47 protein-coding genes, 1 tRNA gene and 1 pseudogene (2 of these 49 cut by a window edge) are annotated in these 57,671 nt (G+C 50.7%); 35 read left to right on the plus strand and 14 right to left on the minus strand.

Annotated features, from left to right (window positions below):
- The 10 genes from B5F07_RS01050 to B5F07_RS01095 all read left to right on the plus strand — a co-directional run.
- Positions 1 to 998, plus strand: the 3' portion of a protein-coding gene (locus B5F07_RS01050) for a phosphoglycerate kinase (protein ID WP_087159420.1). It extends 202 nt beyond the left edge of the window; only the last 998 of its 1,200 coding nucleotides appear in the window; its start codon lies off the left edge, out of view; it ends in the stop codon at positions 996 to 998.
- A 125-nt stretch (positions 999 to 1,123) separates the two neighbouring features.
- Positions 1,124 to 1,873 (plus strand): triose-phosphate isomerase, encoded by a 750-nt coding sequence (gene tpiA / locus B5F07_RS01055; protein ID WP_087159421.1) that lies wholly within the window; start codon positions 1,124 to 1,126, stop codon positions 1,871 to 1,873.
- Between the two features lie 248 nt (positions 1,874 to 2,121).
- Positions 2,122 to 3,900 (plus strand): AAA family ATPase, encoded by a 1,779-nt coding sequence (locus B5F07_RS01060; protein ID WP_330397691.1) that lies wholly within the window; start codon positions 2,122 to 2,124, stop codon positions 3,898 to 3,900.
- Positions 3,901 to 4,007: 107 nt separating this feature from the next.
- Positions 4,008 to 4,445 (plus strand): hypothetical protein, encoded by a 438-nt coding sequence (locus tag B5F07_RS01065; protein ID WP_087159422.1) that lies wholly within the window; start codon positions 4,008 to 4,010, stop codon positions 4,443 to 4,445.
- 28 nt (positions 4,446 to 4,473) lie between these two features.
- The gene (locus B5F07_RS01070; RefSeq protein WP_087159423.1) at positions 4,474 to 4,674 is read left to right on the plus strand and encodes a DUF6199 family natural product biosynthesis protein; all 201 of its coding nucleotides are present in this window, start codon (positions 4,474 to 4,476) and stop codon (positions 4,672 to 4,674) included.
- A 132-nt stretch (positions 4,675 to 4,806) separates the two neighbouring features.
- Positions 4,807 to 6,345: a 2,3-bisphosphoglycerate-independent phosphoglycerate mutase gene (gene gpmI / locus B5F07_RS01075; RefSeq protein ID WP_087159424.1), complete on the plus strand. Its 1,539-nt coding sequence runs from the start codon at positions 4,807 to 4,809 to the stop codon at positions 6,343 to 6,345.
- 142 nt (positions 6,346 to 6,487) lie between these two features.
- Entirely contained in the window at positions 6,488 to 6,991 is a 504-nt protein-coding gene (locus B5F07_RS01080) for a GreA/GreB family elongation factor (RefSeq protein ID WP_087159425.1), read from the plus strand.
- Between the two features lie 27 nt (positions 6,992 to 7,018).
- Entirely contained in the window at positions 7,019 to 7,678 is a 660-nt protein-coding gene (locus B5F07_RS01085; RefSeq protein WP_087159426.1) for an HAD family hydrolase, read from the plus strand.
- Between the two features lie 156 nt (positions 7,679 to 7,834).
- Complete coding sequence (locus tag B5F07_RS01090; protein WP_087159427.1) at positions 7,835 to 8,080, plus strand: hypothetical protein; 246 nt, start codon at positions 7,835 to 7,837, stop codon at positions 8,078 to 8,080.
- A 218-nt stretch (positions 8,081 to 8,298) separates the two neighbouring features.
- On the plus strand, positions 8,299 to 9,399 hold the full coding sequence (locus B5F07_RS01095; protein ID WP_087159428.1) for a hypothetical protein: 1,101 nt from the start codon (positions 8,299 to 8,301) through the stop codon (positions 9,397 to 9,399).
- Between the two features lie 62 nt (positions 9,400 to 9,461).
- Here B5F07_RS01095 and B5F07_RS01100 read toward each other — a convergent pair whose 3' ends face one another.
- A complete protein-coding gene (locus B5F07_RS01100; protein WP_087159429.1) occupies positions 9,462 to 13,778 on the minus strand; it encodes a 2-hydroxyacyl-CoA dehydratase in 4,317 nt (1,438 codons plus the stop codon).
- A gap of 280 nt (positions 13,779 to 14,058) precedes the next feature.
- Here B5F07_RS01100 and B5F07_RS01105 point away from each other — a divergent pair, with 280 nt between their 5' ends.
- The 4 genes from B5F07_RS01105 to B5F07_RS01120 all read left to right on the plus strand — a co-directional run bounded on the left by B5F07_RS01105 (position 14,059) and on the right by B5F07_RS01120 (position 18,107).
- Positions 14,059 to 14,907: a hypothetical protein gene (locus B5F07_RS01105; RefSeq protein ID WP_087159430.1), complete on the plus strand. Its 849-nt coding sequence runs from the start codon at positions 14,059 to 14,061 to the stop codon at positions 14,905 to 14,907.
- 67 nt (positions 14,908 to 14,974) lie between these two features.
- Positions 14,975 to 16,411, plus strand: a complete 1,437-nt coding sequence (pyk, locus tag B5F07_RS01110; RefSeq protein ID WP_087159431.1) for a pyruvate kinase — start codon at positions 14,975 to 14,977, stop codon at positions 16,409 to 16,411.
- A gap of 93 nt (positions 16,412 to 16,504) precedes the next feature.
- Positions 16,505 to 17,779, plus strand: coding sequence for a diaminopimelate decarboxylase (locus B5F07_RS01115; protein WP_087159432.1), 1,275 nt, complete (start codon positions 16,505 to 16,507; stop codon positions 17,777 to 17,779).
- A gap of 243 nt (positions 17,780 to 18,022) precedes the next feature.
- A tRNA-Leu gene (locus tag B5F07_RS01120) sits at positions 18,023 to 18,107 on the plus strand.
- A gap of 37 nt (positions 18,108 to 18,144) precedes the next feature.
- Here B5F07_RS01120 and B5F07_RS01125 read toward each other — a convergent pair.
- Both B5F07_RS01125 and B5F07_RS23645 read right to left on the minus strand, forming a co-directional pair.
- On the minus strand, positions 18,145 to 19,650 hold the full coding sequence (locus B5F07_RS01125) for a tyrosine-type recombinase/integrase (protein ID WP_087159433.1): 1,506 nt from the start codon (positions 19,648 to 19,650) through the stop codon (positions 18,145 to 18,147).
- Positions 19,651 to 19,750: 100 nt separating this feature from the next.
- Positions 19,751 to 20,160, minus strand: a pseudogene (locus B5F07_RS23645) (relaxase/mobilization nuclease domain-containing protein); the annotation flags it as partial.
- Between the two features lie 432 nt (positions 20,161 to 20,592).
- On the opposite strand from B5F07_RS23645, the gene B5F07_RS01135 reads away from it, so the two are divergent.
- Positions 20,593 to 22,050 carry an RNA-binding domain-containing protein gene (locus B5F07_RS01135; protein WP_087159434.1) on the plus strand — a complete coding sequence of 486 codons (1,458 nt, stop codon included), beginning with the start codon at positions 20,593 to 20,595 and terminating at the stop codon, positions 22,048 to 22,050.
- Between the two features lie 152 nt (positions 22,051 to 22,202).
- Here B5F07_RS01135 and B5F07_RS23490 read toward each other — a convergent pair whose 3' ends face one another.
- The 5 genes from B5F07_RS23490 to B5F07_RS01160 all read right to left on the minus strand — a co-directional run bounded on the left by B5F07_RS23490 (position 22,203) and on the right by B5F07_RS01160 (position 25,848).
- Entirely contained in the window at positions 22,203 to 23,165 is a 963-nt protein-coding gene (locus B5F07_RS23490; protein WP_087159435.1) for an IS91 family transposase, read from the minus strand.
- Between the two features lie 114 nt (positions 23,166 to 23,279).
- On the minus strand, positions 23,280 to 23,576 hold the full coding sequence (locus B5F07_RS01145; protein WP_087159436.1) for a hypothetical protein: 297 nt from the start codon (positions 23,574 to 23,576) through the stop codon (positions 23,280 to 23,282).
- Between the two features lie 5 nt (positions 23,577 to 23,581).
- On the minus strand, positions 23,582 to 24,346 hold the full coding sequence (locus B5F07_RS01150; RefSeq protein WP_087159437.1) for an ABC transporter permease: 765 nt from the start codon (positions 24,344 to 24,346) through the stop codon (positions 23,582 to 23,584).
- Between the two features lie 15 nt (positions 24,347 to 24,361).
- Positions 24,362 to 25,087, minus strand: a complete 726-nt coding sequence (locus tag B5F07_RS01155; RefSeq protein ID WP_087159438.1) for an ABC transporter permease — start codon at positions 25,085 to 25,087, stop codon at positions 24,362 to 24,364.
- Positions 25,084 to 25,848, minus strand: a complete 765-nt coding sequence (locus tag B5F07_RS01160; RefSeq protein ID WP_087159439.1) for an ABC transporter ATP-binding protein — start codon at positions 25,846 to 25,848, stop codon at positions 25,084 to 25,086. The genes B5F07_RS01155 and B5F07_RS01160 overlap by 4 nt, the downstream gene beginning before the upstream one ends.
- A 142-nt stretch (positions 25,849 to 25,990) precedes the next feature.
- On the opposite strand from B5F07_RS01160, the gene B5F07_RS01165 reads away from it, so the two are divergent.
- Complete coding sequence (locus tag B5F07_RS01165) at positions 25,991 to 26,692, plus strand: response regulator transcription factor (RefSeq protein ID WP_087159440.1); 702 nt, start codon at positions 25,991 to 25,993, stop codon at positions 26,690 to 26,692.
- A gap of 4 nt (positions 26,693 to 26,696) precedes the next feature.
- Complete coding sequence (locus B5F07_RS01170; RefSeq protein WP_087159441.1) at positions 26,697 to 28,103, plus strand: sensor histidine kinase; 1,407 nt, start codon at positions 26,697 to 26,699, stop codon at positions 28,101 to 28,103.
- 94 nt (positions 28,104 to 28,197) lie between these two features.
- Here the strand turns inward: B5F07_RS01170 and B5F07_RS01175 are convergent, their stop codons facing one another.
- The 4 genes from B5F07_RS01175 to B5F07_RS01190 form a co-directional block, all read right to left on the minus strand.
- Positions 28,198 to 29,226, minus strand: coding sequence for a sensor histidine kinase (locus B5F07_RS01175; protein ID WP_087159442.1), 1,029 nt, complete (start codon positions 29,224 to 29,226; stop codon positions 28,198 to 28,200).
- An 81-nt stretch (positions 29,227 to 29,307) separates the two neighbouring features.
- Entirely contained in the window at positions 29,308 to 29,994 is a 687-nt protein-coding gene (locus tag B5F07_RS01180; RefSeq protein ID WP_087159537.1) for a response regulator transcription factor, read from the minus strand.
- A 41-nt stretch (positions 29,995 to 30,035) separates the two neighbouring features.
- Entirely contained in the window at positions 30,036 to 32,585 is a 2,550-nt protein-coding gene (locus B5F07_RS01185) for an ABC transporter permease (protein ID WP_087159443.1), read from the minus strand.
- The gene (locus B5F07_RS01190; protein WP_087159444.1) at positions 32,575 to 33,261 is read right to left on the minus strand and encodes an ABC transporter ATP-binding protein; all 687 of its coding nucleotides are present in this window, start codon (positions 33,259 to 33,261) and stop codon (positions 32,575 to 32,577) included. Before B5F07_RS01190 ends, B5F07_RS01185 begins: the two co-directional genes overlap by 11 nt.
- Before the next feature lie 222 nt (positions 33,262 to 33,483).
- Between B5F07_RS01190 and B5F07_RS01195 the strand changes: the two genes are divergently transcribed.
- The gene (locus B5F07_RS01195; RefSeq protein ID WP_087159445.1) at positions 33,484 to 36,207 is read left to right on the plus strand and encodes a glucosaminidase domain-containing protein; all 2,724 of its coding nucleotides are present in this window, start codon (positions 33,484 to 33,486) and stop codon (positions 36,205 to 36,207) included.
- Positions 36,208 to 36,567: 360 nt separating this feature from the next.
- On the opposite strand, the gene B5F07_RS01200 is transcribed toward B5F07_RS01195, so the two are convergent.
- Positions 36,568 to 37,209, minus strand: a complete 642-nt coding sequence (locus B5F07_RS01200) for an HAD family hydrolase (protein WP_242972384.1) — start codon at positions 37,207 to 37,209, stop codon at positions 36,568 to 36,570.
- Positions 37,210 to 37,383: 174 nt separating this feature from the next.
- On the opposite strand from B5F07_RS01200, the gene polA reads away from it, so the two are divergent.
- The 6 genes from polA (at position 37,384) to B5F07_RS01230 (ending at position 44,053) form a co-directional block, all read left to right on the plus strand.
- A complete protein-coding gene (polA, locus tag B5F07_RS01205) occupies positions 37,384 to 39,999 on the plus strand; it encodes a DNA polymerase I (RefSeq protein WP_087159446.1) in 2,616 nt (871 codons plus the stop codon).
- A gap of 93 nt (positions 40,000 to 40,092) precedes the next feature.
- Positions 40,093 to 40,671, plus strand: coding sequence for a dephospho-CoA kinase (gene coaE / locus B5F07_RS01210; protein WP_087159447.1), 579 nt, complete (start codon positions 40,093 to 40,095; stop codon positions 40,669 to 40,671).
- Positions 40,668 to 41,465, plus strand: a complete 798-nt coding sequence (locus B5F07_RS01215) for an MBL fold metallo-hydrolase (protein ID WP_087159448.1) — start codon at positions 40,668 to 40,670, stop codon at positions 41,463 to 41,465. The genes coaE and B5F07_RS01215 overlap by 4 nt, the downstream gene beginning before the upstream one ends.
- Before the next feature lie 39 nt (positions 41,466 to 41,504).
- On the plus strand, positions 41,505 to 41,777 hold the full coding sequence (locus B5F07_RS01220) for an ACT domain-containing protein (protein ID WP_087159449.1): 273 nt from the start codon (positions 41,505 to 41,507) through the stop codon (positions 41,775 to 41,777).
- Between the two features lie 35 nt (positions 41,778 to 41,812).
- On the plus strand, positions 41,813 to 43,177 hold the full coding sequence (locus B5F07_RS01225) for a PFL family protein (protein ID WP_087159450.1): 1,365 nt from the start codon (positions 41,813 to 41,815) through the stop codon (positions 43,175 to 43,177).
- A gap of 12 nt (positions 43,178 to 43,189) precedes the next feature.
- Positions 43,190 to 44,053: a DegV family protein gene (locus B5F07_RS01230; protein WP_087159451.1), complete on the plus strand. Its 864-nt coding sequence runs from the start codon at positions 43,190 to 43,192 to the stop codon at positions 44,051 to 44,053.
- 11 nt (positions 44,054 to 44,064) lie between these two features.
- Here the strand turns inward: B5F07_RS01230 and B5F07_RS01235 are convergent, their stop codons facing one another.
- Positions 44,065 to 45,351 (minus strand): nucleotidyltransferase, encoded by a 1,287-nt coding sequence (locus tag B5F07_RS01235; protein WP_087159452.1) that lies wholly within the window; start codon positions 45,349 to 45,351, stop codon positions 44,065 to 44,067.
- A gap of 88 nt (positions 45,352 to 45,439) precedes the next feature.
- Between B5F07_RS01235 and mgtE the strand changes: the two genes are divergently transcribed.
- From mgtE to ilvA, 11 genes are all read left to right on the plus strand, one after another.
- Positions 45,440 to 46,792 (plus strand): magnesium transporter, encoded by a 1,353-nt coding sequence (mgtE, locus tag B5F07_RS01240; protein ID WP_087159453.1) that lies wholly within the window; start codon positions 45,440 to 45,442, stop codon positions 46,790 to 46,792.
- A gap of 216 nt (positions 46,793 to 47,008) precedes the next feature.
- On the plus strand, positions 47,009 to 48,007 hold the full coding sequence (gene pta / locus B5F07_RS01245) for a phosphate acetyltransferase (protein ID WP_087159454.1): 999 nt from the start codon (positions 47,009 to 47,011) through the stop codon (positions 48,005 to 48,007).
- An 18-nt stretch (positions 48,008 to 48,025) separates the two neighbouring features.
- Complete coding sequence (locus B5F07_RS01250; protein ID WP_087159455.1) at positions 48,026 to 49,225, plus strand: acetate kinase; 1,200 nt, start codon at positions 48,026 to 48,028, stop codon at positions 49,223 to 49,225.
- A 78-nt stretch (positions 49,226 to 49,303) separates the two neighbouring features.
- A complete protein-coding gene (locus B5F07_RS01255) occupies positions 49,304 to 49,831 on the plus strand; it encodes a YceD family protein (protein ID WP_087159456.1) in 528 nt (175 codons plus the stop codon).
- Between the two features lie 3 nt (positions 49,832 to 49,834).
- Positions 49,835 to 50,014 carry a 50S ribosomal protein L32 gene (rpmF, locus tag B5F07_RS01260; RefSeq protein WP_004846204.1) on the plus strand — a complete coding sequence of 60 codons (180 nt, stop codon included), beginning with the start codon at positions 49,835 to 49,837 and terminating at the stop codon, positions 50,012 to 50,014.
- A gap of 139 nt (positions 50,015 to 50,153) precedes the next feature.
- Entirely contained in the window at positions 50,154 to 51,188 is a 1,035-nt protein-coding gene (gene plsX / locus B5F07_RS01265) for a phosphate acyltransferase PlsX (protein ID WP_087159457.1), read from the plus strand.
- Positions 51,189 to 51,205: 17 nt separating this feature from the next.
- Positions 51,206 to 51,436, plus strand: coding sequence for an acyl carrier protein (gene acpP, locus B5F07_RS01270; RefSeq protein ID WP_087159458.1), 231 nt, complete (start codon positions 51,206 to 51,208; stop codon positions 51,434 to 51,436).
- A 73-nt stretch (positions 51,437 to 51,509) separates the two neighbouring features.
- The gene (gene rnc, locus B5F07_RS01275; RefSeq protein ID WP_087159459.1) at positions 51,510 to 52,199 is read left to right on the plus strand and encodes a ribonuclease III; all 690 of its coding nucleotides are present in this window, start codon (positions 51,510 to 51,512) and stop codon (positions 52,197 to 52,199) included.
- 12 nt (positions 52,200 to 52,211) lie between these two features.
- Complete coding sequence (gene smc / locus B5F07_RS01280) at positions 52,212 to 55,772, plus strand: chromosome segregation protein SMC (RefSeq protein WP_087159460.1); 3,561 nt, start codon at positions 52,212 to 52,214, stop codon at positions 55,770 to 55,772.
- Between the two features lie 52 nt (positions 55,773 to 55,824).
- The gene (gene ftsY, locus B5F07_RS01285; RefSeq protein WP_087159461.1) at positions 55,825 to 56,781 is read left to right on the plus strand and encodes a signal recognition particle-docking protein FtsY; all 957 of its coding nucleotides are present in this window, start codon (positions 55,825 to 55,827) and stop codon (positions 56,779 to 56,781) included.
- Positions 56,759 to 57,671, plus strand: the 5' portion of a protein-coding gene (gene ilvA / locus B5F07_RS01290) for a threonine ammonia-lyase (RefSeq protein ID WP_087159462.1). Its footprint extends 302 nt past the window's final position; the window shows 913 of its 1,215 coding nt (coding positions 1-913); the start codon lies at positions 56,759 to 56,761; its stop codon lies beyond the right edge, outside the window. The genes ftsY and ilvA overlap by 23 nt, the downstream gene beginning before the upstream one ends.

Here is a 57,671-nt window from a genome sequence, read left to right on the forward strand (position 1 = left end):
GAGAGCCGAAGCCGGAGCTGTCTCTTGCGCCGGTTGCAGCAAGACTTTCCGAACTCCTCGGAAAAGAAGTGAAATTTGCAGCTGATCCGGAAGTTGTCGGACCGAACGCAAAGGCTGCAGTTGAAGCTATGCAGGACGGAGATGTTGTCCTTCTTGAGAATACACGTTACAGAGCTGAGGAGACGAAGAACGGCGATGAGTTCTCCAAAGAGCTTGCTTCCCTCTGCGATGTATTTGTAAACGATGCATTTGGTACAGCCCACAGAGCACACTGCTCCAACGTAGGTGTTACAAAATATGTTGACACAGCAGTAGTGGGATACCTGATGGAGAAAGAGATCAAATTCCTCGGAAATGCAGTTGAGAATCCGGAGAGACCGTTTGTGGCTATTCTCGGCGGATCCAAAGTTTCCAGCAAGATTTCCGTTATCAACAACCTGCTTGACAAGGTTGACACACTGATCATCGGCGGAGGAATGTGCTATACATTCACAAAGGCTCAGGGAGGAAATGTAGGAAATTCACTTCTTGAGGAAGATTATCTGCAGTATGCACTTGACATGGTTAAGAAAGCAGAAGAGAAAGGCGTGAAGCTTCTTCTTCCGGTTGACGCAGTTGCAGCAGATGCATTCTCCAACGATGCAAACACTCAGGTTGTGGCACAGAATGAGATCCCGGACGGCTGGATGGGTCTTGATATCGGACCGGAGACAGCTAAGATGTTCGCTGACGCAGTAAAATCTGCCAAGACAGTTGTATGGAACGGACCGATGGGATGCTTCGAGATGCCGAAGTTTGCTGAGGGAACAAAGGCAGTTGCCGAGGCTCTTGCAAATACAGACGCTGTTACAATCATCGGCGGCGGTGACTCCGCAGCAGCAGTAAACCAGCTCGGATACGGCGACAAGATGACCCACATCTCCACAGGCGGCGGCGCTTCCCTTGAGTTCCTTGAAGGAAAAGAACTTCCGGGCGTAGCAGCAGCTAATGATAAGTAAAAAGCTTAGTGAAGGCAAGTCGGAGGCGCAGGCTGAACTTAGCGTTTACTTAGTTCGGCGCACTTGGCGAGGTCTTTTCGAGCCTAGTAAGGCGAACATCGAATATATATAGGAGATAAATAAAAATGGCAAGAAAGAAAATTATCGCAGGCAACTGGAAGATGAACAAGACTCCGAGCGAGGCAGTTGCACTGGTAGAAGAATTAAAACCCCTCGTTGCAAATGAGGAGGTTGACGTAGTATTCTGCGTACCGGCCATCGATATCGTACCGGTTGTGGAAGCTGTAAAAGGAACCAACATCCAGGTTGGAGCAGAGAACATGTATTTTGAGGAGAGCGGCGCTTACACAGGCGAGATCGCTCCGAACATGCTTGTAGATGCAGGTGTGAAATACGTAGTTCTCGGACATTCCGAGAGAAGAGATTACTTCGGAGAGACAAACGAGGACGTCAACAAGAAAGTCCTCAAAGCACTTGAGCACGGCATCACACCGATCATGTGCTGCGGCGAGACTCTGGAGCAGAGAGAGCAGGGCGTGACGATGGACTTCATCCGTCAGCAGGTGAAGGTTGGTCTTCAGAACGTGACAGCAGACCAGGCAAAAACCATGGTTATCGCTTACGAGCCGATCTGGGCAATCGGAACAGGCAAGACTGCTACAACAGAGCAGGCTGAGGAAGTCTGCAAGGGAATCCGCGAGTGCATCGCTGAGGTTTATGACAAGGCGACAGCAGAGGAGATCCGCATCCAGTACGGCGGATCTGTAAATGCAGGAAACGCTGCAGAGCTGTTTGCACAGCCGGATATCGACGGCGGTCTGGTAGGCGGTGCTTCTTTGAAAGCTGATTTCGGAAAGATCGTAAACTATAAATAATAATTACAGGTAAAAGAAACAGTTACCGGAAATGGAACGGGCATGGCTTCGGCTGTGTCCGTTTTTTGAGTTGGGGGAGAATGGGCGTGCGTACTGTATTGGAATGGACAGACTCTATCAGCAATGAACATATCCTGCAGGGTATGGAATTTACGGTGATACTTGCAGGGACTGCCGTGAAATGGTAAAATCAGACTTAACATGGAACAGAAAATACGGACGGAAAGGTGTGCGGACGCATGATGGATATGACAAAGAAAAGACTGCCGGTTGGAATAGACAGCTTTGAAAAAATACGATCTCTCGATTTTTATTATGTGGATAAAACCCGAATGATCCGTGATCTGCTTTTTAAATGGGGGGAAGTAAATCTTTTTACCCGACCGAGGAGATTCGGTAAGACTTTGAATATGAGTATGCTGAAAGCATTCTTTGAAGTAGACTGTGACAGATCACTTTTCGACGGGCTTGAGATTACAAAAGAGACAGAACTGTGCAACAATTATATGGGGCAGTTCCCGGTGATCTCTGTGAGCCTGAAAAGCGTGGATGGCATGAGCTATCAGAGCGCCCGTGCGGCACTGAGCAGGGTGATCGGAAATGAAGCGCGCCGCTTTTCCTGCCTGTCAGACAGTGAACGGCTGGACTCGGGAGATCAGAAGATGTACCGCGCTCTGACGGATATTAAGGACGGAATGTTTACGATGTCGGATGAAATGCTCTGCGACAGCCTGCGTACCCTATCCCAGCTTCTTGCAAAACATTACGGGAAAAATGTGATCCTGCTGATCGATGAATACGATGTGCCTCTTGATAAAGCATTTCATGGAGGATATTATACGGAAATGGTATCCCTGATCCGTAATGTGTTTGGAAATGCGCTGAAAACCAATCCGGATCTGTACTTTGCCGTGCTGACAGGGTGTCTGCGGGTGGCGAAAGAAAGTATATTTACCGGGCTGAATAATCTGAAAGTTTTTTCCGGTACGAGTGCCAGATTTGATGAATATTTTGGCTTTACTGATCGGGAAGTAAGGGATATGTTAGAGTATTATGGACTGGAAGACAGGTATGAAGCGGTGAAAAACTGGTATGACGGATACCGGTTTGGCAATACAGATGTCTATTGCCCCTGGGATGTGATCAGTTATTGCGATGAGCTGACAGATGCAGAAAAGACAGAACCAAAGAATTACTGGGTCAATACAAGTGGAAACGATGCAGTCCGTTACCTGATCGGGAGAGCAGGAAACGAGGTGCTGAAAAGCGAGATTGAGACCCTGGTTGCCGGTGAAACAGTTGAAAAGGAAATTCATGAGGAACTGACCTACAATGAAATCTATTCTTCTGTAGATAATGTCTGGAGTCTGCTGTATATGACAGGATATCTGACACAGCATGAATCATCTGCAGGCAGCAGGCTGCGGTTATGCATTCCAAATATGGAAATCCGCAGTATTTTTACCGGTCAGATCCTGTCTATGTTTAAGGAAACGGCAGCTGCCGATGGGGAACGGCTGGGAGCGTTCTGCAGTGCGCTTGAGAGCGGAGATGCAGCGGAAGTGGAACGGATCTTTACGTCTTATCTTGAAAAGACCATTAGCATCCGTGATACTTTTGCCAGAAAGCCGACAAAAGAAAATTTCTACCATGGTATCCTGTTGGGGATTCTTGGCTATAAAGATGGTTGGACTGTGAAATCCAATAAAGAATCCGGGAATGGGTACAGTGATATTTTAGTCAGGATTGAGGATGAAGATACAGGCATTATTATAGAAGTGAAATATGCGGAGAAGGGAAGTCTTGAGACGGTCTGCCGGGACGCCCTTGCCCAGATTGACAGAAATGGGTATGTGGACGAATTAAGACAGGAAGGATGTCATGTGATTCTGAAATACGGGATTGCATGTAGCAGGAAAGTCTGCCGGGTAGTTGTGGACAAGGAACACTGTCCATCTGTTTATCTTGCGAACGTTGATCTTGGGGAAATAGATTTGGAACGAAAAGTTGACGGTCGGACGATATAAATGCCTTAACTTTCTGCAACTGAATATTGTAGAATATGCACATGACAAAGCAAAAAAGAATGTATGCACGATAAAGAGAAGGGGCTGTTCAGGGAGGGGGGGTGACATTGAAACCGAAAGATAAAAGGAAATATATCCTGTATATTTTTCTGGCAATTTTCGTGATTGTCTGTGTTTTATGTTTTTTATACTCAGAAAGAAAGGCGGATCTTATCATCACACCATCCACCCATGAGGAGATCGTCTGGCTGGAGATGGAAAACAAAGAGACGGCATCATCAGACTATAGCGCAGAGTTTTGTTTATATGACAGGGACTGTAATTACATTCAGATCTGTTTTCAGTTACCCCGTGACAGCCGGGAACTATTACAGCCTGGCGCACTCGACATCTGTGTGGATGACAGTGAAATTTCTGAGTACAGCATTACAACCGAGACATACTGGACCAGAAGTTATGTACTGGTTTTGCTGGATAATATAATGGAAGTCCGGACGGTTGAGTGTAAATATGGGGAGAACACTTTTGAAGCTATCCTTAAATGACTGGATTTATTTCTTGGAGGTGACAAAGATGATCGTAATTGGAGCTGCTCTCTTTCTCTGCGGGCTTGTCATGCTGATCAGCCCCGGGACCGTATATCAGTTCACAGAGAGTTGGAAGAACAACCGGGACGGAGAACCTTCTGATTTGTATAAGCTGACTACAAGGATCGAGGGAGGGATTCTTCTTATTGTCGGGATCGTACTGCTTGTCATGAGGTTTTCCGGCTGACCGCGGAAAACAGTTGTCCTCTGATACGGATATGGAAAATAACTGCCTCTGATGCTTGAAAAATCCCCATAAAACGGTTACAATAGTCTACGGGACAAAGAACCCTAATGTACAGATAAAGGAGATATGGACATGAGTAAAAGACCAACCGTATTGATGATATTAGATGGCTATGGCTTAAGAGACGAAGTCAAGGGGAATGCTGTAGCGGAGGGAAAGACTCCGGTTATGGACAAGCTGATGGCTGAGTATCCGTTTGTGAGAGGAAATGCAAGCGGCCTTGCTGTAGGACTTCCGGAAGGACAGATGGGAAACTCTGAGGTAGGACACCTGAACATGGGTGCGGGACGTATCGTATACCAGGATCTGACTAAGATTACAAAAGCGATCCAGGACGGAGACTTCTTCGAGAATAAGGCGCTTCTCGCAGCGTGTGACAATGCGAAGAAGAACAACTCCGCACTTCATCTGATGGGACTTGTTTCCGACGGCGGTGTTCACAGCCACAACACTCACATCTACGGACTGCTTGAGCTGGCAAAGAGACAGGGACTTGAGAAAGTTTACGTACACTGTTTCCTGGACGGCCGTGATACGCCTCCGGCATCCGGAAAAGAGTATGTGGAAGAACTGGAAGCAAAGATGAAAGAGATCGGTGTCGGAGAAGTTGCCACAGTGGCAGGACGCTACTATGCAATGGACAGAGACAACCGCTGGGACCGTGTAGAGAAAGCTTACAATGCTCTTGTAAAAGGCGAGGGCGTGAAGGCTGATTCCGCTGTGGAGGGAATCCAGACTTCCTATGACAATGAGAAGACAGACGAGTTCGTTGAGCCGATGGTAGTGATGAAAGACGGCGCTCCGACAGCTACGGTAAAAGACGGTGACTCTATTATTTTCTTCAACTTCCGTCCGGACCGCGCAAGAGAGATCACGAGAACTTTCTGCGACGATGATTTTACAGGATTTGACAGAGGCGAGAGAATAAAGACCACATATGTGTGCTTTACAGAATATGATGTTACGATTCCGAACAAACTGGTTGCATTTGAAAAAGAGGAGATCACCAATACATTCGGAGAGTTCCTGGCAGCACACAATATGACCCAGGCTCGTATTGCCGAGACAGAGAAGTACGCACATGTTACATTCTTCTTCAACGGCGGTGTAGAGGAGCCGAACCCGGGCGAGGACAGAATTCTTGTGAAATCCCCGAAGGTTGCCACATATGACCTGAAGCCGGAGATGAGTGCATATGAAGTGTGCGACAAGCTTGTGGAGGCCATCAAATCCGGAAAATATGACGTGATCATCATCAACTTCGCCAACCCGGATATGGTAGGACATACAGGTGTGGAAGCTGCGGCGATCAAGGCAATCGAGGCAGTTGACAAGTGCGTTGGCAGAGCAGTTGACGCTATCAAAGAAGTGGACGGACAGATGTTTATCTGCGCAGACCACGGAAACGCAGAGCAGCTCATTGATGAGGAGACAGGCGAGCCGTTCACCGCACACACTACCAACCAGGTTCCGTTCATCCTTGTAAATGCAGATCCGTCTTATAAGTTAAGAGAGGGCGGCTGCCTGGCAGATATCGCACCGACTCTGATCGAACTGATGGGAATGGAGCAGCCAAAAGAGATGACAGGAAAATCCCTTCTTGTAAAATAGGGACTGTGAATACGGATAAGAACGATAGCAGGAGATAAGAAACTCTCAGGGGAATCGACCCCCTGGGAGTTTTCTGGTCGTATCGGACATTGAGCAGGCAGAAGGGATTCGATATCAGAAAAAAAGGAGAAGGAATAGAAAAATGGGTGAGAAACTGACAAAAAGTGACGTGGAAAAGATCCAGGCGGAGATCGACCACCGGAAACTGGTGGAGAGAAAAGAGCTGATCGAGGCTGTCAAGGAGGCGCGTTCCCACGGCGACCTGAGCGAAAACTTTGAGTACCATGCGGCAAAAAAGGAGAAAAACCGCAATGAGAGCCGGATCCGTTATCTGGAGAGGATGCTGAAGACCGCGGTGATCGTGGAAGACCACTCGAAGGAAGATGAGGTCGGGCTTAACAATACAGTCGAGATCTACTGCGAGGACGATGATGAGGTGGAGACATACCGTATCGTCACTTCTGTAAGAGGAAGTTCCCTTAACGGGCTGGTGAGCATTGAGTCCCCACTTGGGAAAGCGCTGCTCGGACACCGGGAGGGGGACCGGGTCTTTGTAAAGGTCAGCGATGACTATGGATATTATGTGGTGATCCGCAAAGTGATCAACACCCAGAGCGAGGCAGACGACCATATCCGGAGCTATTAGATTTCGGAATCGGGAGGTGTTTATTATATGGTGATCAGAACAGTTTTATTTGATCTGGACGGCACGATTACAGATTCCGGTCCCGGGATCATGAACGGAGTCCGGTATGCCCTGAAAAAGGCGGGGATGAGAGAAGCATCGGAAGAAGAACTCCGCTCCTTTATCGGACCGCCGCTGAAGGAACAGTTCAGGGATTTCTGCGGGATCACGGATGAGGAGGCTGCGGAGATGGTGCGGCTTTACCGGGAATATTATACGGAAAAGGGAATCTTTGAAAACGCGGTGTACGACGGTGTGATTTCCATGCTGTCCCAGTTGAAGGCAGCAGGTCTTCAGATCCTTCTGGCGACTTCCAAGCCGGAGAAGTTTGCAAAGATTATTGCGGAGCATTTTGACTTTGCCCGGTATTTTGATTTTATCGGCGGCGCCAACATGGACGGCACGAGGACGGACAAGCAGGAAGTGATCGAGTACGTGCTTTCCTCCTGCGGTGTGAAGAACCGGGATGAGGTCATGATGGTTGGGGATCGTTGCTATGATATCGAAGGGGCAGGAAAAGCGGGCGTTCATTCCCTTGGCGTCCTCTATGGCTATGGGAGCCGGGAAGAGATGGAAAAGGCAGGTGCAGAGCTGATTGCAGAGAGCCCGCAGGAGGCTGCAGGGATGATATTGACACCCGGGCTGTGAAATGAGGTATTTATCCCAAATGAGGAAGCGGGGGAAGAATTTAACATAGATTTTTCATTGCCTGATGCATATTTTTTACATGCTGGATCTATAATCTTGATCAGGAATCAAGGATATATCTTATTTACTAAGGATTTAAAAAGTGAGGGATTCAGGATGTACAGGGCATTGTGGAACTTTATTACAAGGTATACGGATAACAGCCATGCGGTCTCGGTATTTCTTCCGCTGATGATCGTCGGGTGGACAGTTGCAGGGATTCTTGCAGGACTGGCAGTTTGTGCCATTACAGGCGCAGACATCATGCAGTCTCTTGCAAATCTGGTCTGTGCAGGCGGATATGCAGGGCTGATTCTGGGACTGTTCGGAGGATGTTTATTCCTGTTCCGGATTGATGTGTAGAAGCAGGAATCTGTGCTTGGACGTCTGGCCGGGCAGTATGATGAACAATAGAAAGTGAATATGCAGATATAAGTAAGATGAAAGCGGACTCTTCGGAGTCCGTTTTTTAAGATTATATTAAGATTGGGGGGGGGGTAGTTTTTTAGAATCTGCCTGTGGTATACTTGTCATAGAAGGATAGTATTACGGTGATCTGTTTTATTGAGGGAGGTGGACAGATGTACAGAAAAGGAATGAAGATTGTTCTGCTGGCAGCAGGGCTCGTATTTGGCAGTGCCTTTCTGACGGGCTGCGGCGAGAAGGAAATTTCCGGGACAGTGGCGGAACAGCAGATGCAGGACGACATCGGGATTGTCTCTTTTGTCGTTGAATCGGAGAAGGGAGACAGAACCGGAGTACTGATGACGGACGAGACGTCGATCATTTCCTGGGCGGACGGGGTGAGTGAAGAGGACTTCAAGCACGGCAGAGTGGAGGAAGCAGAGGTTACGGTAACGCCCCAACAGGACGGCAGACGGTCAATGACAACGGCAGACGGGGATAAGATCACAGCGTACAATGCAGAGCGGATCGAGGTCAACCGGGCGAAGATGGCGGAAACAGAAGACCTGACTCTTTCCGACGGCACACCGGCGGAATACTGGAGAGGACAGGCGTATTCTGCCTACCGGCTGAAGGATGGCACGGAACTTCTGACAGTGGAGGACAATACAGACTGGGACTATATGGTGTCATCCGATGACGGCGGATTTATCCGGCTTGGCGATACGGCAAAAGAGAAGATCAAAGCGTATTTTGATGAGCGCGGGGAACTTTACAGTATACCGGAAGAACTGGAGAAGGCATACAGTGCATATCAGAAAACGGAAGATAAAGACAGTTTTCAGCCTTATGTCGTGGGAATGGAAATAGCGCCTGTCTCGTACAGCGAGAAAGTTATATATTTCCGTACTAACGTCACGTATTCGCTTGATGAATCGGAAGCCACAGAGTATTCTCTGGGAGATGCGTTTGACCGGGAGACCGGAGAAAAGAGAGATACCTGGGATCTGTTCAGCTGTGATGAAGAGACTGCGAAGAAGACCATTCTGGAACTGTCCGGGCTGAACGGAACTGACCGGGAAAATGGGCTGACAGAAAGCCAGAGCCAGGCTCTGATCGATAACATGAAACCGGAATATGTCGTGTTTGAGCCATCCGGTCTGGCGGTATATTATCCGAAAGGCACACTTGATTTTGAAGATAATCTTTACGCCCTTGTTATTGATTATGATGAGCGGCTTTGCGGGATGCTGCATGACTGGGCAGCGCCTGTGTAATAAAATGAAAACCTTCAAACTGACAGGATTTTTTTCTTATGTCAGTTTGAAGGTTTTTTTACTTAAGCGCGTTTCTTTTCCGCTGTACTCTGTCCGGCAGATTTTTCTTCTGCCTCTTCTGTCTCTTCTGCCTCTTCCGCTTCCAGGTTCTTGAATGCGGTGGAGAGCATCAGCTTGATCCGGTTGAGCTGGTTTACTTCGCTGGCGCCCGGGTCAAAGTCGATGGCAACCACGTTGGATTTCGGATAGCGTCTGCGCAGCTCCTTAATAACACCTTTACCTACCACATGGTTGGGCAGGCAGGCAAAAGGCTGCGTACATACGATATTTCCCGCGCCGCTGTGGATGAGTTCAAGCATCTCTCCGGTCAGGAACCAACCCTCTCCGGTCTGGTTTCCGTTGGAAACGATCTCGGACGCCATCTTCGCCAGATCCTCGATATGTGCCGGCGGAGTGAAATGCCTGCTCTTTGCAAACGCTTTCGTTGCAGGGGAGCGGAGCCACTCTACCGCGCGGATTCCCAGATTTCCGATGAGCGCCTTATGTTTGGCGAATCCCAGATGGGATACCTTGAAGTTCTGGTTGTAGAAGCAGTACTGCATGAAATCGATCAGGTCAGGCACTACCGCCTCCGCGCCCTCGCTCTCCAGCAGGTCGACCAGGTGGTTGTTTGCCGCCGGAAGGAATTTTACAAGGATCTCGCCGACCACGCCGACCCGTGGTTTGCGGATGTCCAGCGTCTCGATGTTGTTGTCAAAGTCCTCAATGATCTCCCGGCAGAGCTTCCTGAATTTCCGGCGGGACGGATATTTTTCTGTCACAAACTGTTTTACGACTTCCGCCCATTTGCGGTGCATCGCGTTGGTCGAGCCCGGTACAGCCTCGTAGGGGCGCATCCGGTAGACGCACTTCATGAAGATATCCCCGAATACAGCCGCGTAAGCGAGACGCAGAGCCAGGGAAGGCGTGATCTTGAATCCCGGATTCCCTTCCAGACCGCTCAAGTTGATGGAGATCACCGGAATATGTCCGTATCCCGCTTTCTTCAGGGCGCGGCGGATAAATCCGATATAGTTGGATGCACGGCATCCGCCGCCGGTCTGGCTGATGATGACTGCCAGGTGGTCCGTATCGTAGTTGCCGGAAAGGATCGCGTCCATGATCTGGCCGACCACGATCAGGGAGGGGTAGCAGGCGTCGTTGTTTACATATTTCAGTCCCATGTCCACGGCCTGTTTGTTGTCGTTTGGCAGAACCTCGAGTTTGTATCCTGCCGCCCGGAATGCTGGCTCCATGAGCTCGAAATGGATCGGAGACATCTGCGGGCACAGGATGGTGTGGGTCTTTCTCATCTCCTTGGTGAAGGGCACTTTGGTGATGGAGGAAGGGTTGATCTCCCTTGCCGCCTTCTTCTGGTCCCTCACGCGGATCGCTGCCAGGAGGGAGCGCACACGGATTCTCGCAGCGCCCAGGTTGTTGACCTCATCGATCTTCAGGGTAGTATAGATCTTCCCGGAGTTGTTGAGGATCTCTGCCACCTGGTCCGTGGTGACGGCGTCCAGTCCGCATCCGAAGGAGTTGAGCTGGATGAGCTCCAGGTTGTCAGTTGTCTTTACATAGTTTGCCGCCGCGTACAGACGGGAGTGGTACATCCACTGGTCCATGACATTCAAGGGGCGCTCCACCTGGTGCAGGTGGGAGACGGAATCCTCTGTCAGCACGGCAATATTATAGGAAGTAATCATTTCCGGCAGTCCGTGGTTTACTTCCGGGTCAATGTGGTACGGGCGTCCCGCCAGGACAATGCCCCGGTTCCCGGTCTCGTTCAGGAATTTGATGACTTCCTCGCCCTTGCGGCGCATATCCTCACGGCAGGAAGCAAGTTCTGTCCATGCATCGTGTACGGCGGCGCGGATCTCATCGTCGGAGAGGGAGAATTTCTTCCCGAGTTCCTCGATCAGGCGGTAGGAGATGTGCTCCTCGCTGTCAAAGGAGAGGAAGGGATGGATGAAATTCACTTCCCCGTTTACGATGGGGTCCATGTTATTCTTGATATTCTCCGGATAGGAGGTGACGATGGGGCAGTTGTAGTGGTTGTTCGCTTCCTTGAACTCGTTGCGCTCATAGGGGATGGAGGGATAGAAAATGTGCTTCACACCCTCGTTGATCAGCCACTGTACATGTCCGTGCGCCAGTTTCGCCGGATAACACTCGGATTCGCTCGGGATGGACTCGATGCCAAGCTCGTAGATCTTCCTTGTGGAAGCCGGGGAGAGCACCACCCGGAATCCCAGTTTCGTGAAAAACGTAAACCAGAACGGATAGTTCTCATACATGTTCAGCACACGCGGGATACCGATCACGCCGCGTTTCGCCTCGGATTCCTCCAGGGGCGTGTAGTCAAAATAGCGGTGGAACTTGTAGTCAAACAGGTTCGGCATCTGGTTCTTCGATTTCTCTTTTCCCAGACCTTTCTCACAGCGGTTTCCGGTGATGAACCTGCGGCCGCCGCTGAAATGGTTGATAGTCAGACGGCAGTTGTTGGTACATCCGCGGCACTTTGTCATGGTCGTGGAGTAGGTCAGATCATTGATGTCGTCGATGGAGAGCATGGTCGTGCCTTCGCACTCTGTATAGCGTTCCCGGGCAATCAGGGCTGCGCCGAAAGCGCCCATGATGCCGGCAATATCCGGACGGATGGCCTCGCAGCCGGCGATCTTCTCAAAGCTTCGCAGCACCGCATTGTTGTAGAACGTTCCGCCCTGGACTACGATATGGTTTCCGAGCTCGGAGGCGTCGGACACCTTGATCACCTTGAACAGAGCGTTCTTGATAACCGAGTATGCCAGTCCGGCGGAGATGTCCGCCACGGACGCACCCTCTTTCTGCGCCTGTTTTACCTTGGAATTCATAAACACCGTGCAGCGGGTTCCCAGATCGATGGGGTTCTGGGCGTAGAGCGCCTCATGGGCAAAGTCCTCTACCGTGTAGTTCAGTGATTTCGCAAAGGTCTCGATAAAGGAACCGCACCCTGAGGAGCATGCCTCGTTGAGCTGTACGCTGTCTACAGTCTGGTTCTTGATCTTGATGCATTTCATATCCTGTCCGCCGATATCCAGGATGCAGTCCACGTCCGGCTCAAAGAAAGCAGCCGCATAGTAATGGGCTACCGTCTCCACTTCGCCCTCGTCCAGCATGAGAGCCGCCTTGATGAGCGCCTCGCCGTATCCGGTGGAGCAGGAATGTACGATCTCCACCCCTTCCGGAAGTTTGCTGTAGATATCCTTGATGGCGGAGATGGTGGTTCCCAGAGGGTCTCCTTCATTATTGTGATAGAAGGAGTACAGAAGGGTTCCGTCCTCTCCCACAAGAGCGGCCTTCGTCGTAGTGGAACCGGCGTCGATTCCGAGGAAAGCCTTCCCTTTATAAGTAGCCAGGTCTTTGACCGGAACCTGGTGTTTCGCATGGCGCGCCGTGAACTCTTCGTATTCCTCTGTTGTGGCAAAGAGCGGTTCCAGACGGTCTACCTCGAACTCCATTTTGATCTTTCCTGCCAGACGGTTCTGAAGCTCGCGCAGGGCAACCGGCGTGTCCTTCTTCGAGTTCAGCGCGGAACCGATAGCGGCAAACAGGTGGGAGTGGTTCGGGGCGATGATGTGCTCATCGTCCAGTTTCAGGGTGCGGATGAAGGCTGCCCGAAGCTCCGAGAGAAAGTGAAGCGGTCCTCCCAGGAACGCCACATGTCCCCGGATCGGCTTTCCGCAGGCAAGTCCGCTGATGGTCTGGTTGACCACTGCCTGGAAAATGGAAGCTGCCAGGTCTTCCTTGGACGCACCGTCGTTGATCAGGGGCTGGATGTCTGATTTCGCAAATACACCGCAGCGGGCTGCGATAGAGTAGAGCGCCTTGTAATTTTTGGCGTACTCATTCAGACCGGCTGCGTCGGTCTGGAGCAGAGATGCCATCTGGTCAATAAAAGAGCCTGTACCGCCGGCACAGACGCCGTTCATACGCTGCTCAATATTTCCGCCTTCAAAATAGATAATCTTCGCGTCCTCGCCGCCGAGCTCAATGGCAACGTCCGTCTGCGGAGCGTAGTCCTGCAGGGCGGTGGACACGGCGATAACCTCCTGGACGAAGGGGATGCCCAGATGCTTTGCCAGGGAGAGACCGCCGCTTCCCGTGATCACCGGGGACACCTGGATCGGTCCCAGTTTGTACAGAGCACGTCCGAGAAGGTCGGAGAGCGTCTCCTGAATGTTTGCAAAGTGCCGTTCGTAGTCCGAGAAGAGGACTTCCCTGTCTTCGTCGAGAATCGCAATCTTTACTGTGGTGGAACCGATATCGATTCCAAGAGTATGTAATTCTTTCAGATTCATAAATCAAGTCTCCATTCTTTTGTACTGATTCTGTAACAATATATGTGAGTTGCTTCTTATTAAATGTGTTTTTCAGATTTACAACAACTAACATTATACGACATGATTTTGAAAAAGACAATTGTTATTATTATGCGGGATTTCAAAATAATCCCAGAGACTATGGGTAAAATAGATAAAGATTATGTTAAAGTCATGAAAACAGACAACATCTGTTTGACAAACCGAAGTCCGGACGGTACAATGATTTAAGAATTTAAGTGTAAGGAGTAAGGATATTTTGAACTGGTTAGACAAACTGGAAAGAAAAATCGGACGTTTCGCCATTCCCAACCTGACGCTGTACCTTCTGGGAGGGTATATTATCGGTTTCGGAATTCTGTATTTCATGCCAGGGCTTCTTGCGTGGCTGACTCTGGAACCGGCCTATATTTTACGGGGACAGGTCTGGCGGATTATCTCCTGGGTGCTGATTCCCCCGACAAACAAGATAATTTCCCTGTTTTTCCTGCTGCTTCTGTATTATTCCCTCGGAACGGCGTTGGAGAGAACCTGGGGAACATTCCGCTATAATGTGTACATTATTTCCGGAATTTTGTTTACTTTGATTGCGTCTTTTGCCCTTTACGGCATATATTTCCTGATCTACGGGGTGGAAGTATCGCTTTCCTCCGTAGGACTGATCAGCACGAACTATATTACCATGTCCATCTTCCTGGCTTTCGCCGCGATCTATCCGGATATGGAAGTGCTGATTATGTTCATTCTTCCCGTAAAGATGAAATGGATGGCTTTGGTTTACGCTGCCATGGCGCTGTTCTATTTTATTACGGGAGGAGTTGCCACGAAGGTGGCCATCGGGGCGTCCCTGTTAAACTTTGTGATCTTTTTCCTGTCCAACCGGAACATGCACCGCTTTAACCCGCGGGAGCAGGCGCGCAGGGCAAAGTTTAAAAAACAGGCGAAAGGCCCCAGGATGACTTATACAAACGGCGCACATCACCGCTGCGCAGTGTGCGGGCGCACGGAACTGGACGACCCCAATCTGGAGTTCCGGTTCTGTTCCAAGTGCAACGGCAATTATGAGTACTGTCAGGATCACCTGTTTACCCACGAGCATGTGAAGTGATGCGGGAAATATCCGCGAAACAGGGGGCATTTCTGTAAGAAATATATTATTGAGAAGGAGAGATTGTATGAAAAAGACAAAAGTGGTCTGCACAATGGGACCGAACACGAACGACAGAGAGCTGATGAGAAAACTGATCCAGAACGGGATGGATGTTGCCCGTTTCAATTTTTCACATGGAGACCACGAGGAGCAGAAGTACAGGATGGATATGCTCAAACAGCTCCGGGAGGAAGAACATTCCAATACAGCGATTCTTCTGGATACGAAAGGACCTGAGATCCGTACAGGACTTCTCAAAGACGGGAAAAAGGTAATGCTTGAGGCAGGAAAGACATTCGTCCTCACTACGGATGAGATCGTGGGAGATGAGACAAAGGTATCCATTTCCTACAGCGGGCTTGTAGATGATGTGGATCAGGGAAAGACGATCCTTATCGATGACGGGCTGATCGGCCTGCGCGTCATTGCAGCGAAAGGAAAAGATATTGTCTGTGAGGTCGTAAACGGCGGCGAGCTGGGAGAACGCAAGGGTGTGAATGTGCCGGACGTTGCGGTTCGCCTTCCTGCAATCACGGAGAAGGACAAGGATGATATCAGATTCGGTGTGGAGCAGGACATCGACTTTATCGCCGCTTCCTTTGTGCGCAATGCAGAGTGTGTGCTTGAGATCAAGGCTTACTTAAAAGAACTGAACGCTCCCTATATTCCGATTATTGCGAAGATTGAGAATGCAGAGGGAATCCGCAACATCGACGAGATTATCCGCGCGGCGGACGGCATCATGGTAGCCCGCGGTGACCTGGGCGTAGAGATCCCGGCAGAGGAAGTTCCCTATCTGCAGAAAATGATGATCCAGAAGTGCAACAACAACTTCAAGACCGTCATCACAGCCACACAGATGCTGGATTCCATGATCCGCAATCCCCGTCCGACGAGAGCGGAAGTGACTGACGTGGCAAATGCGGTTTACGACGGAACGGATGCAGTGATGCTTTCCGGGGAGACGGCACAGGGAAAATATCCGGTGGAGGCGCTCCAGATGATGGTTCATATCATCGAGAACACAGAGCAGCATCTGGATTATGACAGTATGCTGGACAAATCGGGAGAGCACCTGAAGAGCGGACTTTCCAGCGCAATCGGATATTCCTCTGTACTGGCGGCTGCGAACCTGAATGCAAAATGTATCATTACGCCTTCCGTTACCGGGGCGACAACAAGAGTGGTTTCCAACTTAAGACCGAGACAGGATATTCTCGGCGTGACTCCCAATGAGCGAACACTGAGAAGAATGTCGATTTACTGGGGTGTGAGACCTCTCAAGACGATTCAGTCCAAGACGACAGATGACATCTGCAATAATGCCATTGAACTGGCGACCGTAAAACAGTATATCGAGCCGGGTGATGTGGTTGTGCTTACAGCCGGTATCCCGTCCCAGAATATCAGCCAGGAGCATACGACGACAAGCAACATGATGAGAATTGCCACAGTAGAGTAAACAGCAGATTCGGGCGGTTCCGGCAGGGGCGCATTCCCTGGCGGGGCCGCTTTTGAGATAGAAACGATCAGAGAACAGGAGGAAAAACAGAAGATGGAGAAAAAGACATTTGTGACGAAGGAGCAGATCGAGGAGATCGTTAAGACATACCCAACCCCCTTTCATCTGTATGATGAGAAAGGAATCCGGGAAAACGTCAAAGCGCTGAAGGAGGCATTTGCGTGGAATCCGGGATACCGGGAGTATTTTGCGGTAAAGGCTACGCCGAATCCGTTTATCATTGACATTCTCAAAGAGTACGGCTGCGGCTGCGACTGCTCGTCCTACACGGAGCTGATGCTTTCAGACGCACTGGATATCCGGGGAGAGAAGATTATGTTTTCCTCCAACGACACACCGGAGCAGGACTTTGTCCTGGCAGATAAACTGGGGGCAATCATCAACCTGGATGACATTACCCATATTGATTTCCTTGAGAAGGCAATCGGACATATTCCGGAGACCATCAGCTGCCGTTACAATCCGGGCGGAATGTTCAAGATTACCACAGATATTATGGATAACCCGGGAGACGCGAAATACGGCATGACTACAGAGCAGATCCTTGAGGCGTATAAGATTCTCAAATCAAAGGGAGCCAGGGAGTTCGGGCTTCATGCCTTCCTTGCAAGCAATACAGTGACCAACGAGTATTACCCGCTGCTGGCGAAAGTTCTCTTTGAGCAGGCAGTCCGTCTCTCCAAAGAGGCTGGCGTACACATCAAGTTTATCAACCTTTCCGGCGGAATCGGAATTCCATACCGCCCGGATCAGGAGCCCAACGATATCCGCGTGATCGGTGAGGGCGTGAGAAAGGTATATGAGGAGATCCTTGTGCCGGCAGGTATGGGAGATGTGGAGATCTATACAGAGCTGGGACGTTTCGTGACAGGACCTTACGGATGCCTGGTGACAAAGGCGATCCACGAGAAACATACCCACAAAGAGTATATCGGCGTTGACGCCTGCGCGGTCAACCTGATGCGCCCGGCAATGTACGGGGCGTACCACCATATTACCGTGGCGGGCAAGGAGAATGCTCCCTGCGACCACAAGTATGATGTGACAGGTTCTCTCTGTGAGAATAACGACAAGTTCGCCATTGACAGAATGCTGCCGAAGATCGATATTGGAGATTATCTTATCATTCACGATACCGGAGCGCATGGTTTTGCCATGGGATACAACTACAACGGCAAGCTCAAATCCGCGGAGCTTCTTCTCAAAGAGGACGGCAGCGTGCAGATGATCCGCCGCGCCGAGACTCCGGCAGACTACTTTGCGACGTTTGACTGTTTTGATATCGGGAAAAAGCTGATAAAGAAATAAATTTGTTGAAAAACACGACAAAATATGATATCATAAATATCGGTTTTGAAAAAAGCCGCTGTGGCGGAATTGGCAGACGCACTTGACTCAAAATCTACTTCGTAGAATGTTGAGTGCCTTGGCAAAACCCTTGATAAATCGGCGTTTTCACAACTTCATAATTTCATTTGATTTTAATATCCCTCCCGCACATCCCTCCAAAATCTGAGATGTGCGGGACACAAGGGAAATTAAAATATAAATGCCGGTGTGTCGGAATTGGCAGACGACCGCGACTCAAAATCGTGTGGAGAAATCCGTGTGGGTTCGAGTCCCACCACCGGCACCAGAATTTTCAGCCCTGAGCTTTACGGTTCAGGGCTTTTTTACTGCCCGATGGTCTGTACCTTAGTGTTCTCAGGGTAAAAGGCAAGGATCGCATTTGCTGACGAGACCTTGCTGCTGTAGTCCAGGTGGGTGTAGATGTTGGAAGTCGTTCCAATATCACTGTGTCCCAGCCATTCCTGGATTTCTTTCAGACTGACGCCGTTTGCGTAAAGCAGGCTGGCACAGCTGTGACGAAGGTCATGGAAACGAATCTTTTTCAGACCATTGTTTTTTAGCACGATTTCAAAATGCTGGGTGATGAAGTTCGGCTTCACAAGCTCGCCTATCGCGTTGACATAGATGTAATCCAGATACTTCTGGCAATAGGCGTTTCCGCATACCTTCTGATTGACCAGCTGTTCCTGTTTGAGACGGTGCAGCAATTCTTCAAAGGGCGGGACCAGCGGCAGCGTGCGATAGCTGGATTTCGTCTTGGTCCGGTCTTTCTGGATTGTGACTTCCTTGCCGTCCACCGTGACCTGTGTAACCGTGTGCTTGATTGTGAACGTCTTTTTCTCAAAGTCAATGGCGTCCCATTTCAGCCCGACAACTTCGCTGCGGCGCAGGCCGTAAAATGCGGCCAGAATAACAGCCAGTTCAATCGGATCGCCGCGTACCACATTGAAAAGAGTTTCAAGTTCTTCCTGATTGTAGATGGTAGCGACGTATTTGACCTTTCTGGGCCGTTCCACGCGATCGGCAGGATTGGACTTAATCAGACCAATCTGAAACGCATATTGCAGGCATTTGCGAATGTTCGCGTGGCGGTGAATAACCGTGTTTGCGGACAGTCCTGCGTTTAGTTCATTCTGATAATATTCCTGGATGTACTTCGGATGCTTTTCCAGGTCCTGAAGTGTGAGCTTTTTGTCTTGGAAATATGGGATGATGCTTCTCCTGATGGACATACAGTAGGACGCATACGTTGTAACCTCCAGACTGTTCTTCATCATCTCCAGCCATTCCTCAAGGAAATCTGTAAATAGAACCGGCGCTTCATCCGCGCAGGGATTAACCTGCGCCATGATATTTTCCTTGATCCATTCCAGATCGACCGCATATTGAAAGGCCGTAACGATGACCTCATGGTACATCAGCAGCTCATTTGCAGTCGCTTCGTTCTGCTGGCGCTCATGACGGTAGAAATTTTCTAAATCTCTTGCTGTCATTTTTAAGAGGGCTATCGGATGCTCCTGAAAATAAGGCACGATGTAATTTTTGATGTCGTAGGCATATTCAGCATAGGTGTTGGTGCCAAGCGTCACAGCCTTGTCTTTGAGCCATTTGGAGAGGAAGTCCGTGAAAAGCATATCCGCATTTTCCATAAGGTTGTCCGGGTTAAATTCCTTGCGTGTTTTGAGCAGCATTGCCTCCGCCCGCTTCTTATTGCCTTTGACAGGCAGCCCGGTGCTGATGGATTTGCCTTTGCGTTTTCCATCCTTGCCTTTCCAGCTCAAGATCATTTGATAGTAACCATTTTCTTCTCTCAGGTGTCCTGCTACCATTGTTTTCCTCCTTCCAAGCAGTAGCTGTATTCACCCGCTGTTGACATTTATATCGTAGCAGTTGCGGAAGAATGCGGCAAGGATACGGATTAACTTCGTCCTTGCGGTAGGCCACATAGGTCTCGCGGGTTTTCGCATAGTTAACGATGTGGGTGCGCAGCACGGCGATCTCGGCCATGCGCTTCTCGGCAGCCTTGATCTGGCTGGATAGTGCATTGTAGCGGGCCGTTGCCTCTGTCGTTTTTGTTTCCAGGTCGGCATAATCCAGCAGCCCGTATTCGGACAGGTAGTTGAGGGTCTGGGCCATCTGTTTGAGGTTGAACACCTTGGCCCAGCGGCATATCCGGCACCTTTCCCGGCCTGGAGTTTTGCCTGGATGTCCACCAGCAGATTGACCTTGGGCGGGGCGGCCTGCACAGCGGTTTTCTTGCGGGGCGTATGCTCTTTCTGGCCGGAGAGGACCGCCAGCAGATTGTACAAAGTGTAGCCGTCTCCCAACCGGTCGAAGCGGACGTTGTTGCCCCAGCTCTCTGCGCCGATGGAGATGGTTTTCATCCTTGCCGCGCACCCGGCCGGTGCGGGCCACATAGGTCTGCTTGTCCAACAGGAACTGGGCGTCGGCCACGCGGCTGTCGCATTGGTAGCTGGTGATGAGCCTGCCGTGGTCAGTCTTGTCTGGATTTTTTACATAGTCGATGATGTCGCTGATGGCCTTGTCGACCGTGCGGCCCTTGCCAGCGTGCAGTGGGATGATGCGGGTGGTGGCCATGTGGATTTCCCCTCCTTTTTAACAGACACCGTCTGTTGAATTGATTTGATTACCAAAAGGCGATCCCCAATAGTAGCTTAATTTGCCACCACGCAGAATGGGTTTGATAATGCGTGAAAAATCCCGTATAATAAGAACATATAAATCCACATCGAAAGGGGGCTGTTGCTCCTATGACAGAAGCCGAACTTCTGAAACTGATTCAAGGCGGCGAGAACATCCAGGTGGAGTTTAAGAAATCCACCCATGAGATCACGAAGGACGTGTACGACACCGTTTGTGCCTTTTCCAACCGGGACGGCGGAACCATCCTTTTGGGCGTCAAAGACAACGGGGAAATTTTTGGGGTAGCCCCGGATGCGGTGGACCGCATGAAGAAGGATTTTGTGACCTCCATCAACAACGGGCAGAAAATCAACCCGCCTCTTTACTTGCAGCCGGAAGTCTGCATCGTGGAGGGACGTACCCTGCTGGTCATTCGGGTGCCGTCCGGCAGCCAGGTTTGCCGCCACCACGGCCGCATTTTTGACCGCAACCACGAAGCGGATATTGATATAACCGACAATTCCGACCTGGTGTATCAGCTGTACGCCCGGAAAAGCGGCAGCTACTTTGTCAACAAGGCGACCCGCTTTCAGATGGAGGACCTGCGTCCCGACCTGATCGAGCGCGCCAGAGCCATGACGGCCAGCCGCACGGCCAATCATCCGTGGAAATCCCTATCGGATGAAGAACTGCTGCGCAGCGCCGGACTGATTTTGAAAGACCCCGAACGGCAGCTCGAAGGCATTACATTGGCAGCCATTCTTTTATTTGGCAAGGACTCCACAATCCTGTCCGTGCTGCCGCAGCACAAGACAGACGCTATCTTCCGGGTAGAAAACGTGGACCGCTACGATGACCGGGACGTTATCATCACCAATTTGCTGGAAACCTACGACCGGCTGATCGCTTTCGGACAGAAGCATCTCAGCGACCCCTTTGTGCAGGAGGGCGTCCAGAGCGTCAGCGCAAGGGACCGCATCCTGCGCGAGATCTGTTCCAACAGTCTGGCGCACCGGGATTACTCCAGCGGCTATGTAGCAAAATTTGTGATCGAGCGCGACCGGCTCTATACTGAAAACGCCAACCGTTCCCACGGGCATGGTGCCCTGCATCTATCCTCCTTTGAGCCGTATGCCAAGAACCCGCCCATCTCCAAAGTGTTCCGGGAGATCGGACTGGCGGACGAGCTGGGGTCCGGGATGAGGAATACTTACAAATACACAAAGCTCTACTCCGGCGGGACCCCGGAGTTTATCGAGGGTGATGTGTTCCGCACCGTGGTTCCGCTGGCCCCGGTTGCGGTGGGAAAGGTTGGGCCGCAGGACACCACCCAAGTTACCACCCAAGTTACCACCCAAGTTACCACCCAAGTCGCAATTTTGGCATTTTGCAAAGAACCTCGATCCAAGTTGGAAATCATGGAGCATTGTGGATATAAAAATGCAAAGAATTTTACGCAGCTTCACCTTCGCCCTTTGATTGAAAGTGGGCAGCTTCAAATGACGATCCCGGATAAGCCGCGAAGCCGCAATCAGAAATATGTGACTGCGCAAGAAGCCCCGCAGAATGATGCAAGCCCCTCATAGGAGAATAGCTTTATTTTCCTGCATGGCTAATGAAGCGAATGACAACGAAAACTACGAGTGAGTTCATTCCTTCGGGGGGGGGGATTCTCTATGTATTTTTTGCGGAGCTCCTCGATATCTGGTTTCATGGTAAACGTCCTCCTTTAAAAGGATTATATCATAACAGTACTATGCAGAGGAACGCGCTTGTGGTTGTAATAAAGCTCAAGGAACTCCATTTTATGGTTACAGTTCGGACAATACAGAGGATCATAACCGAAGGAGAGGAGGATAGATGTCCTCCATTGAGTAAAACTCCGGTATAGCATGTGCTTTTCTTTCGAAATGACACAGTGCAGTTTTGAATCAATCTTACGGTGCCTTGCATACAGTCCACCATAGCGGATCATTTTAAAATGTTTTTCCGGGATATGACGGATAAGACGTTTGATGAAATCTATGACAGGCAAAGTCTCTTCCACATATTGTTCATCCTCGTGCCGGTTATAGTGAAAAGTAACGGTATCGCCATCATACCGGTCAATCCTGTCTTTCAGTTCGTTGAGAAGAGCCGTGCGGAAAGCATTGCGCAGATAGTTGTAGTTAAAGTGTTTTACATGGTGCCAGAATCCATCATCACTGTAGCCGCCTTCGGAAAGGAGGCAGTGAATGTGGGGATTCCATTTGAGATCGCGGCCAAAAGTATGAAGGACCATGATATAGCCGGGAGTAAAATTTTTGGCATGGTTCGGATTGAAAAACATCCGTGATATTACACTGGAGACGGAATGGAAGAGGCAGTCCAGGAGGGAACGGTCCTGAAGAAAAAAGTCGCGGAGATTTTCATCAATGGTAAAAAAGCAATGGTGGTGCTGGACACTGACAAGTTTGAAAGACATACTGGTGGTACGTTCCATGGCATATTTATTTCCGCAGGTAGGACAAAAGCGGCTGTGACAGCGAAATGGAACAAACTTGAAGTTACCGCAGTGGGGGCAGGAGTACATGGCGCCGCCAAATGAGGGATCGCCGCAGTTGATCATCTTATCGATATTTTCCATCTCAGTTTTTCTGGGATGAAGAGTATATTTAATTTCTTCATAATGGTCTGCAAAGATTCTTTGTAAGATATTCATAGGTCTATTATGCAAGAAAAGATAACAAAAGAAAACCCCTAACCCCTCATGAGTGAGGGGCAGGGGAGTTGAATAGGCGAAGCCTATTTTTTACGGTTTTATAGTTCGTGCTCCTTATTGAACGAAAGAAAAGAGCAGGGCGAGTGCAACGATTCCTGCCATTAGCAGCAACCAAAAAGCGCTGATTGCCGTGGATGCGATATTAATAATGCTGCGGCTTTCCCTGTTCCGCACACAAACTACCGAAAGAATCAGGCCCAGCAGGACATAAACGATATTGGCTCCGGCCCAAACAGTTCGGATTCCGTCCGACAGCGAAAGGTGCAAAAGCGACGGGATAAGGGCCGCCAGCGGCAGGACGCTCACAATGAGCGCAGCTATACTTATTGATTGAAGTTTTTTCTTTTCCATAGTATTTACCTCATTTCTTTTTTCCCAAATCGGGTGACAGCCAGTGCAAAAAGCAGACCGAATACAATGATCGCACATGGCAGGAACGGAAACATCGAAAAAGCGGCGTCGGAGGTTTCTGCTGTAAAGTCGTGGAGCGAGCAGGAAACGAGATAACCGCTGTAACAGTATGGATAGACAATCCACAGCGGCGTATTCGCGACCAATATACCGGGAATCACAAGCAGCAAATTCAACCCAACAGAAAGAAGCGGCTTTTCAAACAGAACCGTGATCGCCCACATAGCCGCAATACACGGCAGCATTGTCAGAAACAGCCCCAGGCACCATTTCAGCAGATACAGGATCGGCAAAGTTTCTGTTACTCCCATCGTCTGTGTCGCAATCATACCGGCGATTACGAATACCACGAGAAACACCACCATTTCCATGAACAGGAAAAACGCCAGCACACAGAATTTGGCAATGGACAGTGCATATCGACTGACCGGCAGGGCCAGCATTTTCAGAATGCCGTTATTTCCGGTTTCCCGGCCTGCGATCATCACACAGACAACAATCATACTGAACGGCAACAGGTAATACGCATAAACCAGCGCACTCTGAATGAACATGGCAGGCCATGCGTTTGTATATTCCGGGGTAAAATAGCGGCTCAGACTTGCAACCCCGGAGGCAACCACCAACAGTGGTGCGATAAAGATCAGTGGTACGATCTTTGAGCGTTTTACCTTCATAAACTCAATTCCGAGCAATTCCCCAAAATTCATTTCTTCAATCCCTCCTTACTCATAGCGTTTGCTTTTTGCCAGCCACAGTGCAATAGCAAGGAATAAAATGGTCTCTGCCAGAGATACCACGGTCACAGTCATATCGGGCCGGGCACTCATGGCAACTGCCGGTTTCAGCATAAGCACAAAGGGGTGAATCATCAGGACGGCAGGAGTTGAATTGGCCAGCGCCATACCACTTAAAAATCCCGCGACCCCTACGCCGAGTGGTATCCACATATTTTCAAAGCGCGAAGAAATCAGGAGCATAAATGACAACACCGGCATGGATGTGAGGAAGGAATATCCGGCAAAGCGCACCAGTGTTTCCATCTCAAATGCTCCCTCCGGCAAGTCCGTCACGCCGATCTGCACAAGTGCCAGATTTTGCAGTACGATTGCAGCCAGGAACATGACTGTCAGAATCAGGAATTTGCACAGGTACATAGCCGGAACGCTCATGGGGAGCATATACATCTTCTTGATGGCGCTTCCCTTAAACTCCATGTTGTAGATCATGCAGGTGGCGACCACGATACCGAACAGGTTCAGAATCATAATCACACCGTAAAGCTGGGTCAGAAGAACATCCATCGGGGCCAGCGGCAAATTAAGAAGCGTGTCTTTCCGCACGAGGAAATTAGCAAATGCGTATGCAGCCCCTAACACTCCAACAGCCAGCAGCACAGGAATGACGCCGGTCCGCTTTTCTTTCCGAAGTTCGATTGACAGTATATTCATAGCTGTGCCCTCTGCTTTCTGGCCGCGTTATCTTTCTCTACCATCGAGAGGAACATATCCTCCAGATTGTCGGCCGCGAAACCGGTCCGCAAAGCGCTTTGGCGAAGCTCATCCAGACTCCCTTCAAAAAGAAGGCGCCCATGATTGAGAATGCCAATGTCATCCGCTATCAGCTCAATCTCGGACAGCATGTGGGACGAGATCAGGATGGTGCAGTCGTACAGATCCGGCAGAGACTTCACCAGATTGCGGATTTCATGGATGCCGGAAGGGTCAAGCCCGTTTGTGGGCTCATCCAGAATCAGGATAGGGGGCCTGCCCAGCAGCGCACCGGCGAGACCGAGACGCTGTTTCATCCCCAGCGAATATTTTTTTGCCAGCCGGTCACCAAATTCCGTCAGGCCGACAAGATCCAGTGCGTCCTCCACAGCACTTTTCGGCAGACCCAAAATCCTGCGGATAATATCGAGATTCTCCCGGCCGGTCAGGTTTGCATAAAACGAAGGGGACTCAATAAACGAGCCGACCTCCTTTAAAATTGCAATACGGTCATCCGGGAACTGCTTGCCATCAATGGTAAACCTGCCTTTTGTGGGGGCAGTCAGGCCCAGCAGCATTTTCATAGTGGTGGACTTACCTGCTCCATTCGGGCCGAGAAAGCCATAAATACTGCCTTTGCGGATATGAAGCGAAACATGGTTGACAGAAGTGAAGTTCTTATATTTCTTCGTCAACTGTTCCGTAGTAATAATGTAATCCATAAAAACATCTCCTTTCACTGACTCCATCATAAAACACCAACCTGACTTCTACATTCTCGCGTCCTTACTTTTACCTTACTTTTTCGGGATACCCACCGCAGAAGGGGCTCTCTGTGCTATAATCATTTCAGGAGGTGACGCTATGGATAACTCTTTTCTGCATCGAAAAAAACTCCTGCTTGTAGATGACGAGCCGGATTTGCTGAAAATGGTATCAGATATTTTGAAAGATGCCGGTTTTGAAGCTGTTCTTACGGCCGCATCCGTGAAAGAAACTGTCATGGTGGCAAAACGGGAAAAACCTGATTTGATGATATTGGATGTCATGCTGCCGGATGGAGACGGGTTTTCCCTGATGGAGCAGCTCCGCATATTTACCGATGTGCCGGTAATCTTTTTGACAGCAAAAGACGAAGCCGCAGACAGGCTGGCAGGTCTTGGCCTTGGTGCGGATGATTACATTGCAAAGCCCTTTATGCCACAGGAACTGTTGCTGCGTGTTTATGCAGTCTTGCGCCGCACTTATAAAGAGGACAGCCCGTTGGTTGTCCTGGATGGATGTACTATTGATTTTAGCCGGGCGGAGGTCAACAAAGGCGGCGAGGTTATCTCTCTGACCGCAAAAGAGTATACTCTGCTTGAAACACTGGCACGAAATGAAGGCAGGATCGTCACGGTTGACGCTCTTTGTGAAGCATTATGGGGTGACAATCCTTTCGGCTATGAAAACAGTCTGAATGCTCATGTGCGGCGTGTTCGGGAAAAAATTGAAACCGATCCGTCAAAGCCCGTTTCTTTGATTACGATCAAGGGGCTGGGCTATAAACTGATTACAAGGAAGTGACGCCATGAAATCTTTTGGAACCTATATTTCAAAGCATTTGGCGTCTTTCGCTGTGTTTCTCCTGATAGTGGTGATTGTCAATATCATTCTGTTTGGTTTGACCTTTTATCACACAGTTTCAGAAGATTATGGTGAATCGTCCCCACGTGCTATGCTTGAGATGATCTCCGATGGTGCAACTGCAGAGGGCCTGACGGATGATGCGGTCCGGAAACTGCGCCAGTACAATATCTGGGCCATGTATCTGACGCCAAATGGAAAATGTTTTTGGACGCTCGATGTGCCAGAAGAAGTACCGCAAAATTATAATGTTCAGGATGTAGCGTCATTTTCAAAAGGCTATCTGGAAGATTATCCTGTTTTTGTCTGGAATACGGATGAGGGATTGTTAGTTTTAGGGTATCCAAAGAATAGCTACATGAAGCTCACCAGCAACTACTATTCCGTTAAAGCAATTCAAAAAATCCCTCTCTATGTTACGGGGATGTTAGGCATGGATGTGTTATGCCTCTTTTTGGCCTATTACTTTTCAAAACGCAGGATCATCCAGAATACAGAGCCGATTGTAGAAGCCATTGAAACATTGGCAGATGGTAAACCCGCTTCGCTCCATATTGACGGAGAGCTATCCGAAATTGCAGGCAGTGTAAATAAAGCATCTCAAATAATAAGCAGGCAGAACGAAGCACGAGCCAACTGGATCAGCGGCGTCTCCCACGATATCCGTACACCGCTTTCTATGATTATGGGATATGCCGGTCGGATTGCTGCAGATGAAGCAGCCAGTGATGCGGTCAGGGAACAGGCTGAAATCGTGCGAAGGCAAAGCGTCAAAATTAAAGAACTCGTTCAGGATTTGAATCTGGTGTCCCAACTGGAATATGAAATGCAGCCGCTTCACAAGGAGCAGATACGCCTGTCCAAACTCATTCGTTCCTGTGCAGCCGAATTGCTCAACTCAGGGATTTCTGATGACTATACGATTGAAATTGATATTGCACCAGAAGCAGAAAATGCCATGTTGGAATGCGATGCACGCCTGATTTCGCGGGCTATCAATAACCTCGTACAGAACAGTATCAAACATAATCCACAAGGCTGCAGGATCCGGCTTTCCCTTAAAAATACCGGAAAGACGCTTATTTTAACTGTTGCTGATAATGGGGTGGGGCTTACCCCTGAAAAGTTACAGGAATTAGAGGAAAAGCCGCACTATATGGAAAGCACCGATGAACGACTTGATCTGAGGCATGGACTGGGGCTTCTGCTTGTGCGCCAGATTGTCGAAGCACATGGAGGTTCTGTCAGGATAGACAGTATTTCAAATCAGGGATATCAGGCGAACCTGTCCTTTCAGACAAGTTCGACAGATACCGTATCATCCGCTTGGCTGCCCCGCACGCCGACATAGGTGCTTGCGCCATTCACTACTACCGAACTGGAGTATGCGCTCCAAATCTCCTATTATAATCGATACCAGTATGAAAGGAAAGTTAATCTGCATATCAGTCCTTTTTCAGAAAAATGGAAAATGTGCTTCCGCCTCTGCCGGATGAAACCTTGATATATCCATGCTGTTTGCTGATGATATTGCGGGTCAGATAAAGTCCGAGCCCAACTCCGTCAACGCCGGCGGAGTATCTTCCCCTGTAAAACCGTCCGAAGATCTTTGCCTGCTCCGCCTCGGGAATTCCCACACCATTGTCAGTAATATCAAGCCGCAGATAGGAGGGATATTCGCTGATCTGCAGACGGATCATGCCGCCGTCCGGCGTGTATTTTACCGCATTGTCGAGGACATTGACCACCGCCTCTGCGGTCCAGTTGAAATCGAGCTGGGCCTCAAAGATCCGGTCGCAGTCAAAGGTAATGGTGATGTTTTTATCCCGGGCTTTTGAATACACGGACCTGACCGCCTGCAGGACAATATCGTTCAAGCGGTTTCTTTCCGGCTTCAGGCGGATAATGCCGCTCTCCAGGCGGGACATTTTGATCAGGCTGTTGGTCAGGAAGGTCAGTTTTTCAAGAGATGCCTGTAAGGTGGCGGTATATTCGGTGCGTTCTTCCGGCGAGATACCTTCCTCACAGAGCAGCTGTGCGAAGGTATTCGCGGCAGCCACGGGAGTTTTGATCTGATGGGAAATGTCGGAAATCATAGTCTTGATCTGTTCCTTTTCCCGGGAGAGCATCCGGTTCTGCGCCAGCAGAATGGTGCGAAGTTTCAAAAGCTGGTGCTGCAGGCGGGAGGTCAGAGTGTCCTCTGTTTCCGGAAAAATGTGCAGCTCCTCCTCCCCGGAGAGGGATTCGATCAGCAGGGTGAGCTGTTCCAGAAGGTCATCCATATAGCGCCGGTGCAGGTAGTCCAGCAGAAAAAGAGAACCGCACAGAAGCGCCAGGCAGATCAGGATCAGGATGCCACGGAAGCTGGCATCCTTCGCACTGTCCGGCGGGAAAAGGACAACGGCAGCAGCGGCAAGGGTCAGCAGGAGCCCCGTTATTAAGATTATTTTGCGGTAAAAAATAAATTGTTTCATATCTGTTCTCCCAATCTGTTTTTGCAGAATCTATTTCCCCAAATCGCTTTTCCTCAAATCGGTCCTCTGAAAAATGCGGCTCTACTCTCCGAATGTATAGCCCATGCCAAATACAGTGATGATATATTCCTGCCGGTCATCGTTTAATTTCTGGCGCAGGCGCTTGATGTTTACGCGAACGGTGTTGTCGTCCACAAAATTTCCGTCCTTGTCCCACAGGTTTTCCAGAATCATGCCGCGGGTCACAACCCTGCCCCGGTTCTCCACCAGGCAGTTCAGCAGCCTGTATTCGGTAGAAGTAAGATGGACTTCCTTCCCTTTCATCAGGACGAGGCATTTATCGGGATCCACCTCCAGGTCCTTATACCGGATCCGTGTGCTGTCGCTGCCGCTGATTGTCCGTTTCAGGACGGCCTGCACCTTTTTACGCAGAACTTCAAGAGGAAAGGGCTTGGAAATATAATCGTCGCATCCTGCCGAATAACCGTCCAGCATCTCTTCCTCGGTGTCACTGGCGGTTAAAAACAGGACAGGGGTATCGGAATCCTCCCGGATTTTCCGGCAGAAATCCAAGCCGCTTCCGTCGGGCAGGTTGATGTCGAGAAGAAACAGGTCGTATTTCTGGTTTTCATATCTCTGATTTTCATATTTCTGCAGTGCCTCCAGAAATCCACAGGCTGTGGTGACGGTATGCGCATCTTTTTCAAGGGCAATGGAAATTCCCCTGCTCAAAATCCGGTCATCTTCCAGTAAAAAAATATTTGCCATAATATAGAGTAACTCTCCTTTCATCCGCTCCGCCATAAGATTCAATTTTCAAAACTGTGCAGCCGCTCGATGACGGTTTCCCCGGACGCCGCCCGGTAGACGAGCGACGGGACGCTCAGGCATATCACGAAGATTGCCGCGATGAGGCATACGACAAGGGAAACCGGGTATTCAAACCGGGCATAGTCTGCAATATGCGGCACTGCATCAGCCACAAGGAGGAGAAATGCATTTCCGAAAGTCAGGATCAGCAGAGTGGAGATGAGGGCATAGATTCCGCCTTCCCAGGTCACGATCTTCCGGATCTGCTTCTTTGTCGTGCCGATGCTTTCCATGACCGCAAATTCATATTTCCTTGCAATAACCCCGGTGAGCATCACATTGAAGAAATTGGCCAGACCGAGGACGATGAGGAGGAGAGCAGCGCCGTTACCCAGAAGATTCAGGGAGTAGAACATCTGGTCAAATTCCTCCAGTATGGAGACAGGGCTGATATACTCCCAGTCCGATGTGGTTAATGTGCGGTTAATATCCTTAAGCTTTCCGTCAATTTCCTCTAACTGACTATAATCTTCAACATCAATACCGATGTTATAGGTGATGGCTGTCCGGGTCAGTCTTTCCATGCCCGCCTCGCTGACACAGAGTACCTGGGGCACAATCTCAATATTCATTCTTCTCCCCACGTCCGCCCTCGGATCGTAATCATCAAATGTAAATGCGCCTCCGATAAGAAAATCGGCTGTCCTGCCGTCTGCGCTGTCGGCTGTCAGGGTCAGTGTTTTGCCGACCAGTGCGGCATTCGGGGCATTGTGTTCCGTGTCTTTCCCCGCAATCGCCAGGTCGCCGCGCAGGAAAGCTTCCATATCAATGGGCTGGCTGTGAGTATTATTATATTTCTCGATGACACTTTCGTCCAGCGTTGTTACATAGCAGCCGTAATTCCCGGTTTCCGCATAGGATTTCAGCTGGTTTACCATCGTTTCATAGGATTCGCCATGTGACAGATAGGAACTGTCCTCATATGCAATATGCATAAAGTCATTTAATACATCTTCGTCAAACGCAATCTCTGACCAGACGGCCTTCTGTAACGTGATTTCTTTGATCCCGTCAATCTGTGAGATCTGTTCTACAAACTGTTCGTCGAACTGCGGGATTTCCTTTGTGTCCTGCTCATATTGTGTGAACTGTGTATCAATATACTGAAAATCATAGTCCGTGTATGTGCGGACATAATTTTCTCCTTTTATGCTTCCGACCACTCCGTTTACACCCAGAATCACGGTTATCCCCATAAACAGGGAGAGGAATACAAGAACTGCCCGTTTCCTGTCGCGGAAAACATTGTGGAATGCCATTACATACAGCTTTCCTCCGTTGGTGGAATTTCGGCTCTTCCTTTTCAGGGAGGCGAAATTGTGATATCTCAGGGCTTCTACCGGTGAAACCTTCGCCGCCTTTTTTGCTGGAGCATTGCATGCGATCCAGACCGTTACGGCGGAAAAGACAACGGAGAGGATATAGATGGACGGGTGGAAAAACACTTCGGCGTCCATGACGGATTTTCCGCTTTCGAATCCCTGCTGCAGAAACAGTGGGACAATTCCGAAGGATACAGCCGTTGCCAGTGCAATGCCGGCCGGAATTCCGATACATGCGAAGCGGAGAGCCTGCCTTTTGACAAGAGATCTGATCTGTCTCTGGGTTGTGCCAATGGTTTTCATAAGGCCGTAAAAACGGGTGTCCTTTGAAATCGAGATATACAGTACATTATAAATCAGCAGATAACCGCTGCCGATAATGAACAGTACCAGGAAAATGACAGTGGCGATTACAGAACCATTGGAGGAACTCATGGAAACCGTCCCCTGGAAAGACTGGCCTTCATTCAGCGGCACATCTTCCTGGATCCGCCAGAAATCATCCGGCATTTTGTTTAAGGAAAGGGAGAGAACACCGTCTTCCTGCATGGTATATCCGGCATTCCGGCAATAGTCCTCAGAGACAAAGCCCATTCCCGAGCCGGTATAGGAATGAAACCATCCGCTTAATGCAAAAGTTCTTTCCTGACTGCCGTTCTTATCGTAATAGGAGAGAGGAATTTCCATATTGATCGCCGGATCGCTGATGCCGAGCTGTTCCAGAGCGTCTTCGGACAGCATGATCTCATTTTCGGAGGCGGGGAAGGAGCCGTTAACATTGCTGACTGCTCTTAGAAAATGGTCTTCCCACTCCGTTGTATCATAATACATAAGTGCAATGGCAAGCTTACGCCCCTCGTCATTCTCTTCTGCGACCGAGCCCACCATATACTGTGTGCCGATGGTTTTCACATAGTCCAGAGAGCGAATCTGCTTTTCCTGTTCAGACGTCGGCAGTGCCAGGGAAATATCGGCGCCTGTGCCTGCGGTCCGCACTTGCATAAGCTCCATGTTTTCCATATAATTAATGCCAAGGCTGAATACCGTGGTAATCATGAATGTGGTGAGAATGATTGCGAATACCGCGAAAATATTGCGGGTGCGGTTTGCCTTCATCATTCCTTTTTCCACACGGTGCATTGCTTTTCTGTTGCGGTTAGCGTGCAAAATGCTCACCTCCCGAAACGACTTTTCCGTCTTCAATACGGATGATACGGTCCGCCATCTGTGCGATCTCCTCATTGTGGGTAATCATAACAGTAGTCTGGTGAAACTGCCTGCTGACAGACTGCATCAGCAGAATTACATCCATGCCTGTTTTTGAATCCAGGTTTCCCGTGGGCTCGTCGGCAAGGATAATGGCGGGCTTTGTGGCGAGAGCGCGGGCGATTGCGACTCTCTGCTGCTGACCGCCGGAGAGTGTGTCGGGCATGTTCCTGAGTTTCTTTTCCAGTCCGAGGATGTGGATGATCTTCCGGACAAACTCCGTATCCGCCCGTCCGCCGTCGATTTCGATCGGATAGACAATATTTTCATAAACATTGAGGACGGGAAGCAGATTGTAATTCTGGAAGACAAAGCCGATATTCCTGCGGCGGAAAACAGTTAATTCCTCGTCTTTTATTTTCAGAAGTTCTTTCCCGCGGATGATCACACTTCCTGAAGTGGGGCGGTCAAGACCGCCGATCATATTGAGGAGTGTGGATTTGCCGCTTCCGGATGTGCCGACAACAGCGACAAACTCTCCCTCATCTACCGAGACTGATACGCCATCCAGAGCGCGGACTTCATTCTCGCCGCTTCCGTAGATTTTTCGCAAATCTTTTGCTTCAAGTATTGCCATAGCCAAAACCTCCATATTTGTTTTATGACTTTCAGTATAGCGGCAGCGTCTTACAATCTTCTTACAGTTTACCCGAAAACCGGGGAAATAGCGAGGAAAACAAGATTGTATACAAGTATGCAATAAATTTTTATTTCTACTTGCATCTGTTTTCAGATAATGTTAAGCTAAGAATGTATCAGTATAAATAATTAATAAGACCAAGGAGGGAAGTATAAGAAAATGACAAAGAAAAACAGGCTGCTGATATGCTCGCTTTTCATGTGCATGGCTCTGGCTGTACTGCCGGGCATGAAGAGCAGCGCGGAGGAGACAACAGGGGGGACTTCAGAAGCAGCGGCAGAAAATCAGGACGAGAACAGCCAGCGTCTTGAAGAAGTAACAGGAATGGATGAAAACGCCAATATTTACGAGATTGAAGATACCGAAGGCGTTGTTGACGAGAGCCAGGAGAACGGAATTGCAACTTTTGCAAGAGCGGTGCCGGGTCCCCAGGTAGTCAACTTCAAGACAAAAACGGTCAGTAAAAACACCGAGTATACGGATACTGCAACGGGAGATACCGGGTACACGAACGGTTCCTACGGGGCAGATGCCGCATATCTGGGGATGAGCGGCGGCAAGGTAAAGTTTATGCTCTCCGGAGTGGTAGGACTTGTGGATGCCGGTGAGGTTCAGATTGTAGATCTGTCCGAAGCAAAAAGCGTCAGCCATTACATGGTATCAAACGGAAAACTTGTCCACTACATTTCACAGAACCTGAATGAGGAGACGACATCCGCCATCACCAATGGTCCGGCGCCGTCTTATCTTCAGTCCGGCACTACATATTACAGCTATGACGGACATTATTTCTACACAGATTACGCGACCATGCTTTCCGATTACCAGAACGGTGTGAGAACCAACTCTGTGAATCCGGGAAATCCTTACTATAATTATTATCAGTATCTCCCGCTTCGCAGCCGTTCGATTTACAACGCGGACAGTCTGAATTCAGTGATAAGCAGCAAGACCGGTTCGGGTTCCGTGCTCCGGAATATCGGAACGTATCTTGTACAGTACCAGGACACCTATGGGGTTAATGCCCTGCTGACACTGAGCATCGCCGCAAATGAAAGCGGCTGGGGGACAAGCAGTATCAGCCAGAACAAGAACAATCTGTTCGGGCTCAATGCAGTGGATTCCTCACCGGGGCAGAGCGCAAATTATTATTCCAGCGTGGAACAGTGCATCAGTGAGTTCATGGGGAACTATATGTCGGCAAAATATCTGAATCCGAAACAGTGGCAGTATTTTGGCGGGTTCCTCGGCAACAAGGCCAGCGGAATCAACGTGAAGTATGCCTCCGACCCGTACTGGGGCGAGAAGGCCGCGTCCATTGCATGGACACTGGACGGTCTGGGAGGAAACGCGGACAACGGAAGATATACCATCGGCATCAAGGAAGGCAGCTCCACGGTCAATGTGCGCAGCGAGGCCACTACGTCCTCCGCTGTACTGTATAAAACAGGAAGCCATCTGACCCATGCGGTTCTGATCCTGAGTACAGAGACGGAGAACGGGTTCTACCGGATTCAGAGCGACGGTGTTCTCAATGCAGAACGCAGTTCTCTGGCCTCGGCGTGGGAATATGATTTTGACAGTATGTATGCATACATTTCTGCAGATTACGTGAGCGTGGCGAACACCGGCACCGTGGAGGAGCCGAAACCTGCGGAACTTACCGGAATTACGATTGCACAGGCTCCGGCAAAGACGGTCTACACAGAAGGGGAGACCCCGGACATGACCGGTATGCAGGTGACAGCTCAGTTCAGTGACGGCACGGAGACTGATGTGACTGCGGATGTGACTTATCCGACAGAAGCTCTTACAGCCGGAACAACGGTGATCACGGTTTCCTACACAAAGGACGGTGTCACAGTCAGTGCAGATCAGGCGGTTACGGTGAATGCAGCGGAAGTGCCGGTGGAGGAACCGGATACACCGGGTGAAGATGCTGATGCGGCAGAAGAGCCTGCAGATGAGCCTGCGGCAGAAGAACCGGCGGATGAGCCGACAGCAGAGGAACCTGCGGATGACACGACAGCAGAGAAACCGTCTTCCGACATCCCGTCATCAGAACAGCCGTCAACGGACGAACCGGCGGCGGACGAGCCTGCGGCAGATTCGACAGTAACGGAGAAACCGTCGGTCGATACCCCTGCGGAGAAGCCGTCAGCGGATGTCCCTGCAGATGAGCCGACAGCAGAAGAACCTGCGGATGACACGACAGCAGAGGAACCGTCTTCCGATATTCCGTCATCAGAACAGCCGTCAGGGAATCATTCAGTATCCGATACACTGCCTGCAGATACCCCGTCAGCAGATACATCGGCGGGAGATGCATCTTCAACGGATACTTCCACGGATTCTGCGTCAGACGGAAACACTTCGATGAGCGGAGAGACCGCAGCGGTTACAGCAGAAAAGACAATCCTGGATGCGGCAACCGGTATCCGCATCAGCGGCAGTCTTTCCGGAGATGCAGCAATATCGATTCAGGCTTACACGAAAGAAGGAGAGCGGTACGCCCGGCTGGTGAAGCCGGTGAGCGGAAAGACGATCCTGGGTGTGTATGATCTGACACTTACGGGAACCATGGACGGAAACGTTCAGATCAGTTTCCCGGTAGACAGCAAATATGAAGGCAGGAAGGTAACTGTCCTGCACTATACTGATACAGATACCTATGAGACATATAAGGCAACGGTGGAGAATGGAAAAGTAACGGTTACGACCAAAGGATTCTCACCGTATGTGATTGCGCTGGAGACGGGCGGAAGCCAGAACCCGGCGCCCAAGACCGGGGATTCGGCGGATTTAAGCCTCTGGGCTGCGCTGATCGCGGTTTCCGGAGTACTGCTGGCAACATCGGCAGTCACCCGAAGAAGACAGAGATAAATGAATCTTTGACAAAGAAATAGCTTCCGGACGGAAAGATATTTATCGACTAAGATAAGGACCCGGCACATCATGACAGGATATTGCTCACTGCTTAAGGCTGCGCTTCGCTTGCATGCGCTGTTCGCAACACCTGTCATGATGTGCCGGGGTTCAGGTCGGCAGGTATATCTTTCTATCCGGAAGCTTTTATTATGTCAAAAACACAATTTATCTGCCGGAAGAAAAATTGTGTTTTCGGTAAAGTATAACCTCACGCTGGAAAGAAAACCTGCCGGTCTGTATCCTGTCTGCGGACGCCCGGGCGTACACCGTAGTCGTATTTTCTTTCCGGTGTGAGGTTATCCCTGTACCGAAGATTCATTGTTCTGACAGATTCAGGGAGAGGAGGTCGGTGATTCTGGCGATGCGTACTTTCGCGTCGGGTACCTCCCCGAAACCGTATTCCGCGAAGATGAAGGGAACCCCTGCGTCGCGGCAGGCGTCGGCGTCGCCCTGGGTATCCCCTACGTAAACCACATTCTTCAGGTGATTCCGCTCCATGAGAGTGCGGATGGTCACGGATTTTGGAGCCTGGGTTTCGCCGAAGCAGAGATGGTCTGTGACAAAGGGGGAGAGCCCGCAGGTTTTTAACAGTACTTCAATATAACCTTTCTGGCAGTTGCTGGCAATGAAAAGAGGGTATTTTTCAGAGAGCGCCTTCATTGTCTCGAAGACACCTTCGTAGAGTTTGCCCGGCTTTTCTTCCAGATAGCGGTTCTCATAGTCGAAGCAGACTGCGAGCAGTTCCATGCGTTCTTTTTCCGGAAGCATGTAAAAAAGAGCATCGGCGATCTCGTTCATGGTTTTTCCGAACAGACCGCTCAGGACCGGTCCGTCAATAACCAGATCCAGGGACGAATGTTCACGGACTGCCAGATTCCATGATTCCGCTACGGAATCCGTAGAGTCCCAGAGTGTACCGTCAACGTCAAATATAATTCCATCTGTCATTCCATCCATAGTGCAGTATCTCCTTTACAATTGTATTCTTGTTTTCCTGTTTTTTCAGCCTAACAATCATAACATAAAATCGAGCTTTTAAAAAGACGGATTTTAGTGTATACTCGTAAGGTAGGCCGGAAGACAGGGCAAGCTTCTGGAAGCGGGCCCGGAGAATGGAGGCAGTTATAGACTATGAGAGAGAAAATTGTGCTGATAGACGGACACAGTATTTTAAACCGCGCGTTTTACGGGGTGCCTGACCTGACAAACTCGGAGGGACTCCACACAAACGCAGTATATGGATTCCTGAATATTATGTTCAAGATTCTGGATGAGGAGAAGCCGGAGTATCTGACCGTGACTTTCGACGTTCATGCGCCGACGTTCCGCCACGAGATGTTTGCGGATTATAAAGGCACGAGAAAGCCCATGGCGGAGGAGTTAAGGGAGCAGGTTCCGGTGATCAAGGACGTGCTGAAAGCCATGAACATCCAGATCATCGAGAAAGCGGGGCTGGAGGCGGATGACCTCCTCGGGACGATCTCCCGTCTGTGCGAGGAGAAGGGGATGGACGTAGCGGTGATCTCCGGTGACCGGGATACCCTGCAGCTTGCGACGGAACATGTGAAAATCCGGATCCCCAAGACGAAGCAGGGAAAGACCGAGATCGAGGATTATCTGGCAAAGGATGTGGAAGAGCGTTACGGCGTGACGCCGAAAGAGTTTATCGATGTGAAGGCGCTGATGGGTGATACGTCGGACAATATCCCCGGAGTGCCGGGAGTCGGAGAGAAGACGGCGACGAAGATTATCCAGGAGTACAAGACTATTGAAAATGCATACGCGCATGCAGACGAGATCAGGCCGCCCCGGGCAAGCAGGAATCTGAAGGAATACTGGGATCAGGCAAAGATGAGCAAGGCGCTTGCCACCATCGAGCTCCATGCGGATATTGATTTTGATGTGGAGAAGGCGCGCTGCGGTAATCTTTATACAGAGGAAGCCCATGAGATGTTCCAGAGGCTTCAGTTCAAGAACATGCTCAGCCGATTTGACACGAAAGTATCGGAAAATGATATCGAGAAATATTTCCGGGAGGTGCAGACCCGGGAGGAGATCGACCAGGTGTTTGCCGAGGCGGAAAAGGCAGAGTGCGTGGGAGCGGCATTTTCAAAAGATGCGGGAAATGTCCTGCCCCTTTTTGCCCACGCTTCGGGGTATGGGAGAATCGCCCTGGCCTTTGGAGCGGAGCAGATCTGTTCCATTCCATGCAGCATGGATGCGGATATGGAATATCTGATGGGGAAACTCTCTCATCTTGCGGGAAACGTGAAATGTTTTTCTGTATGCGGGCTGAAAGAGGTGCTTTCTTATCTGCCTGACGCCCGGCGGGAGAACAGTTTTGACCCCATTGTGGCGGCGTATCTGCTCAATCCCTTAAAGAGCGACTACGAGTATACTGATGTGGCGAGGGAACAGCTCAGTCTGCTGGTGGATGAGAAAAACGACGAGGTTTCCAGAGCGTGCTATGAGGCGTATACCGCATATGCCTCGGTTTCCCCTCTTCTCGAGAAGCTTGGGGACGCCGGGATGGAACGGCTCTTCCGGGAGATTGAGATGCCGCTTCTGTTCACCCTCCACGGGATGGAACAGGCGGGGATCCGGGTTGAGGCGGACCAGTTAAAAGAGTACGGGGAACAACTGGGAGAGCGAATCGCGGAACTGGAAAAAGAGATCTACGGGATGGCGGGAGAGGAGTTCAATATCAATTCTCCCAAGCAGCTTGGGGTGATCCTTTTTGAAAAGCTTGGGATGCCTCATGCGAAAAAGACGAAGACCGGATATTCCACAGCGGCGGATGTTCTGGAAAAACTGGCTCCGGACTATCCTGTTGTGGCGAAGATTCTGGATTACCGTCAGCTTGCCAAGCTCAAATCCACCTATGCGGACGGGCTTGCGGTATATATCGGAAGCGACGGGCGCATCCACGGGAAGTTCAACCAGACCATCACAGCGACGGGAAGAATCAGCAGCACGGAGCCGAATCTGCAGAATATCCCGGTGAGAATGGAGCAGGGAAGGCTGATCCGCAAGGTATTTGTGCCGGCGGACGGGTATGTGTTCGTGGATGCGGATTACTCCCAGATCGAACTGAGGATCCTGGCTCACTGTTCCGGGGATGAGCAGCTCATTAATGCCTACCGGGAGGCAAGGGATATCCACCGGATGACGGCATCCCAGGTGTTCCACACGCCTTTCGACCAGGTGACGGATCTCCAGAGGAGAAACGCCAAGGCGGTCAACTTCGGAATTGTGTACGGCATCAGTTCCTTCGGGCTGAGCCAGGACTTAAGCATCACACGGAAAGAAGCTTCCGAGTATATTGAACACTATTTTGCCACCTATCCGGGAATCAAGAAATTCCTGGACGACTGCGTGTCGCAGGCAAAAGAAAAGGGATATGCGGTGACGCTTTACGGCAGGCGCAGGCCGGTGCCGGAACTGAAGTCCAGCAATTTCATGCAGAGAAACTTCGGGGAGCGCGTTGCCATGAATGCGCCTATCCAGGGGACTGCGGCGGACATTATCAAGATTGCCATGATCGGCGTGGATGATGAACTGAAGAAGAGAAAGCTGAAGTCCCGTCTTCTCCTGCAGGTTCACGATGAACTTCTCATCGAGGCGGAGGAGTCCGAGGTGGAAGAGGTGAAAGAAATTCTGAAAGATCAGATGGAACACGCGGCGGACCTGTCGGTTCCCCTGATTGTAGACATGCATACCGGAAAGAGCTGGTATGAGGCGAAGTAGAAATCAGCGAAAACAGCAGAGTGTGAAAGCAGCGGAATATGGAACTATAAGGGCGTGAAAGCAGCGGAATACGGAAAAAGAGGAGAGCGAAGGATGAAAGTGCTTGGAATCACGGGGGGCGTGGGATCCGGGAAAAGTGAAGTACTCACATACCTGGAAGAAGCGTACGGCGCAGTGGTCTGCCAGATGGATAAAGTGGCGCAGGAACTGGAAAAAAAGGGAACGCCGTGTTTTCAGAAGATTGTGGAAACGTTCGGCGCGGAGATGATCGGGGCGGACGGGGAGCTGGACCGGCGGAAACTGGGTGCCCTGGTCTTTGCCGATGGGGAGAAACTGGCCCTTCTCAACCGGATTGTCCATCCTGCGGTTCTGGAATGGGTCAGACAGGATATCGAAGAGAAAGAAGAAGAGGGAAAGCAGCTCTACGTGGTGGAGGCTGCCCTTCTTCCGGAAGTCGGCGGAGAAATCTGCGGGGAGATCTGGTACATATATGCGGACCCGCAGGTGAGAAGAGAGCGGCTTAAGGCTTCCCGCGGCTATTCGGATGAGAAGATCGCGGACATGATCCGCTCGCAGCCGTCGGAGGAAGCGTTCCGGCGGATCAGCACAGCGGTGATCGACAACAGCGGATCATTAGAAAATACAAAGAGACAGATAGGAGACAGACTATGAGAATGTGCAGCATTGCCAGCGGCAGCAGCGGCAACTGTATCTATGTGGGGAGCGACGACACGCACCTGCTTATCGATACGGGGATCAGCAAAAAGCGAATTGAGGAAGGGTTAAAGGAACTGGAGATCAAGGGAGAGGAGATCGGAGGGATCCTGATCACCCACGAGCACTCCGACCACATTCAGGGACTGGGCGTCTTCAGCCGGAAATATGAGCTTCCGATCTATGCCACGCCGGGTACGATTGAGGGAATCTTAAGCTATTCCGGTCTGGGAAAGCTGCCGGAAGGACTGCTTCACCCCATCCACACGGACGAACCCTTCATGATCGGGGATATCCGGGTGAACCCGTTTGCCATCTCCCATGATGCCAACGAGCCTTCCGGCTACCGGTTGGAATGCGGGGAGAAATCCGTGGCTGTGGCAACGGACCTGGGGAAATACGACGAGTATACGGTGGAACATCTGAAAAATCTGGACGCCGTGCTTCTGGAAGCAAACCATGACATCCACATGCTGGAGGTGGGCGCCTACCCCTATTACCTGAAGCAGCGTATCATGGGAGACCGGGGGCATCTGTCAAATGAATTGTCAGGGCGGCTCCTTTGTGATATACTACATGATAATCTGAATCACATTGTGCTGGGACACTTAAGTAAAGAGAACAACTATGCAAAGCTTGCCTATGAGACGGTGAGGCTTGAGGTTACGCTTGCGGACAATGATTACCGGGGAGAGGATCTGGACATGTTTGTGGCAAAGCGGGATGCTGTTTCGGATATTATTACAGTTTGAATTTGCTGTTTGACATTCAATCGCAGGAGGAAAGAAAAGATGAAGAAATGTATTGTTACGGTGCTTGGAAAAGACAAAGTGGGGATTATCGCAAAGGTGTGTACGTATCTGGCGGAGAACGGGATCAATATCCTCGACATTTCCCAGACAATCGTGCAGGGATACTTTAACATGATGATGATCGTGGATGTGACGGACATCAAAAAAGATTTCGTTGTCATCTGCGAGGAGATGAAGGCTCTCGGCGAAGAGGTGGGCGTGAATATCCGCTGCCAGAGGGAAGATATCTTTGAGAAGATGCACAGACTGTAGATATGATATAGTAAAGAATTGTGAGGATACAGACTATGATAAATATGTACGAAGTGTCAGAGACAAACAAGATGATCGAACAGGAGAACCTGGATGTGCGCACCATCACTCTGGGAATCAGCCTTCTGGACTGCATCGACTCCGACCTGAAAGAACTGAACCGTAAAATATACAATAAAATCACGACTCTTGCGAAAAATCTTGTCTCAACCGGACAGGATATCGAGACAGAGTTCGGAATCCCGATCGTCAATAAGAGAATCTCCATCACCCCGGTGGCAATTGTGGGCGCGGCGGCATGCCGGACCCCGGAGGACTTTGTGGAGATTGCAAAGACTCTCGATGCAGCCGCACTGGAAGTGGGCGTAAACTTTATCGGAGGTTATTCCGCCCTTGTATCGAAGGCCATGACCCCGGCAGATGAGATGCTGATCCGTTCGATTCCCCAGGCGCTTGCCGTCACGGAGCGGGTATGCAGTTCCATCAATGTGGGATCTACACGGACGGGAATCAATATGGATGCGGTGCGCCTTAGCGGCGAGATTGTGAAGGCTACGGCGGAGGCGACAAAGGAGAGAGACTCTCTGGGATGTGCAAAGCTGGTGGTGTTCTGCAATGCGCCGGATGACAATCCCTTTATGGCAGGCGCATTCCTTGGCGTTACCGAGGCGGATGCGGTGATCAACGTGGGCGTCAGCGGCCCGGGCGTTGTGAAGAAAGCCCTGGAGAAAGTGAGAGGAAAAGGCTTCGAAGAGCTCTGCGAGACGATCAAGAAGACGGCTTTCAAGGTGACCCGTGTGGGACAGCTTGTGGCGGGAGAGGCTTCCCGGCGTATGGGAATCCCCTTCGGCATCGTAGATCTCTCCCTTGCCCCCACGCCGGATGTGGGTGACAGTGTGGCGGAGATCCTGGAAGAGATCGGACTGGAGCGGGTGGGCGCTCCGGGAACAACGGCAGCCCTTGCCCTGTTAAATGACCAGGTGAAAAAGGGCGGTGTTATGGCATCCTCCTATGTGGGCGGCTTAAGCGGGGCTTTTATCCCGGTAAGCGAGGATCAGGGAATGATCGACGCGGTTTTGGCCGGATCCCTCACCCTGGAGAAACTGGAAGCCATGACCTGTGTGTGCTCGGTAGGGCTTGACATGATTGCAATCCCCGGAAAGACATCCGCGAGCACCATTTCCGGCATCATTGCGGATGAGATGGCAATCGGCATGGTGAACCAGAAGACAACGGCGGTCCGTCTGATTCCGGTGATCGGGAAAGATGTGGGCGATACGGCAGAGTTTGGCGGCCTTCTTGGATATGCGCCGATTATGCCGGTCAACGAGTTCGGCTGTGAGACGTTTGTGAACCGGAAAGGAAGAATTCCGGCGCCGATCCACAGCTTTAAGAATTAGGAGAAGAACAGCATGGGAAAAGTGGCAATCGTAACAGACAGCAACAGCGGAATTACGCAGAAGAGAGGAAAAGAACTGGGAATTTATGTGCTCCCGATGCCGTTTTTTATTGACGGGGAGCAGTATTTTGAGGACATTACTCTGACACAGGAACAGTTTTACGAGAAGCTTCAGGCAGATTCGGATATTTCCACATCCCAGCCGTCCCCTGCGGCTGTCATGGAACTGTGGGAGAAAGTGCTCCGGGATTATGACGAAATCGTATGTATCCCCATGTCGAGCGGGCTGAGCAGCACGTGCTCCACAGCGCTTTCCATTGCCGCAGAGTACGGCGGAAGGGTAGAGGTGGTCAATAATCAGAGGATTTCCGTGACACAGGAGCAGTCCGTGTATGATGCGATGTATCTTCGGGATCAGGGCAAATCCGCCCGGGAGATCCGGGAGATTCTGGAGCGTGAGAAGATGCAGGCGAGCATCTATATCACAGTGGATACCCTGAAATATCTGAAGAAAGGCGGAAGGGTTACGCCTGCCGCAGCTGCCATAGGAACCGTTCTGAACTTAAAGCCGGTTCTGCAGATCCAGGGGGAGAAGCTGGACGCCTATGCAAAGGTGAGAGGGTGGAAAGCTGCCAAAAAAACAATGCTTTCCGCCATTGAGAAGGACCTTTCCGGACGCTTTGCAGAGGTGAGAGACCAGATGGTTCTGGGAATGGCCTACACCTGTTCCGCCGAACAGGCGCAGGAGTGGAAACAGGAGATTAAGGAGCATTTTCCCGGGTATGATATTGTGGAAGGTCCCCTTTCCCTGAGTGTTGCCTGCCATATCGGTCCCGGCGCCATGGCAGTGACCTGTATGAAGCGGGTGCAGGGATAAGAAGTACAGTCTCAGATCTTCAGAACCGCCTGCCTGTACTCGTTGCGGTACGCGGTGCGGAACTTATCGGTGACCACGGACATGTAGAGGTTAGAGGCGAGAATATCATTGCGAAGCATACGTTTCCCTGTTTCTGGGAGAGCGCCGCTGTCGGAGAGGCGGATGACCAGAGGCAGGGAACTTTTTTTGGCAATGGCGGGAATCAGCCGTTCCTGATCCTTCCGGAAACCGAGGAGCCGTGCGTAAAAATGCCGGCCGCTCTCCGTGTATTCATTTACGCTGCTCTTTTTCAGCCCCAGCATGATGTGCAGAAGGGCCCGGTTGATCCGTGTCTGCGTGACCTCTTTCGTCTTGAGAAGTTCACAGAACTGCCGGTAATTGAAGAAATTGTCAAGCTTGGCACAGATTCTGGCAGCCAGCTCTTCCGAGACATCCATGTAGAGGGAGAGAGTCTCCGGATGTTTGTTGAGAAGCTTGTATTTCAGGAGAAGGGAAAAGTCGTTTAAGTAGACCGGGTACAGCACTTTATGGTAATCTTTCAGCAGCTCCAGGCAGCAGGCAGGCACCTGCCCTTCCAGGTCTGCCATGATATCGGAAAACGACGCATCCTCAAAGGAGGGCGTCCGGTCTGTCTGCAGGGAGGAGACAGAGTGCGCCAGGAGGGAGCGGATGGCGGAGGCGGAGCTGTAGCTGCCCCCTGTGAAGGTGCGGTCGTGGTAGTGGGATCCCCGGCGCCGGATGGTGTACGGGATGATGGGGCTTCCCAGTTTTTTCAGCGCTTTCAGATACTCGATCCCCAGGATGTTGTTGGGATCGCCCAGAAGGGTGCTTCCTGAGGAGTCGCCCAGATATTCCGAGAGCGCGCTCTGCCGTGCGGCAGGGAAGGATTTCCCGCTTTTGAGATGGCTCCTGAGCAGACTGCGGTATTCTCCCGGCTCTTCAGAAAGAACGGAGGCGGCTTTCTCCAGGGCGGAGAGATCTCCGCATTCACTGCCGAAACAGAGAAAATCGACGATGCCCAGACGGTCCAGCAGGGAGACTGCTCCGAGAGCGAAGAGCTCCGCGCTGCCGGTGGCATAGCACAGCGGCAGTTCAAAGACGGCAGCAGCGCCGCACTTGAGCGCCATCTCCGCGCGGAGACGTTTGGGCATGATGGCAGGGGTTCCCCTCTGGACATAGTCGCCGCTCATGACGACGACGGCGGCATCCGCCCCGGTCCTCCGTTTTGCCTCTTCAATATGGTAAAGGTGTCCGTTGTGAAACGGGTTGTACTCTGTGATCAGTCCGACAATTTTCATAGCAGTCTCCTTGTATATCAGTTTCTACCATATTATACTATAAAAAGACGGTTTCAAACAGATAAAAATATGTAAAGAAGGTGCAGTCATGGAACAGAACAGAAAACTGGATGCTGAGCGGACCGAAGAACTGCTGGAACAGCATGCGTTCAAAAAACTGAAAGAAGAGCTGGAGTCGGTTCACCCGGTGGATATCGTGGACATGCTCGACGAGCTGGACAAAAAACAGCGGACTCTTGTCTTCCGGCTTCTGGCAAAGGAGGAGGCGGCGGAGGTCTTTACAGACATGGACAGCGACATGCGTGAGGACCTGATCAATTCTCTGACCGACTCCGAGCTGGAGGAAGTCATGGAGGAAATGTATGTGGACGACACGGTGGATGTTCTGGAAGAGATGCCTGCCAATGTGGTGGACCGTCTGCTCATGGCTACGGATGAGGACACAAGGAAGAAGATCAATGCCCTGCTCCAGTACCCGGAGGACAGTGCCGGAAGCATCATGAACGTGGAATATATCAGCCTTCGCCGGGAGATGACGGTGGCGGACGCCATCCTGAAGATCCGCCAGGTCGGCATCAACAAGGAGACCATCTACACCTGCTATGTGACAGAGAAGAAAAAGCTGATCGGTATGGTGGATGTAAAGGATCTTCTCACCGCCGGGGAATCCAGAAAGATTGAGGAGATCATGGACGACAACGTGCTGTATGCACGCACCCTGGACGACCAGGAGCAGGTGGCCAACATGATCAACAAATACGGGCTTGTGGCCATCCCCATCATCGACCACGAGGACTGCCTGGTGGGAATCGTCACGGTGGACGACGCCATGCTTGTCCTCCAGGATGAGACTACGGAAGATATCAGCATTATGGCCGGTGTCAGCCCCAACGAAGACTCCTATTTCGGAACCAGTGTATTCCGCCATGCATGGAACCGGACGCCATGGCTGATGGTGATGATGCTTTCCGCCACTGTGACGGGAGAGATCCTGGGTTATTACGAGAATGCCATGGCGGTGATGCCGGTGCTGATCACGTTTATTCCCATGCTGATGGGAACCGGCGGAAACTGCGGATCCCAGAGTTCCACACTGGTAATCCGCGGGCTTGCGGTGGGGGAGATCGAATTCGGAGATGTTCTGAAGGTTATTTTTAAGGAAATCCGGGTTGCCCTTATCGTCGGAGTGCTCCTTGCCGTGGTAAACGGGATCCGGATCTATATCATGTATGATCAGAATATCCTCCTGGCGGCGGCTCTGGGGATCACCATGATCGCCGTGGTCGCCATGGCAAAATGCATCGGCTGCATCCTTCCTCTGCTGGCAAAGAAGATGGGACTGGATCCTGCCATCATGGCGGCGCCGCTGATCACCACCATCCTGGATACCTGCACCATCCTTGTATATTTTAATATTGTGACGGCTTTTTTCCATATTTAAAGGAATTGAAAGGGCGCGTCCGCATTGGAAGTATGCGGAACCGGATGCTCTGAATGAAAGAAAAATGAAAGATTGTTTATTTTGTAACAATCATATAAAAAAGCAATGAAATTTTAGCGATTGTATTTGAAAATGCACATAGAATCCTCTTGTATACAAAAAACCATTGAGTTATAATAAAACAAGTGATAAAAATGAAAGGTGGCTATTAAGATCATGGGATTTATTGATGAAATCAAGGCTAGAGCAAAAGCGGACAAAAAGACGATTGTTCTTCCCGAGACAGAGGACGAAAGAACATATAAGGCTGCGGAGACAGTCTTAAAAGAGGGAATTGCAGACCTGATTCTTGTGGGAAGCAAAGAGGAGATCGAGAAGAACAAAGGAAACTACGACATCTCCGGAGCAGCGATTGTTGATCCGGCGACGAACGACAAGACAGAGGCGTACATCGCAAAACTGGTTGAACTCAGACAGAAAAAAGGCATGACAGAAGAGCAGGCGAGAGAACTTCTTCTCACCAATTACATTTACTACGGTGTAATGATGGTAAAGATGGGCGATGCAGACGGAATGGTATCCGGAGCATGCCACTCTACGGCAGATACGCTTCGTCCGTGTCTTCAGATCCTGAAGACGAAACCGGGCACAAAACTGGTATCCGCATTCTTCCTTATGGTTGTTCCGGACTGTGAGATGGGCGACCACGGTACATTTATTTTCGGCGATGCGGGACTGGAGCAGAATCCGGATCCGGAGAAGCTGGCGAACATCGCGATCTCTTCCGCAGAATCCTTCCGTATCCTGACAGGACACGAGCCGATTGTGGCAATGCTTTCCCACTCTACAAAGGGAAGCGCAAAGCACCCGGATGTAGACAAAGTTGTAGAGGCGACGAAGATCGCTCACGAACTGGATCCGGAACTGAAACTGGACGGAGAGCTGCAGCTTGATGCGGCTATCGTTCCGGAAGTCGGAGCTTCCAAAGCACCGGGCAGCACGGTTGCAGGACATGCCAATGTACTGATCTTCCCGGATCTGGATGCGGGAAATATCGGATACAAACTGGTGCAGAGACTCGGAAAGGCAGAGGCATACGGACCGCTTACCCAGGGAATTGCAGCTCCGGTTAACGACCTTTCAAGAGGATGCAGCGCAGAGGATATCGTAGGTGTCGTTGCGATCACTTCCGTACAGGCTCAGGCACAGAAATAATTTCTAGGAGGAAAGAAAATGAATGTATTAGTAATTAACTGTGGAAGCTCTTCTCTGAAATTCCAGCTCATCAATGCGGAATCAGAAGAAGTACTGGCAAAAGGTATCTGCGAGAGAATCGGAATCGACGGACGCCTTACCTATCAGCCGGCAGGCGGGGATAAAGAGAAATCAGACAAGCCCATGCCGACCCATACAGAGGCAATCCAGTATGTAATCGAAGCCCTGACCAATCCTCAGACCGGCGTGGTGAAACACCTGGATGAGATCGGTGCAGTGGGCCACCGTATTGTACACGGCGGAGAGAAATTCGCTTCTTCTGTTGTGATTACAGACGAGGTGAAGAAGGCAGTGGAAGAGTGCAACGAGCTTGCTCCGCTTCACAACCCTGCGAACCTGATCGGTGTTGAGGCATGTGAGAAGCTGATGCCCGGAACTCCGATGGTGGCTGTATTCGATACGGCATTCCATCAGACGATGCCGGCGAAGGCTTATATGTACGGACTTCCGTATGAGTACTATGAAAAATATAAAGTAAGACGTTACGGCTTCCACGGCACAAGCCACAGCTTTGTATCCAAAAAGGCAGCGGAAGTAATGGAAAGACCGTATGAGGATCTCAAGACGATCGTATGCCACCTCGGAAACGGATCCAGCGTTACGGCTGTACTGAACGGAAAATCCGTGGACACTTCTATGGGACTTACTCCTCTTGAGGGCCTGGTAATGGGTACCCGTTCCGGAGATATCGATCCGGCGATCATGGAGTTTGTCGCACAGAAAGAAGGTCTGGATATCGAGGGCGTTATGAATGTTCTGAACAAGAAATCCGGTGTGTTCGGACTTTCCGGCGGACTCTCCAGCGATTTCCGTGACCTGACAGATGCCATGAATGCAGGGGATCCGAAGGCGAAGATCGCCATGGATGTATTTTCCTACAGAGTGGCAAAATACATCGGTTCCTATGCGGCAGCCATGAACGGCGTGGATGATATCGTATTTACGGCAGGAATCGGCGAGAATGACGACTATGTAAGAGAGCAGGTGTGCAGCTACCTCGGATACCTGGGCGTTGACTTTGACGCTGAGAAGAACAGCGGGCTCAGAGGAGAGTTGGCAGAGCTTACAAAACCGGGTTCAAAAGTAAAAGTATTCGTTATTCCGACCAACGAAGAGCTCGCCATCGCAAGAGAGACACTTGCACTGGTGAGAAAATAGAAAGTCTTTTTCGATTTTCTGGTTGACAAACGAAAATCGCATGATATAATAGTCTAGGTATGAATAGGAGTAATCACTATGATAATCAACCTATCAGACGTTTTGTCAGACCAGCATAAGACAGTTGAAGAGACTGTACCCCTCACGATGGATGAGATCCGGCTGAAGTCGGGGAATTATCCGGTTGTTGAACGGGAGCCGGTGCATGTGCGTGTGGAGCATGTGAAAGGGAAGGAACTGCTGATTCATGCAGATACTTCGCTCTCCGTAAATATTCCCTGCGACAGATGCCTGGATGATGTCAGATATGAATTTGTTCCGAATTTTACAAAGCATGTTGACGTGGGTCTCTCCGATGCAGAACTGACAGAGGAGCTGGATGAATCAAACTTTATTGACGGATATCATCTTGACGTGGATGCGCTGCTCGCAAATGAGCTTGTGTCTGAATGGCCGGTAAAGGTGCTCTGCCGGGATGACTGTAAAGGTCTGTGCAGGGTGTGCGGCCAAAATCTGAACACGGGGTCCTGTGACTGTGAAGATCCGGGACTTGATCCTAGAATGTCAGTTGTCCGTGACTTATTTAAGAATTTTAAGGAGGTGTAACCTATGTCAATCTGTCCAAAGAATAAATCTTCTAAAGCAAGAAGAGACAAGAGAAGAGCTAACTGGAAGATGAGCGCTCCGAATCTGGTGAAATGCAGCAAGTGTGGCGAACTTATGATGCCGCACCGTGTATGCAAGGCATGCGGAGCATACAACAAGCGTGAAATCATCTCCGTTGACTAATTATAATGCTCAGCGGGAGGGCGTAAAAACATTGTGTTTTACGCCCTCTTTCTATTTCCTGGAAAAACGGAAATATACGGGCTTGATTTTTATATGGTTTTCCATTAGAATAATTTCAGTAGTGTTAGGAGGAAGAAAAATGTCTGATATTACGAAGGTTGCCCTCGATGCCATGGGTGGTGACAATGCCCCGGGAGAGATCGTAAAGGGAGCCGTCGAGGCTGTACAGCAGCGCGGCGATATAAAGATCCTGCTCACGGGCCGGGAAGAGGTACTCAAAGAGGAGCTTGCGAAGTATACTTATCCTGAGGACCGGATTGAGATTGTGAACGCCACAGAGGTGATCGAGACGGCTGAGCCGCCGGTGAAGGCCATTCGCGGGAAGAAGGACTCTTCCATCGTGGTTGCCATGAAGATGGTAAAGAATAAGGAAGCGGATGCGTTCGTCTCGGCGGGCAGCACAGGTGCTGTTCTTGTCGGCGGACAGGTTCTTGTCGGAAGGATCAAGGGAGTTGAGAGACCTCCGCTTGCGCCGCTGATTCCGACGCTTAACGGTGTATCTCTCCTCATAGACTGCGGCGCCAATGTGGACGCCAGACCTTCCCATCTTGTACAGTTTGCGAGAATGGGATCCATCTATATGGAGAGCGTTATGGGAAAGAAGAACCCGAAGGTCGGCATTGTCAATATCGGTGCTGAGGAGGAGAAGGGAAATGCGCTTGTCAAAGAGACGTTCCCGCTTCTGAAGGCATGTAAGGACATCAACTTTATCGGCAGTGTGGAGGCAAGAGAGATCCCTTACGGGACGGCGGATGTGATCGTCTGCGAGGCTTTTGTCGGCAATGTGATCCTGAAGCTCTATGAGGGAGTCGGAGGAGCGCTGCTGAAAAAGGTGAAGGCAGGCATGATGGCAAATCTTCGCAGTAAAATCGGAGCACTGCTTGTAAAACCCGCGCTCAAGGCTACGATGAAGGATTTCGATGCCAGCGAGTACGGCGGGGCGCCGCTTCTCGGGCTCAACGGTCTGGTTGTCAAGACCCACGGAAGCTCAGACTCCAGGGAAGTGTGCAATTCGATTATCCAGTGCGTCACATTTCGGGAACAGAAGATTAACGAAAAGATAAAAGCAGCAATTCAGAAGGCGCAGGAAGACGAAAAGAAAGAAAACGAGTAAGGTAGGAGGATTTGATGATGGAATTCGAAAAACTGCAGGAAATTATTGCGGACGTTCTCAATGTCCAGAAAGATGAAATCAAACCGGAGACAACGTTTGTGGACGATCTGGGAGCGGATTCCCTGGATATTTTCCAGATTATCATGGGAATTGAGGAAGAGTTCGATATCGAGATCGACAACGATGAAGCTGAAAAGATAGTGACTGTACAGGATGCAGTTGATCAGATAAAAAAAGCAGTGGAATAGAAACAAGCGAAAACAAAAAAGCCCCTGTGGGCTTTTTCGTTTTCCAGGGGAAAGGAAGGAGCGGTACGAGAAGATGGAGGAGAAACTGAGAGAACTGGAAAAGAAGATCGGGTATGAGTTCCGCGATTTTTCGCTCCTTAAGCGGGCGATGATGCACAGTTCCTATACGAATGAAAAGAATATGCCGAAATATGAGTGCAACGAGCGCCTGGAGTTCCTGGGAGATGCGGTGCTGGAGCTGGTATCCAGCGAATTTCTGTTTAAGGAGTCGCCAAAGGTCTCGGAGGGGGAGCTTACGAAGACCCGGGCGAGCATGGTCTGCGAGCCGTCCCTTGCCATGTGCGCGGCAGATATCGGCCTGGGAGATTATCTTCTCCTCGGAAAAGGAGAGGAAGCGACAGGGGGAAGACTGAGGGATTCCATCACATCGGACGCCATGGAAGCGCTCATCGGCGCAGTTTACCTGGATGGTGGTTTTACTAATGCAAAAGAGTTCATTCACCGTTTCGTGCTCACGGATCTGGAAGATAAGAAGCTCTTTTATGATAGTAAAACGATCCTCCAGGAGATGATGCAGGCACAGGGAAGGGAGCCTGTGGCTTACCGGCTTGTCAGAGAGGAAGGACCGGACCACAGCAAGTCCTTCTTCGTGGAGGCGGTGATCGGAAAGAAAGTCTACGGAGCCGGCAGCGGACGGTCCAAGAAAGCGGCGGAACAGCGGGCGGCATACGAGGCGATTCTGCGGCTGAAGAAGGAAAAGTAAAGCGGGTGTGATATGTACTTAAAAAGTATTGAAGTGCAGGGATTCAAGTCCTTTGCGAACAAGATAAAATTTGAATTCCACAACGGAATCACCGGGATTGTCGGCCCCAACGGAAGCGGTAAGAGCAATGTAGCGGACGCGGTCCGCTGGGTGCTCGGGGAACAGAGAGTCAAACAGCTCCGCGGGGGCAGCATGCAGGACGTCATTTTTTCCGGAACCGAGAATCGGAAGCCGTTGAGCTATGCGTCGGTTGCCATCACTCTGGACAACTCAGACCACAAGCTTCCCGTGGAGTTTGAGGAAGTCACCGTGACGAGGAAACTCTACCGTTCGGGGGAGAGCGAGTACCTGATCAACGGGGCTGCCTGCAGGCTCAAGGATATCAATGAGATGTTCTATGACACGGGAATCGGAAAAGAGGGGTACTCGATCATCGGCCAGGGACAGATCGACAAGATCCTGAGCGGTAAGCCGGAGGAACGCCGGGAACTTTTTGATGAAGCGGCGGGAATCGTAAAGTTCAAACGCCGGAAAAATGTTTCCCTGAAAAAGCTGGAAGAAGAGCGGATGAACCTGACCCGTGTGAACGATATTTTAAAGGAGCTGGAAAAGCAGCTCGGCCCGTTGGAGAAGCAGTCCGAGACAGCCAGGGAATACCTGAAAAAGAAAGAAGAGCTTAAATCCTATGATATCAATATGTTCCTTCTGGAGGAGGAACGGCTCAGGGAACGCATCCGTGATGTGGAGGAAAAGTACGGCAATGCTTCTGCGGAGATGGAGGAGTCCAATGCCCGGTACGGGAAGATGAAAGAAGAGTACGACGCCATCGAACAGGAAGTGGAGACGATTGATCTTGCGATTGAGAAGGCGAAGAACCAGCTCAATGAGACGAACCTCTTAAAACAGCAGCTTGAGGGGCAGATCAACGTGCTGAAGGAACAGATCAACACGGCACGCATGAACGACGAGCACTACGGCCAGAGGCAGAGCGCCATCGCTGTGGAGATCAGCACAAGGGCGGACCAGAAGGAAGCGCTGGAACAGGACCGGAGAAAACTGAAGGAAAACCTTAAGGAGGCCTCAGCCCGGGATGAGAATGCCAGGCAGGAACTCATCCGGGTCCAGACTCTGATCGCGGAACATACGGACCAGATCGGGGAGAAGAAGCAGGAGATCATGGATCTTCTGGGAAACCGGGCTTCCACAAAGGCCAAGATCCAGCACTACGATACCACCAGGGAACAGATTGCCGCGAGAAAGGCTGTCCTTGCCAGAAATATTATCGAGGTTTCCTCGGAGTCGGAGAGACAGCAGGAAAGCCTGAAGAAATATGAGGAAGATCTGAGGACAGTGCAGGCGGCGATCGCCGAATACGGCAGCCGGATAACAAAAGCGGAGGCGGAGATCGAGGCATACCAGAAGGAGATCGCCGAGAAGCAGGAGAAGCTGCGGATCGGGCAGACCGCATACCACAGAGAGTCCTCCCGCCTGGAATCGCTGAAAAACATTACCGAGAGATATGACGGATACGGCAACAGTATCCGGAAGGTCATGGCGAATAAGGACCGGGAAAAAGGTCTGATCGGCGTTGTGGCAGATATCATCAAGGTGGACAGGGAGTATGAGATCGCCATCGAGACCGCCCTTGGAGGCAGTATCCAGAATATCGTCACCGACAATGAGGAGACGGCCAAGCGGATGATCGCTTTCCTGAAAAAGAATAAATTCGGCCGCGCCACATTCCTCCCGCTGACCAGTATGCGGGGAAGCGGCGGGATCCGGAGCGAAGAGGCGCTTCGTGAGCCCGGAGTCATCGGCGTTGCCAGTACTCTGGTACACGTGGAAAAACGGTTCGAAGGCCTGGCAGACCAGCTGCTCGGCCGGACCATCGTGGTGGATGAGATAGACCATGGGATTGCCATTGCCAGAAAATACAGACAGTCTCTCCGTCTGGTTACTCTGGAGGGAGAACTGATCAACCCGGGCGGATCCATGACCGGAGGTGCTTTTAAGAACTCCAGTAATCTCCTCAGCAGAAGAAGAGAGATTGAAGAGTTTGAGAAGACCGTTGCCATGTTAAAGGCTGACATGGAGGAGATGGACCGTGCTGTTACGGAAGTGAAGAACAGGCGTGCCGCATGCTATGCACAGATCGATCAGATCCAGCAGGAACTCCGGAAGGCTTCCGTCGTAGAGAATACGGCAAAGATGAACGTGGAGCAGACGCAGATCCGCATGAGAGAGGCACAGCAGCGCTGCGAAGGGTATGTCCGCGAGCAGGACGGCCTGGCAAAGCAGTTAAAAGAGATTGCGGATAACGAGGATTCCATTCAGATGGAACTGGAGACTTCGGAAAATCTGGAAAAGGAACTGAACACCCGGATTGAAGAGCTCCAGAAGGAGCTGGACGAGGCGAAAGAAGAGGAGAACGTGCGTCTCAGAGAGTCCGAGCAGCTCCATCTTTCCCTTGCAGGTCTGGAACAGCAGAGCACCTTTATCGAGGAGAATATCTCCCGTATCACTGAGGAGACGGAGAAGTTCGAGAGCGAGCTCAAAGAGCTGGAAGAAGGCAAAGGCAATGCTTCCGAGGAAATCCGCCAGAAAGAGGAGAAAATACGGGAGCTCAGAGAGGCCATTGAGAACTCAAAAGAGCTTTTCGAGGAGATCGGCTCCGAGATCAAGGCGCAGACGGCAAAAAGGGACGAGCTGAACCAGAAGAACAAGGATTTCCTGGGAATGCGGGAGGAACTTTCCAAACATATCTCCGCCTTGGACAAGGAGTGCTTCCGTCTGAACAGCCAGAAAGAATCCTATGAGGAAGCTTCGGAGAAGCAGATCAACTACATGTGGGAGGAATATGAACTCACCTATAACATGGCCATGGAATTGCGGAATGAGAACCTTACCGATCTGGCATTCATGAAGCGGCAGATCCAGACTCTGAAAAACGAGATCCGCAAACTTGGCACTGTCAATGTAAATGCCATCGAGGACTTTAAAAACGTATCGGAGCGCTATACGTTCCTCAAGGCACAGCACGATGATCTGGTGGAGGCTGAGGCTTCTCTTGTGCAGATCATCGCCGAGCTTGACACTGCCATGCGCAAGCAGTTCGCGGAGCAGTTCAGACGGATTGCCGAGGAGTTCAACAGCGTGTTCCGGCAGCTCTTCGGAGGCGGAAAGGGAACGCTGGAACTGATGGAGGATGAGGATATTCTGGAAGCGGGAATCCGCATCATCGCGCAGCCGCCGGGAAAGAAACTGCAGAACATGATGCAGCTCTCCGGCGGGGAGAAAGCCCTGACCGCGATCTCCCTGCTGTTTGCGATCCAGAACCTGAAACCGTCGCCTTTCTGTCTGCTGGATGAGATTGAGGCGGCTCTGGACGACAGCAACGTGTCCCGGTACGCCCAGTACCTCCACAAGCTGACAGAGCACACCCAGTTTATCGTCATTACCCACAGAAGAGGAACCATGGCTGCCGCAGACCGGCTCTACGGTATCACCATGCAGGAGAAAGGGGTTTCCACCCTGGTATCTGTAGACCTTCTGGAGGACGAGCTGGATAAATAAGGATAGAAACAGGGAGAAAAGAATAGGATAGTAAAGAAAAAGGAGACGTCTTATGGGAGAGAAACAGGGATTTTTCAAACGCCTTGTCTCCGGGCTTACAAAGACGAGAGACAATATTGTATCCGGAATGGACAGTATTTTCCACGGTTTTTCGAAAATCGACGACGAGTTCTACGACGAGCTGGAAGAGACGCTGATCATGGGAGACCTGGGCGTGCACGCCACCATGAATATTCTGGATGATCTGAAAGAAAAAGTACGCCAGCAGCATATCCGGGAGCCGCTTGAGTGCCGGCAGCTGCTGATCGACAGCATCCGGGAACAGATGGATGTGGGAGAGACGGCATATGAGTTCGAGAACCGCACTTCCGTGGTCTTTGTCATCGGCGTAAACGGCGTCGGCAAGACGACCACAATCGGAAAACTGGCCGGAAAACTCAAAGCACAGAATAAAAAGGTGATTCTGGCGGCTGCAGACACGTTCCGCGCTGCAGCCGGGGAGCAGCTGAAGGAGTGGGCTTCCCGGGCGGGGGTGGAGATGATCGGCGGCCAGGAGGGAGCGGATCCTGCCTCCGTCGTCTATGATGCGGTTGCGGCTGCGAAGGCGAGAAAGGCGGATGTTCTGCTGTGTGATACGGCGGGACGGCTTCACAACAAGAAGAACCTGATGGAGGAGCTGCGAAAGATCAACCGGGTGATTGACCGGGAGTACCCGGAAGCTTTCCGCGAGACTCTGGTGGTACTGGACGCTACCACCGGACAGAATGCCCTTGCCCAGGCGAGGGAGTTTAACGAGGTGGCGGATGTCACAGGCGTGATCCTTACCAAGATGGACGGGACCGCCAAGGGGGGGATTGCAGTGGCCATTCAGGCGGAGCTCGGTATCCCGGTGAAGTACATTGGCGTGGGCGAGTCCATCGATGACCTGCAGAAATTTGATTCAGAGGAGTTTGTGAAAGCACTATTCTACAGAGAGGATGATAAAAATGATGACGTTGGAGAAATTTGAGGAAGCCAGTGAACTGGTAAAAAAAGTGACCAATCCCACGAAACTGGTCTACAGTGACTATCTGAGCGAGCAGACCGGGGGAAAAGTTTATTTGAAGCCGGAAAACATGCAGTATACCGGGGCGTACAAGATCCGCGGGGCATATTACAAGATCAGCACGCTTTCCGAGGAGGAGAGAAGCAGGGGGCTGATTACTTCTTCTGCGGGAAATCATGCCCAGGGCGTTGCATTTGCTGCGAAGAAATTCGGTTGTAAGGCGACCATTGTCATGCCTACGGTCACACCGCTGATCAAGGTGAACCGCACCAAGAGCTACGGAGCGGATGTCATCCTCTACGGGGATGTATATGACGACGCCTATGCCTATGCGTGCGAGCTGGCGGAGAAGAACGGATATACGTTCGTACACCCCTTCAACGACCTGGATGTGGCAACCGGACAGGGAACCATTGCCATGGAGATTGTCCAGGAGCTTCCCACAGTCGATTACATCATTGTTCCCATCGGCGGAGGCGGGCTGATCGCCGGTGTGTCCACTCTGGCAAAGATGCTCAACCCGAAGATCAAAGTGATCGGTGTGGAGCCTGCCGAGGCGGCGAGCATGACGGCAGCTCTCAAGGCAGGTGAGGTCGTGGAACTGGAAAGTGCCAATACGATCGCTGACGGAACCGCTGTAAAAGCAGTGGGCGACAAGATCCTTCCCTACGTGCAGGAAAACGTGGACGAAGTCCTTCTGGTGGAAGATGATGAGCTGATCGGCGCTTTCCTTGACATGGTGGAGAATCACAAGATGATCGTGGAGAATTCCGGCCTCCTTTCCGTGGCGGCTCTGAAACAGCTCGATCTCAGGGGCAAAAAGGCAGTCTGCATCTTAAGCGGCGGAAATATGG

Origin of the sequence: Lachnoclostridium sp. An169 (assembly GCF_002160525.1) — a bacterium.
GTDB lineage: Bacteria > Bacillota > Clostridia > Lachnospirales > Lachnospiraceae > Mediterraneibacter > Mediterraneibacter cottocaccae.

What these genes read in the sequence shown, in the direction of transcription:
- tpiA (WP_087159421.1), top strand. Translation starts at nt 1,124, where the DNA reads ATGGCAAGAAAGAAAATTATCGCAGGCAACTGGAAGATGAACAAGACT.
- B5F07_RS01060 (WP_330397691.1), top strand. Translation starts at nt 2,122, where the DNA reads ATGACAAAGAAAAGACTGCCGGTTGGAATAGACAGCTTTGAAAAAATA.
- B5F07_RS01070 (WP_087159423.1), top strand. Translation starts at nt 4,474, where the DNA reads ATGATCGTAATTGGAGCTGCTCTCTTTCTCTGCGGGCTTGTCATGCTG.
- gpmI (WP_087159424.1), top strand. Translation starts at nt 4,807, where the DNA reads ATGAGTAAAAGACCAACCGTATTGATGATATTAGATGGCTATGGCTTA.
- B5F07_RS01080 (WP_087159425.1), top strand. Translation starts at nt 6,488, where the DNA reads ATGGGTGAGAAACTGACAAAAAGTGACGTGGAAAAGATCCAGGCGGAG.
- B5F07_RS01085 (WP_087159426.1), top strand. Translation starts at nt 7,019, where the DNA reads ATGGTGATCAGAACAGTTTTATTTGATCTGGACGGCACGATTACAGAT.
- B5F07_RS01090 (WP_087159427.1), top strand. Translation starts at nt 7,835, where the DNA reads ATGTACAGGGCATTGTGGAACTTTATTACAAGGTATACGGATAACAGC.
- B5F07_RS01095 (WP_087159428.1), top strand. Translation starts at nt 8,299, where the DNA reads ATGTACAGAAAAGGAATGAAGATTGTTCTGCTGGCAGCAGGGCTCGTA.
- B5F07_RS01100 (WP_087159429.1), bottom strand. Translation starts at nt 13,778, where the DNA reads ATGAATCTGAAAGAATTACATACTCTTGGAATCGATATCGGTTCCACC.
- pyk (WP_087159431.1), top strand. Translation starts at nt 14,975, where the DNA reads ATGAAAAAGACAAAAGTGGTCTGCACAATGGGACCGAACACGAACGAC.
- B5F07_RS01115 (WP_087159432.1), top strand. Translation starts at nt 16,505, where the DNA reads ATGGAGAAAAAGACATTTGTGACGAAGGAGCAGATCGAGGAGATCGTT.
- B5F07_RS01125 (WP_087159433.1), bottom strand. Translation starts at nt 19,650, where the DNA reads ATGGTAGCAGGACACCTGAGAGAAGAAAATGGTTACTATCAAATGATC.
- B5F07_RS01135 (WP_087159434.1), top strand. Translation starts at nt 20,593, where the DNA reads ATGACAGAAGCCGAACTTCTGAAACTGATTCAAGGCGGCGAGAACATC.
- B5F07_RS23490 (WP_087159435.1), bottom strand. Translation starts at nt 23,165, where the DNA reads ATGAATATCTTACAAAGAATCTTTGCAGACCATTATGAAGAAATTAAA.
- B5F07_RS01145 (WP_087159436.1), bottom strand. Translation starts at nt 23,576, where the DNA reads ATGGAAAAGAAAAAACTTCAATCAATAAGTATAGCTGCGCTCATTGTG.
- B5F07_RS01150 (WP_087159437.1), bottom strand. Translation starts at nt 24,346, where the DNA reads ATGAATTTTGGGGAATTGCTCGGAATTGAGTTTATGAAGGTAAAACGC.
- B5F07_RS01155 (WP_087159438.1), bottom strand. Translation starts at nt 25,087, where the DNA reads ATGAATATACTGTCAATCGAACTTCGGAAAGAAAAGCGGACCGGCGTC.
- B5F07_RS01160 (WP_087159439.1), bottom strand. Translation starts at nt 25,848, where the DNA reads ATGGATTACATTATTACTACGGAACAGTTGACGAAGAAATATAAGAAC.
- B5F07_RS01165 (WP_087159440.1), top strand. Translation starts at nt 25,991, where the DNA reads ATGGATAACTCTTTTCTGCATCGAAAAAAACTCCTGCTTGTAGATGAC.
- B5F07_RS01170 (WP_087159441.1), top strand. Translation starts at nt 26,697, where the DNA reads ATGAAATCTTTTGGAACCTATATTTCAAAGCATTTGGCGTCTTTCGCT.
- B5F07_RS01175 (WP_087159442.1), bottom strand. Translation starts at nt 29,226, where the DNA reads ATGAAACAATTTATTTTTTACCGCAAAATAATCTTAATAACGGGGCTC.
- B5F07_RS01180 (WP_087159537.1), bottom strand. Translation starts at nt 29,994, where the DNA reads ATGGCAAATATTTTTTTACTGGAAGATGACCGGATTTTGAGCAGGGGA.
- B5F07_RS01190 (WP_087159444.1), bottom strand. Translation starts at nt 33,261, where the DNA reads ATGGCAATACTTGAAGCAAAAGATTTGCGAAAAATCTACGGAAGCGGC.
- B5F07_RS01195 (WP_087159445.1), top strand. Translation starts at nt 33,484, where the DNA reads ATGACAAAGAAAAACAGGCTGCTGATATGCTCGCTTTTCATGTGCATG.
- B5F07_RS01200 (WP_242972384.1), bottom strand. Translation starts at nt 37,209, where the DNA reads ATGGATGGAATGACAGATGGAATTATATTTGACGTTGACGGTACACTC.
- polA (WP_087159446.1), top strand. Translation starts at nt 37,384, where the DNA reads ATGAGAGAGAAAATTGTGCTGATAGACGGACACAGTATTTTAAACCGC.
- coaE (WP_087159447.1), top strand. Translation starts at nt 40,093, where the DNA reads ATGAAAGTGCTTGGAATCACGGGGGGCGTGGGATCCGGGAAAAGTGAA.
- B5F07_RS01215 (WP_087159448.1), top strand. Translation starts at nt 40,668, where the DNA reads ATGAGAATGTGCAGCATTGCCAGCGGCAGCAGCGGCAACTGTATCTAT.
- B5F07_RS01220 (WP_087159449.1), top strand. Translation starts at nt 41,505, where the DNA reads ATGAAGAAATGTATTGTTACGGTGCTTGGAAAAGACAAAGTGGGGATT.
- B5F07_RS01225 (WP_087159450.1), top strand. Translation starts at nt 41,813, where the DNA reads ATGATAAATATGTACGAAGTGTCAGAGACAAACAAGATGATCGAACAG.
- B5F07_RS01230 (WP_087159451.1), top strand. Translation starts at nt 43,190, where the DNA reads ATGGGAAAAGTGGCAATCGTAACAGACAGCAACAGCGGAATTACGCAG.
- B5F07_RS01235 (WP_087159452.1), bottom strand. Translation starts at nt 45,351, where the DNA reads ATGAAAATTGTCGGACTGATCACAGAGTACAACCCGTTTCACAACGGA.
- mgtE (WP_087159453.1), top strand. Translation starts at nt 45,440, where the DNA reads ATGGAACAGAACAGAAAACTGGATGCTGAGCGGACCGAAGAACTGCTG.
- pta (WP_087159454.1), top strand. Translation starts at nt 47,009, where the DNA reads ATGGGATTTATTGATGAAATCAAGGCTAGAGCAAAAGCGGACAAAAAG.
- B5F07_RS01250 (WP_087159455.1), top strand. Translation starts at nt 48,026, where the DNA reads ATGAATGTATTAGTAATTAACTGTGGAAGCTCTTCTCTGAAATTCCAG.
- B5F07_RS01255 (WP_087159456.1), top strand. Translation starts at nt 49,304, where the DNA reads ATGATAATCAACCTATCAGACGTTTTGTCAGACCAGCATAAGACAGTT.
- rpmF (WP_004846204.1), top strand. Translation starts at nt 49,835, where the DNA reads ATGTCAATCTGTCCAAAGAATAAATCTTCTAAAGCAAGAAGAGACAAG.
- plsX (WP_087159457.1), top strand. Translation starts at nt 50,154, where the DNA reads ATGTCTGATATTACGAAGGTTGCCCTCGATGCCATGGGTGGTGACAAT.
- acpP (WP_087159458.1), top strand. Translation starts at nt 51,206, where the DNA reads ATGGAATTCGAAAAACTGCAGGAAATTATTGCGGACGTTCTCAATGTC.
- rnc (WP_087159459.1), top strand. Translation starts at nt 51,510, where the DNA reads ATGGAGGAGAAACTGAGAGAACTGGAAAAGAAGATCGGGTATGAGTTC.
- smc (WP_087159460.1), top strand. Translation starts at nt 52,212, where the DNA reads ATGTACTTAAAAAGTATTGAAGTGCAGGGATTCAAGTCCTTTGCGAAC.
- ftsY (WP_087159461.1), top strand. Translation starts at nt 55,825, where the DNA reads ATGGGAGAGAAACAGGGATTTTTCAAACGCCTTGTCTCCGGGCTTACA.